General features: G+C 45.1%; 35 protein-coding genes and 8 pseudogenes. 37 read left to right on the top strand and 6 right to left on the bottom strand.

The window, feature by feature from the left end:
- The 16 genes and pseudogenes from BN4609_RS17335 to BN4609_RS17245 all read left to right on the top strand — a co-directional run.
- A pseudogene (locus BN4609_RS17335) lies at window positions 1-837 on the top strand (RHS repeat-associated core domain-containing protein); the annotation flags it as partial.
- Window positions 838-892: 55 nt separating this feature from the next.
- Window positions 893-2659 carry an RHS repeat domain-containing protein gene (locus BN4609_RS17330; RefSeq protein ID WP_438501686.1) on the top strand — a complete coding sequence of 589 codons (1767 nt, stop codon included), beginning with the start codon at window positions 893-895 and terminating at the stop codon, window positions 2657-2659.
- Between the two features lies 1 nt (window position 2660).
- Window positions 2661-2996, top strand: a complete 336-nt coding sequence (locus tag BN4609_RS09090; protein WP_068856417.1) for a hypothetical protein — start codon at window positions 2661-2663, stop codon at window positions 2994-2996.
- A gap of 819 nt (window positions 2997-3815) precedes the next feature.
- Window positions 3816-6329, top strand: coding sequence for an outer membrane beta-barrel protein (locus BN4609_RS09080; protein WP_068856415.1), 2514 nt, complete (start codon window positions 3816-3818; stop codon window positions 6327-6329).
- Window positions 6330-6545: 216 nt separating this feature from the next.
- Entirely contained in the window at window positions 6546-7967 is a 1422-nt protein-coding gene (locus BN4609_RS09075; RefSeq protein ID WP_068856414.1) for a hypothetical protein, read from the top strand.
- Window positions 7968-8001: 34 nt separating this feature from the next.
- Entirely contained in the window at window positions 8002-8472 is a 471-nt protein-coding gene (locus BN4609_RS09070) for a calycin-like domain-containing protein (protein WP_068856413.1), read from the top strand.
- A 68-nt stretch (window positions 8473-8540) separates the two neighbouring features.
- On the top strand, window positions 8541-9182 hold the full coding sequence (locus BN4609_RS09065; RefSeq protein WP_068856412.1) for a DUF4903 domain-containing protein: 642 nt from the start codon (window positions 8541-8543) through the stop codon (window positions 9180-9182).
- Window positions 9183-9333: 151 nt separating this feature from the next.
- Window positions 9334-11688 (top strand): TonB-dependent receptor, encoded by a 2355-nt coding sequence (locus BN4609_RS09060; protein ID WP_068856410.1) that lies wholly within the window; start codon window positions 9334-9336, stop codon window positions 11686-11688.
- Complete coding sequence (locus tag BN4609_RS09055) at window positions 11688-12635, top strand: HmuY family protein (protein ID WP_068856409.1); 948 nt, start codon at window positions 11688-11690, stop codon at window positions 12633-12635. Before BN4609_RS09060 ends, BN4609_RS09055 begins: the two co-directional genes overlap by 1 nt.
- Window positions 12636-12647: 12 nt before the next feature.
- Complete coding sequence (locus tag BN4609_RS09050; RefSeq protein ID WP_068856408.1) at window positions 12648-13511, top strand: hypothetical protein; 864 nt, start codon at window positions 12648-12650, stop codon at window positions 13509-13511.
- Complete coding sequence (locus tag BN4609_RS09045; RefSeq protein WP_068856407.1) at window positions 13504-14379, top strand: hypothetical protein; 876 nt, start codon at window positions 13504-13506, stop codon at window positions 14377-14379. Before BN4609_RS09050 ends, BN4609_RS09045 begins: the two co-directional genes overlap by 8 nt.
- 25 nt (window positions 14380-14404) lie before the next feature.
- Entirely contained in the window at window positions 14405-15868 is a 1464-nt protein-coding gene (locus BN4609_RS09040; RefSeq protein ID WP_068856421.1) for a PepSY domain-containing protein, read from the top strand.
- Between the two features lie 640 nt (window positions 15869-16508).
- A complete protein-coding gene (locus BN4609_RS17255; RefSeq protein WP_068856406.1) occupies window positions 16509-18512 on the top strand; it encodes an ATP-binding response regulator in 2004 nt (667 codons plus the stop codon).
- A 290-nt stretch (window positions 18513-18802) separates the two neighbouring features.
- Window positions 18803-19021, top strand: coding sequence for a response regulator (locus tag BN4609_RS17250; protein ID WP_084791486.1), 219 nt, complete (start codon window positions 18803-18805; stop codon window positions 19019-19021).
- An 18-nt stretch (window positions 19022-19039) separates the two neighbouring features.
- On the top strand, window positions 19040-20119 hold the full coding sequence (locus BN4609_RS16985) for a sigma-54 dependent transcriptional regulator (RefSeq protein WP_084791484.1): 1080 nt from the start codon (window positions 19040-19042) through the stop codon (window positions 20117-20119).
- 602 nt (window positions 20120-20721) lie between these two features.
- Window positions 20722-20865 (top strand): annotated as a pseudogene (locus BN4609_RS17245) (RteC domain-containing protein); the annotation flags it as partial.
- 191 nt (window positions 20866-21056) lie between these two features.
- On the opposite strand, the pseudogene BN4609_RS16190 reads toward BN4609_RS17245, so the two are convergent.
- Window positions 21057-21305: pseudogene (locus tag BN4609_RS16190) on the bottom strand (conjugal transfer protein TraG); the annotation flags it as partial.
- Between BN4609_RS16190 and BN4609_RS09010 the strand changes: the two are divergent.
- Together BN4609_RS09010 and BN4609_RS09005 are read left to right on the top strand one after the other, a co-directional pair.
- Window positions 21304-21561: pseudogene (locus BN4609_RS09010) on the top strand (RteC domain-containing protein); the annotation flags it as partial. The pseudogenes BN4609_RS16190 and BN4609_RS09010 overlap by 2 nt on opposite strands.
- A gap of 116 nt (window positions 21562-21677) precedes the next feature.
- A complete protein-coding gene (locus BN4609_RS09005) occupies window positions 21678-23111 on the top strand; it encodes an ATP-binding protein (RefSeq protein ID WP_068856401.1) in 1434 nt (477 codons plus the stop codon).
- Between the two features lie 43 nt (window positions 23112-23154).
- Here the strand turns inward: BN4609_RS09005 and mobC are convergent.
- The 3 genes and pseudogenes from mobC to mobA form a co-directional block, all read right to left on the bottom strand.
- A pseudogene (gene mobC / locus BN4609_RS16980) lies at window positions 23155-25158 on the bottom strand (conjugal transfer protein MobC).
- A gap of 37 nt (window positions 25159-25195) precedes the next feature.
- Window positions 25196-26272: pseudogene (gene mobB, locus BN4609_RS08995) on the bottom strand (conjugal transfer protein MobB); the annotation flags it as partial.
- Complete coding sequence (gene mobA / locus BN4609_RS08990) at window positions 26236-26685, bottom strand: conjugal transfer protein MobA (protein ID WP_068856398.1); 450 nt, start codon at window positions 26683-26685, stop codon at window positions 26236-26238. The gene mobA and the pseudogene mobB, both read right to left, overlap by 37 nt.
- A 748-nt stretch (window positions 26686-27433) precedes the next feature.
- On the opposite strand from mobA, the pseudogene BN4609_RS08985 reads away from it, so the two are divergent.
- The 17 genes and pseudogenes from BN4609_RS08985 (at window position 27434) to BN4609_RS08905 (ending at window position 40437) form a co-directional block, all read left to right on the top strand.
- Window positions 27434-28154, top strand: a pseudogene (locus BN4609_RS08985) (ParA family protein).
- Window positions 28155-28159: 5 nt separating this feature from the next.
- Window positions 28160-28606, top strand: coding sequence for a DUF3408 domain-containing protein (locus BN4609_RS08980; protein ID WP_068856420.1), 447 nt, complete (start codon window positions 28160-28162; stop codon window positions 28604-28606).
- Between the two features lie 19 nt (window positions 28607-28625).
- Window positions 28626-29276, top strand: a complete 651-nt coding sequence (locus tag BN4609_RS08975; RefSeq protein WP_068856397.1) for a hypothetical protein — start codon at window positions 28626-28628, stop codon at window positions 29274-29276.
- A gap of 19 nt (window positions 29277-29295) precedes the next feature.
- Window positions 29296-29628, top strand: a complete 333-nt coding sequence (locus tag BN4609_RS15790; protein WP_084791466.1) for a DUF3408 domain-containing protein — start codon at window positions 29296-29298, stop codon at window positions 29626-29628.
- Between the two features lie 158 nt (window positions 29629-29786).
- Window positions 29787-30092 carry a DUF4134 domain-containing protein gene (locus BN4609_RS08965; RefSeq protein WP_068856396.1) on the top strand — a complete coding sequence of 102 codons (306 nt, stop codon included), beginning with the start codon at window positions 29787-29789 and terminating at the stop codon, window positions 30090-30092.
- 20 nt (window positions 30093-30112) lie between these two features.
- Window positions 30113-30439 carry a DUF4133 domain-containing protein gene (locus tag BN4609_RS08960; protein WP_068856395.1) on the top strand — a complete coding sequence of 109 codons (327 nt, stop codon included), beginning with the start codon at window positions 30113-30115 and terminating at the stop codon, window positions 30437-30439.
- Window positions 30436-32937: a TraG family conjugative transposon ATPase gene (locus BN4609_RS08955; RefSeq protein WP_068856394.1), complete on the top strand. Its 2502-nt coding sequence runs from the start codon at window positions 30436-30438 to the stop codon at window positions 32935-32937. The genes BN4609_RS08960 and BN4609_RS08955 overlap by 4 nt, the downstream gene beginning before the upstream one ends.
- A 29-nt stretch (window positions 32938-32966) precedes the next feature.
- On the top strand, window positions 32967-33596 hold the full coding sequence (locus BN4609_RS08950; protein WP_068856392.1) for a DUF4141 domain-containing protein: 630 nt from the start codon (window positions 32967-32969) through the stop codon (window positions 33594-33596).
- 3 nt (window positions 33597-33599) lie between these two features.
- Window positions 33600-34613, top strand: coding sequence for a conjugative transposon protein TraJ (gene traJ, locus BN4609_RS08945; RefSeq protein ID WP_068856391.1), 1014 nt, complete (start codon window positions 33600-33602; stop codon window positions 34611-34613).
- 30 nt (window positions 34614-34643) lie between these two features.
- Complete coding sequence (gene traK, locus BN4609_RS08940) at window positions 34644-35267, top strand: conjugative transposon protein TraK (RefSeq protein ID WP_068856390.1); 624 nt, start codon at window positions 34644-34646, stop codon at window positions 35265-35267.
- 11 nt (window positions 35268-35278) lie between these two features.
- Window positions 35279-35569 carry a TraL conjugative transposon family protein gene (locus BN4609_RS08935; protein ID WP_068856389.1) on the top strand — a complete coding sequence of 97 codons (291 nt, stop codon included), beginning with the start codon at window positions 35279-35281 and terminating at the stop codon, window positions 35567-35569.
- On the top strand, window positions 35550-36893 hold the full coding sequence (gene traM / locus BN4609_RS08930) for a conjugative transposon protein TraM (RefSeq protein WP_068856388.1): 1344 nt from the start codon (window positions 35550-35552) through the stop codon (window positions 36891-36893). Before BN4609_RS08935 ends, traM begins: the two co-directional genes overlap by 20 nt.
- 59 nt (window positions 36894-36952) lie before the next feature.
- Window positions 36953-37981 carry a conjugative transposon protein TraN gene (gene traN, locus BN4609_RS08925; protein WP_068856387.1) on the top strand — a complete coding sequence of 343 codons (1029 nt, stop codon included), beginning with the start codon at window positions 36953-36955 and terminating at the stop codon, window positions 37979-37981.
- A 3-nt stretch (window positions 37982-37984) separates the two neighbouring features.
- Entirely contained in the window at window positions 37985-38566 is a 582-nt protein-coding gene (locus BN4609_RS08920) for a conjugal transfer protein TraO (RefSeq protein ID WP_068856386.1), read from the top strand.
- Between the two features lie 12 nt (window positions 38567-38578).
- Window positions 38579-39448 (top strand): DUF8464 domain-containing protein, encoded by an 870-nt coding sequence (locus BN4609_RS08915; protein WP_068856385.1) that lies wholly within the window; start codon window positions 38579-38581, stop codon window positions 39446-39448.
- 15 nt (window positions 39449-39463) lie between these two features.
- Complete coding sequence (locus BN4609_RS08910; RefSeq protein WP_417126174.1) at window positions 39464-39955, top strand: DUF3872 domain-containing protein; 492 nt, start codon at window positions 39464-39466, stop codon at window positions 39953-39955.
- Window positions 39952-40437 carry a glycoside hydrolase family protein gene (locus BN4609_RS08905; RefSeq protein ID WP_084791464.1) on the top strand — a complete coding sequence of 162 codons (486 nt, stop codon included), beginning with the start codon at window positions 39952-39954 and terminating at the stop codon, window positions 40435-40437. Before BN4609_RS08910 ends, BN4609_RS08905 begins: the two co-directional genes overlap by 4 nt.
- Window positions 40438-40606: 169 nt before the next feature.
- Here the strand turns inward: BN4609_RS08905 and BN4609_RS15785 are convergent, their stop codons facing one another.
- Window positions 40607-40840 (bottom strand): PcfJ domain-containing protein, encoded by a 234-nt coding sequence (locus BN4609_RS15785; RefSeq protein ID WP_084791491.1) that lies wholly within the window; start codon window positions 40838-40840, stop codon window positions 40607-40609.
- A gap of 140 nt (window positions 40841-40980) precedes the next feature.
- Between BN4609_RS15785 and BN4609_RS15780 the strand changes: the two genes are divergently transcribed.
- Together BN4609_RS15780 and BN4609_RS08895 are read left to right on the top strand one after the other, a co-directional pair.
- Window positions 40981-43695: an endonuclease toxin domain-containing protein gene (locus BN4609_RS15780; protein ID WP_438501685.1), complete on the top strand. Its 2715-nt coding sequence runs from the start codon at window positions 40981-40983 to the stop codon at window positions 43693-43695.
- A 75-nt stretch (window positions 43696-43770) separates the two neighbouring features.
- Window positions 43771-44181 carry a hypothetical protein gene (locus BN4609_RS08895; protein WP_206196547.1) on the top strand — a complete coding sequence of 137 codons (411 nt, stop codon included), beginning with the start codon at window positions 43771-43773 and terminating at the stop codon, window positions 44179-44181.
- 633 nt (window positions 44182-44814) lie between these two features.
- Here the strand turns inward: BN4609_RS08895 and BN4609_RS08890 are convergent.
- Window positions 44815-45543: pseudogene (locus tag BN4609_RS08890) on the bottom strand (TraM recognition domain-containing protein); the annotation flags it as partial.

The following is a 45543-nucleotide window of genomic DNA, read 5'->3' as shown; positions in this document are numbered from 1 at the left end:
GCCAACTACTACACGCAGGGCAATGTTACCGCCACATCCGTAGAGGATGCCAACGGCAACAAGTACACCGAGACAAAGAACCGTTACGACAGCTACTATCTGACTGCCGACGGTGACAAGTACACATTCGCAAAGCGTGACGTGAACCTTTGGAGTGACCGTGCATCTGCATTCGTACCTCTCCGCTATACTGCTAACTTGCAGTATGAGGGAGCGGCAAACGGTGTGGTTAAATCCGAGGCATGGAATGAGTACTACCTCAATGGCTATCATGGTGAGTTGAAGTCTTACAAGTACAGCGACAAGGGCAGTCTTGGCGAGGACGGAAACGGCAAGTTCGATTATGCGACTGCTATCAAATATACGGACAATGCAAGCAAGCACATCCTCGGACTTCCTGTTGATGTGACTGTTACAGGCGGTGACGGCTCACTCTATCACCATGTGACAGCGAAGTATAACACCAACTACGCCAACCACATCACGCAGATTACACAGCAGTTGAATGATGGCGAGGCTGTTACGGATTACAAGTACGACTCTTACGGCAACATCATCCAGAAGACTCTCCCTGCCAACGGCAAGGGACAGCGTATGTGGTACAAGTACCGCTATGAGCCTGAGATGAACATGTATGTTGAGCGCATTGACGATGCGTGGGGCTACCGCAGCGAGCAAGGCAATTTTGACTATCGCTATGGCATTGCCAAGGAGCATCGTGACCTCAACAACTTCTACTACGAGACTGATGTTGACGACCTCGGCCGCATCACTGGCGTGCGTGGTCCTAACGAGTTGGCTACACTATACATACGATGCCCTCTACCGTCTCGTTAGTGCAACTGGCACTTATACAGGTGCTGACAACAAGACCGCAAGCTACACTCTTGCGATGGGTTACGACAATATGCACCGTATCACTTCGAAGCGTCAGATTCTCACGCAGAACAACGTGCAGTTCAACGGCACATTGAATGCAGGTTATGATTTGTCATACACCTATGGAACAGAAACAGGCAAGAAGTTCCAACTTGCTAACGTGAAGGATGTGAACTACCGCACAGAGGAGACGCCTTCGGAGAGCGAGAATGTGAACAACAGCCATGCCTACGAGTATGATGCAAACGGAAACCTCGTTTATGTCAATACAAGCCGTACAAAGAAGGATGGCGTGGCTGATGAGAAGACCGCAGAACGAAAGCTCAAATGGGATGAGGAGAACCGCCTCCTTGCTTCTGATGACAACGGCTTTGTGACCAACTATTGGTATGATGCTGATGGTGAGCGCACGGTGAAGACTTCTGGCGAAAGTGACCAGGTGTATGTGAACTCCGAGTTTGCTGGAGGTCGCACGAACACCGCCAAGTTCTCATTGTATGTATCTCCTTACCTCGTTGCCAACCAAGGCGGACGTTACACCAAGCATATCTATATCGGTAGTCAGCGTGTCGTTTCCAAGATTGGTGACTTCGACTCTTACGGCTCAGACCCACGCCGCATCCAGTATGCAGGTAGTGAGACTGATGGCTTGTCTGTTGATTATAAGGTTAAATATGCCGGGCAGTTGCAGGTCATTAAGGATAATTATGCAACCTTTGCAGTGCCGTACAATGGCGAGGACAACAACGACTATGTGGATGGCAAGGGCTTCTGCTGCAATGACGGCAGCTTGGAAGCTGCGCAGACACGAGCTTTAGCGAGAGCTGCAAAGAATAACTTCCAAGAAGGCGACGCATACGAGAAGATGCAGTTCTACTACCACCCTGACCATTTGGGTAGCAGTAGTTACATCACCAACCTTGACGGCGAGGTGGTGCAACACATTGAGTATGTTCCTTTCGGTGAAGTGTTCATAGAGGAACGCAACAACATCTGGAATACACCTTATCTTTTCAATGCGAAGGAATTCGACGAGGAGACGGGATTGTATTACTATGGGGCGAGATACTATGAACCGAGGGTTTCCTTGTGGATAAGTACAGACCCAATGCAGGAAAAAACTTCAAATATTACAACTTATGCCTATTGCATCAATAATCCTGTAGCTTATATTGATCATGATGGAAAATTTAGTAAAAAATGGATGGCAAATATATCACGTACATGGTATAATCTTTGGCATAAACAAAAAGCGGGACCTATCATTGAAAATAAAGATGCAACTACCAGTAAATTCAAATACACATATAATACATATAGTGTAAATAATGGAGAATTTGCAATTACATCACATTATAAATTTGATACAACCGCATCTCAAAGAGTACAAGATATAGGAGATGGTATATCGTTAGCAGGATATGCTACAACATTAAGCGTTATTGGGGCTGAAGTTGGAGTTCCAATGGCTGCATTTGGTCAAACTGTTTCTTCTATAGGAACTGTAAGTGAATTCGTCTTAGACGTTGCCAATGGTGATTATGGAAATTCTGTTAAGAGTGCTATTTATAAAGGAATAGAATTTTTGGTTGAGAAAGGCATGAAAAAAATAGTTCCTGGATACGGTAAAAAAATTGGTGAAAAGGGATTTGAAATTGGAACAGAAATCCTAAAGCAAGGAACTAATCTAAAATTATCTGGAGCTGAAAGGATTACAGATATGATAATTGAAAAGAAACAAGAAGAAGCCAAGAACGATAGTACTATTAATAGAAAGTAATATGAGCTATATTTATATTTGGGGAATATTAGCATTTGTAACAGGAATTGCAATAATGTTTTCAGTTATTAAGCATAAGAAGTCGGTAAGTGCCATAAAAAATGGCACTTACTTGATTTTTTCAATTATGATGATATGCTTAGGAATAACAACAATCTTTTTAAAAAGATATGATAGTATTTGTGCAATATACTTTGGCATTACATTTCTAAATATCACATACAAGGATAGACGTGCTTTCCCACCGAGTTTTACAATAGACTATATAAATTATCTTAAAGGATATTTTGTTGGTTTTGGGTCTATAATGTATGGTTTGTTTAGAATTTTTGAATAAATAATCAAGTAATATGTCACGACTTATAAAAAACGTGAGTAGCAAAATTGCTATCAACGTTTTTTATAAGTCGCATATTTTTTACTTTTTTCAATACATAAAATTTTGCAGTCTCACCCTCTGGCTCATTACCAACAGAGTCTGTTAATATAATAAAGTTGGCATCCTTCACCTTGTAGAAGGTATGCTCACCGCTATAAGGACGCACAAGCATCAGGATGTTGTAGTCAAGCACTTGGAAAGTTCCTCTTAACCTTTCCTGTTTGTTCTACTTTTCATTGTATGACTGTATCAGCAAACAGGTACCATCAGCATTTAACGTGAGTGTTGTCTCAACATCAGACGGTAATACACCATAATATGTTCCAGTAATGGAATCTAAGCTGACTCTATTTTATAAAAATATCATTCGATTATAATTGAAATATATGCGTGTTGCCAAGTTTTCTATGATTATTGAAATATAGCGTAATACGTATAAAACCATTGATAGATCAGTATTTTGAGATAATGCTGCAATTCTATGCAATAAAATCAAATGTCAATCGTTCTTTAGATAAAACATAAAATAAAGACGTATGAAAGTATCAACAAAACGAGGATTCTTTTTCTTTCACAACTTTGCAATATACAAAGAACGCTTTGATTACAAGTGCAGAGATAAATTGAAATTTTGAAATACAATTATTTTTGCTCATTTTTTCACTTTCTTTAATGGATTCCCTTGGCAAGCCCTTTGGCACTTTACCTACTTCAAGGTATTGCAAATATACACCGATTTTCGTACCTTTGCAGCCGATTTTGAATATTCAAACCAAGATGAGGCTACGATATGCTTATGTGTCTGTGCTTTTGCTCATGTCCTTCTCAACAATAGCAAATGTATGGGCATCGTCTTCCCTTTCTCCTGACGGAAGGGCTTTCTCTTATGCTGTGTCGAGTGATACAGTAAGGGAGAGTCGTGCCTTATCAGAGGGCGATGGCGACTCTGTGGAAATGCAAAAAGAAGATTCCATCTTTAAGACGCTCAACCTCGGCGAAGTGGTGGTTACTGCTGCCATGAAGGAGGTGGAGATGAAGGGCGATACCACGGTTATCAATGCCAATGCTTTCCAGACTCCCGAAGGAGCATACCTCGAAGAACTCTTGAAGCGAGTGCCTGGATTGGAATACGAAAAGCAGAACAAGACGATGACCTACAACGGTCTTCCCATCAATGAAATCAATGTCAATGGCGAGAGTTTCTTTGGCGGCAACAGCACCCTCGCCCTCGAAAACCTGCCAGCCAAGTTGGTGAGCAAAATCAAGGTGTATGACAAGCGGAGCGAACTGGAGAAAATCACCAAGGTGCGCAAGGGCGGCGAAAACTATGTGCTCGACTTGCAGACCAAGCGAGAGTTCAACGGCACGCTGATTACTTCGGCAGGCATCGGCATAGGCAACAACGACAAGAAGGAGACAGAGTTAATATCCAACCTCTTCCGCCAGACTGGCGACAACATCTCCGTGATAGCTCGAAGTGGCAACCGATACATGACTTCTCGCTATCCCGACAACCGACAGGACAACGTGGCGATGAACTTTGCCAAGAAGTTCTCCAAGCGATTCACCCTCTATGGCAACATAATGTACAACCATTATGCCAGTGGCAACGAGAGCACCCTATATAGCGAGCAATATCTCACCACAGGCAACCGTTACCAGAACTCGGCATCCACCAGCACCAATCGCAACACGATGGGCAATGGTTCGTTGGGCATGAGGTGGAGCTTGGATGACAAGACCTATTTTAATATAGGTGGAAACTTCAGCAATTCGAAGAGCGACAACACCAGCGACAGCCAGCAATCCACCTCTTCAGAAGGCAATGAGCGTATCAACAGCATCACGAGAAACTCGAATTCGAAGAGCGACAGCCATTCGTTCTCCGTCAATGCCGACATCACCCGAGTGTTCAACGACAAGGGTACGAGCATCAGCCTCACGGGTAGTTACTCCGACAGCAAGAGTACCAACGAGTCACATTCCCTTTCCGAGACCACTTACTATCAGTTGGAGAGCAGTCTGGGTGGCGATTCCGTGCTTTATCGCAACCAATACCAGCACTCCCCCTCCACCAATCGTGCCTATTCCGTAGGCATCAACTTGACGCAACCCTTGGCTGAGAACTTGCGCCTGCAACTCGGTTATCGTTATTCTGCCACACGACAGATGAGCGACCGAAGTACTTACGAGAGCGAGGTGTATATGGATAGCCTAAGCAACCACACCCTGAGCAAGACCATTACCCACGACCTCAGCCTCTACCTCAATTATGATGGCAAGCAATGGGAGGCAAATGCAGGAGTGTTGATGCAGCCCGAGCGCAGGAGTCTTGACCAAAAGACCGGCTTGCTCCACGCCGACACGGTAAGGACGAGTGTGAACTGGAACCCACAGTTGAATGTGTCATGGCATCGGGGCAAGACTCGCTTCGAGCTGAATTATGACGGTAGTAGCCGACAGCCCGACCTCGGTAGCTTGATGTCGCTCACAGATAATAGCGACCCGCTGCACATCACCCATGGCAATCCTTCGCTCAAAGCATCCTATAATCAGAATTTCCGATTGACAGGTAGGAACACGCGCCTCGGGCTTTCGGGCGATGTACACTTTAGCAACATCTATAATAGTCAGACGCAAGCCGTCTTTTACAACCTTGCCACAGGTGGTACAGAGACTTATCCTGTGAATGTGAATGGCAACTGGAATATGCGTGCCAGTCTTCGCTATCAGAAGCGATGGAAGAAGCGGTTCAATCTCTCCGCTCGCACAGGTGCCAACTTTAGCCAAAGTGTAGCCTTGGTGAACGAGGGGAAGAGCGAGAAGCCAGACCGCAGCGTCACCCACAATACGTCGTATAATGCCAACCTTCGCTTGGGTTATCAGCCGAAATGGGGAGGCTTCGACTTGCAGGGCGATTGGCGTTATCGCCATGCCACCAACCAACTCCGGGGTACATCCAACTATACCCGAAGCTATAACTTTTCGCTGAATACTTACGCAGAACTTCCTCTTGGCTTCCAAGTCAAGAGCGATGTCGCCTACTCTTTCCGTAACGGCACCAACATCAAAAAAGGCGAAGACGACCAAGTGGTTTGGAACTTGGGGGCATCTTGGCGATTCCTCAAAAAGAAGCAAGCCGAGCTTTCGCTCTATTGGTCAGATATTCTCAGCGACAAGAAAAACTATTACCGCAATGTTACCGCCACAGGGCTCACCGAGAGTCGCACCTTCCAAATTGGTAGTTACTTTATCATTAGTTTTAAGTATCGAATAAACAAGCAATTATAGGAGCAATATAAACATTTACAAAAGCAAATATTACAAAAATTTTACAATTCTCCTATTCTGCAAATTATATAGAATGGTGATAAACCCTCACTAACAAGGAAAATATTTCATAATTTTTAGGTATTGTACATTATTTAATAAATATGTATCTTTGCAGCCACAAATTAAGGGTAATATTTCTAATTAATTATAAACATTTAAAAGAATAATAAAACAATGAAAATTTTAAAGAATTTCATCGGTCTCGCTGCAATGGCTCTTTGCCTCGGCTTCGCTTCTTGCAGCAGTGATGACGATGCACCTTCTTACAGCAATGTGGCAGTAAGCAACTCAGAGTTGATGACTATCCTCAAAGCTAAGGGATACCAGTTTGATGAAAATGGCAAAATGCTCCTTGACGACAAAGCCAACAGCACCACATCTCTCGACCTTTCAGGCACAAAGGTTGATACCGCTGCCTTGAAGGAACTTTCTGTTTTTCCTAATTTGAAGGCGTTGAACCTTAGCAACAATGGCTATGGTCCAGTTTTCCATATCGCTTCACTTCCTTCACAGATTACAGGTCTTGACTTGCAAGGCAATGACATCTATGACTTCGACGGTTTGGTAACAGCCAAGGTTGAGAATGATGAGGTGAAAGCTACTATCCTTCATGAGTTTACAAAACTTTATCTCCCTGCTTCTTGCAAGTATAATGTAGAGGACTTGATGCCTTTCTATACAGAGAATGAGGCGGAGAATAAGACAGTTGACATGCAAATGGTGAACGACAAGGGCTCTTTGGAGAAGTATAATACTTTGAGAGAGATTCCTGATGAGTACTTCCGTGCTTATTTGAAAAAGAAGTTTGCTTCATTGTTCACAGACGATACACACATAGATATTAGCAAACCAATGAAAAATTCAGAGCAGGGAGAAAGTATTCACTTATGGTATTCAAGTCAGTATGAAAATATAGATAAGATAAACTCAATTGAGGGAGTAGAATATTTTGTCAACAATCCTTATTATCAAGATTTTTATGTTTCAATTGGTTATACTAAACACTATACTATTGGATACATAATGCCAGGAGCTAACATTAAAGGACTTCAGTTCACTAATATTTCAACCCCTAATGGAGTTGATTTGACTAAAGCAAAAAAACTTGCAACTGTAACTTTTGGTAATGACGACTATTTGACATCTTTGGATTTGTCAAACACGGTTGTTGCCAATCAACAGCTTGATGACTTTGATGCGACTGTTTCCAATATGTTGGAAATTACCAATTGTAAGAATTTGTCAAGTTTAATGCTTCCAAAGAATCCTATTGGTGTAATCAATACAGTTCTTTTGTCTAATTTACCAAGTCTTAATAATGTAGATTTAAGTTCAATCAAAGCAATTTCAACTCTTTGCATATTTCAAATGCATAATGCAAGTATTAAGTACCCAGCATTGACCAATGTTTATTATGCTGCAAAAAATACATTGGAAGAATTAGCTTCAAAGCATAAGATTTCCTTCTGTTTATCAAAGAACGTTTTTGAAAAAAGTGAGACCCAGAATTTCATCACAAGTTACAAAGCAAGTCTTAGAGATAGATATTATTCATACGAAGAATATGATTCGTTCCCTTGGAGCGAAAACATCTAAATATAAATTATTATTCACAATTAATTAAAATTTTATGAAAAAGATTTATTTTATGCTTTTAGCCGTTGTAGCAATGGCTATGATGCCAAGTACAATGATGGCAGCATCTCTTAATGAAGCTGCTCCAATGAGTGTGGTTAAGGCTGGTAATATCAGCGGAACATTAGATGTTCAAATGGGAAGCCATACTAACACTTTCACTAATTTCAGTGATTTAACTGTTACCGAGAATAGTGATAACACTATCAACATCACCATCAACAATCTTCAGATAGGTTCTATGCCTGGCAAGATTTCTGTCAATGCCAAGAATGTTCCTTTGGATGGAACTACTGAAGAATATACTGAGGTTGTAACTTTCAAGTTCCTTGGAACTAGTTACTACAATGCTGATATTATGGCTAAGAAGAATGATGATGGTAAGTTGTATTTTGAAATTACAACTAAGGATGCCACATATTTAGGTGTACCATTCACAGCCATAGTTAAGTTTACTCAAAACTAATCAATAATTACTCACTTCCACTATGACATTTATTGCCATGGTAGAAGTGGGTATAGTAGTTTTACGTTATGAAGTTTTTCAAGACGTTCTTCACTGTATTTGTTTTCATATTTGGAGTTATAGGTATGTCTTCTTGTTCTTCCGATGAAGAAATAACAGATGCAGATGCAAATACTGAGTTGGTGAAAGAGGCAACGAACTATCTCAATGGTGAGATCGTTCTTAGTACAAACGCAACGATGAATGGAGTGAACAAGACCCTTTTACCAGAGGGATGTCCTACAAAGTTTAAGTTTGAATGGAGTAAGACTGACGCACAAATATTCACCATTTCTTTGCTTGACTTCACGGTCGGAAACATGGGAATGATTATCAATTTTAAGTGTGATGTCAAGACCATGGTTCTCAATTCTTGGGAGCAGAAAGAATATACAGGTGATGGTTGGATAAAGTTTAAGGGTGAAGACGGTTCTGTATGGGGAACAGACACAGACGGTTCTGCATCAAGTGCCAAAGGCAGTAGCGTGCAAGGCTATTACAATGCCAAAACACACGAAATTCAGTTCATCGTAAACTATAACATGATGAACGTTCGTTCCGAATGTTTTAAGCAGACTATTGACAAGTCACGTCTCGCAACATTTGATGCCGACAAGGCAAAGTACGAGGAAGACTTGAAAGCGTATAAAAAGGAGCACGGAATCAAATAAGAGACTGTAGCTTATATCTATAAAAGGAAAGAGGGGTATGCCCAGACATATCTCTCTTTCTTTTTGCAAGTAAAAAATGAAGGGAAGAGAAACAAGCCATAGCGAGGCTGAAATCGTGTAAGGATTTGGAAAAAATAGAATAGCAATATAAATGAAGACAATTAGAAATGTAATGCTCATCGGCTTGCTGCTGATACTCGCCCTCCCTGTCGCTGCACAGCGAAAGGTGAAGTTCGGTATCTTCGACAAAGCCACTGAGCAGCCAATCATCGGTGCAGTCATCACCTACGCCGACAACGAGAAATTGAAATCGCCACAGCGTGTTGTTACCAACATGGATGGTGAGGCTACTATCTCGGTGCCTCAGAGTGACAAGTGTTATTACCAGGTGGTATCCGTGGGTTACAACCCTCTGAAGGGAACCATCGGAAGCGACAACTCCCTCAAGCTCTTCATGACCGAGGACGTGATGAAGGTGAACGAGGTGGTGGTTACGGGTTCCCGTACCGCCCGACCTATCAAGCTCTCGCCAGTGAGCACGCAGGTGCTCGGCGGTAAGGAACTGGTAGATGCAGGCTATGCCGACTTGACCAAGGCGCTGCAACAGGAGACACCGGGTATGAATATCCAGAAAGTAGGTTTCGGCAACGAAATCTCCATGCAGGGCTTGGATGCCCGCCACGTGCTCTTCCTGCAGGATGGCGAGCGATTGACGGGCGACATGGCGGGTAACCTCGACTATGAGCGATTCAACCTCCATGCCATCGACCGCATCGAAATCGTGAAGGGTGCCAGCAGTACCCTCTATGGAAGCCGTGCATCGGGTGCCGTCATCAATCTTATCACCAAGAAGACCACCAAGCCTATCGACATTCAGGCTGGTGTGCGCTGGGGACAGATGAACGAGCGCAACTACAAGAACCCATCCAAAAAGGACTTCCTGTATATGTTTGAGAAGAATGCCGACCGCCCGAACCTGCAGAGCTGGGTATCGGCAGGATTCAATGCAGGCAAGGTAACTTCGCAGACGGATGTGTGGTATTCTTCGAGCGATGCCTTCTACATGTACCAGGCGGAGAACGACAAGAAGGTCTATACCCAAGAGGCGAACCCTTGGCTCGACCACGACGTGACCATTACCAGCGTGGCTTCCCGTCCGCCAATGGGCATCGAGGGTACAGAGCATATCTCGGTATCGCAGAAGGTATTCTACGACCCTTTCAAGAACCTGGAGATTCTTGCCTACGGTAGTGCGTTCTATATGAATACCTACGACCTCATTCAGGACATGACCTTCAGTCAGGCGCGTGACTGGACGGCTGGAACCAAGATTAAATATACATTCAAGGACTGGTTCAAGATTACCGCCTCCCTGCACGGCGACTTCTACGACCGCTTCAAGCGCCACGAGCGCATCGACGAGCGTACCAAGGTGTATAAGAGCCGTATCTTCCAGCCTCGCCTCTCCATCACCTCGCAGAAGTTCGAGGGCCACGACCTCATCCTCGGTATCGAGCACCTGAGCGATGACCTGACGAGCGACCGATTCAACGGCGATGCCTCCCACATCATGCGCACCCGTTCGCTGAAGGAAACGGAGGCTTTCCTGCAGGACGAGTGGACGATGAACGACCACTGGATGGTTTCGGCTGGCGTGAGGACCAACTTCAGCCGTGCCTTCGGACTGATGGCGATGCCTAAGATTGCCTTCAAGTGGAGTCCTTCGGATCACTGGGCATGGAGAGCCAACTATTCGATGGGCTACCGTTCGCCAAGCATCAAGGAGCTGTTCTTCCAATGGGACCACCTCGGCATGTTCATGATCAGGGGTAACGAGGACCTGAAGCCTGAGAAGAACAACTACGTGAGTCTGGGCACAGAGTACTCGAACGATAACTTCTTCATCTCGGGCAATGTGTATGGCAACTTCTTCCGCAAGAAGATAGAGGGTGTATGGCGCATCTACGACATGCAGTATAACTTTGAATACACCAACCTCGCCAAGCAGAACCTCATCGGACTGGAGACCATCATGCGCTGGCACTTCCTCAACCACTTCACGATGAATGCTACCTACAGCTACGTGAACGTGAGCAAGACGGATGGCATCCAGGTGAACACCACTTCGCCTCATGCTGCTACGGCGAGCCTCGACTATAAGTACAGCAAGAAGAACTACCGACTGGGCGCCACCTTCTCGGCAAGCTACATGGGTGAGAAGAAGTTTGATGTGCAGGACCGACTCTCTGTAAACGGTAAGAGCCACGATGCCTACTTCCGCTGCCAGTTGCCCCAGTATGTATTGTGCAATCTGTCGGTGATTCAGACCTTTTATAATAAGGTGAAGGTGACGGTGGGTGTGGATAACATCTTTAACTATGTGCCAAAGACCCTGGGTTCGGGCATCACCATGTTTAACGTGCCAGCCACGGCAGGAGCCAAGGCGCATGTGCAGGTGGAAGTGTTGGTAGATGAATTGGTAAAAGCATTTAGAAAGAAAAAATAATGAAGAAAGCATTACTATATATAATAGGTATGGCAGCCGCAATGACGAGCTGCGTATCTTACGAGGCTGAGGACTTCACAGGTCATACCTTGCCCCGAAAAACAGGTTATAGCACGGGTGTTACCGACGACTGGCTCTATTTTGACCTGAAGACGGGACATCGCTATAATGTGCTGAATCCTAACCAGAGTGTCATCGCCTTTATTGACGGCAAACCGATAGAGGAATATTTCCATTATAAAGGTACTACCAAGCTCGTAAAGTACTGGAGCGAGGGCGTACAGAAGAACATCTTCGAGGATGCAGAGCGTGATGAGAACGGCGATACCATCTTCACCAAGAACCAAGCTACAGGCAAGTTTACCTATAAGACGGTAAAAAGACAAGCCAGCAGCATTATGGTGATGGAGAATATGGAGGATGACCCAAACACCATGGCTTATCCTGCCACGGAATGGGACCTCGCCTTCGATGGTTACCAGCTTCGCACCAACAGTGGAACGAGCGGTATAGGCAAGGGCGGTGCTGCCGACCTGGGCTATGGCGAATATGACAAGTGGACGAGCAAGGCGCAGGTGGATGCTTATCTGGCTGAACACAACATGACCTTCGCCGTGGATGATTCAGCAAGCGTCTATGTCACCATGTCGCGGGAAGACTGGAACAAGTATTGCATCGCCAACAAACTGGATATGAACAAGAACCCTTGGTTCGACCCGAACAACGGACCAGCCAAGCAGTTGGTAAGCGGCAATCCGGTGCTCGAAAAGGCAATGACCTTCTCTGGTCCACCTCCAGTATATACTCCTTCTTTCCATACCTACGTAATCCGTTCATGGGATGGCGAGAGATATTACAAGCTCCAGATTATCTCCTGGTATGATGCCAATGTGCAGATAGGTGATGAGGGAGGAAGAATCAGTTATTACTTAGATGAATTAAAGTAAATATTAAACATTATGAAACAATTGAATTGGTGGAAATCTATCGCTTCGTTCCTCGTGGTACTATTTACCATGCCGTTGGGACATGCGCTGATGATGATAATGGATAAGACGATGACTCCTGAAGCTGTGCATTACTCAGCCTTCTTCATGGGGTTGGCAGGTCTTATCATGGTAGTAATCGGTGTCTTCGTAAAGGGAAACACCAAACAGACTCTTTGGGGACTTTTCGGAGGTCTGCTCTTCTGGACGGGTTGGATAGAGTTCCTGTTCCAGTACTATGCTACCCGCTGGGGTACACAGCCGGAGATGGAGAATGGCGAAGTTGTGACTCGCCCAGAATACCTCATCCTCCCTGCCACCTTCGGCATGTGGATGATGATTATGGTGCTCTACATCTTCTCAACCAAAAACGGATGTAACTTCATCAACTGGTGGCAGCGTGTTCTCTTCCGTTCCCGCAAGAACGAGATTGCCGCTCGTCCTATGACATATCATACAAGTATCGTTACTTTCATGGAACTGAACATGATTCTCTGGACTAGCTATCTCCTGTTGATGTTCTGCTACGACAAGAATTTCCTCGGCGACCATCATCCTGTAACTTCGGTTGTTGCCGCAGCTTGTCTGATAGGTAGTTTCTTCATCTTCCGAAAGCAGTTGCGTTTGAGCACATGGGGAGCCAATATCCGTATGGCTATCGCAACGGTTGTCGTGTTCTGGATACCTGTGGAAGTACTCGGTCGTTTGGACTTTTTCAAGGAGATTTGGATTGAGCCGGAGAAGTATACTACCCAGATGATTTGCATCCTCGTGGCATTCGTGGCATTGCTTTTGTATATCATGATAGCTGCAAGAAAGAAGAAGACACATGAGTAACAGAAAACTATATTGGTGGAAATCCATCGTGTCGATGGGCGTGATTTTAGGAAGCATGCCCATCGTTCATTTGGTGGCACGAGTATTGAAGGACAACTACGACGGCACGCAACTGTTGGGTGCTGGCATGGCTGTGGGATTCGTGGGCTTGGTGATGGTGGTGGTAGGTGTTTTCGTCAAGGGACAGACTCGCCAAACCTTGCTCGGACTCATTGGTGGTATGTTCTATTGGACAGGTTGGGTGGATTTCCTCTTCATGTATTATGCCCATCGTTGGGGCACACATGCTGAGATTGCCCCAGTGACAGGAGAAGTGTTGAGCCGCCCTGAATATCTTCTGCTCCCTGCCACCTTTGGCTTGTGGGCAATGGTGATGTTGCTCTACATCTTCTGTTCCCGAAATGCCTGCAACTTCCTCAACTGGTGGCAGACGCTCTTCTTGGGGAAGAACAAGCGACTCATCGCCGCTCGCCCGATGACACGCCACACCAGCATTGTTACCTTCATGGAAATCAACACAATGCTCTGGACTTGCTATCTCCTGCTGATGAACCTCTACGATCCTCAATTGTTTGGTCGTGAGAGTCCAGTCACCTTCGGTGTAGCCTTCGGTGCCTTGCTTTCCGCCCCATACGTATTTCGCAAGCAACTCCATCTGCCATCGTGGGGAGCGAACATCAGAATGGGAACAGCGACGGTCATCGTGTTCTGGATTGCGGTGGAGGCTTTCAATCGCACAGGTATCATCGGCAAGCTCATTGACCATCCGAGCGAATATCCTTGGCATTGGGTAGTGATGGGGATAGAACTTTGTTTCTTGGCAGGAAAGATTGTCAAGGATGCAAGGGCGAAGAAAGAAAAGAAATAAGATAGATAATCAGATAAGGAAATCAATGAAGAAAGGAACTTGGAGAAAACAACATAAATGGCTTGGTATCGGCTTGAGCTTCTTCATGTTGATGTTCTGCGTGTCAGGCATCCTGCTCAATCATCGTTCACTCATCAAGGAGGTGAACGTGAGCAGGAAGTACCTGCCAAGTCGTTATGAGTTTCGGAATTGGAATGGTGGATTGCTACGAGGCACGCTTGACATTGGCAAAGATTTTATGGTAGATTCCATGAGGAATGTGGATTCTTGTCGCCAACTGTTGCTTTATGGCAATGGTGGCATCTGGCTTACCGACTCCAAGGCTTCCTACTTCAAGGATTTCAATGAGGGGTTGCCAGAAGGTGCAGACTATCGTCAAATCAAAAATGTCATAAGGCTTGATAATGGAAGGATATTTGCAGTCTCACCTTTCGGGCTTTATCGCTATGGAGTGCATAGCAAATGGTATAAGGTGAATATGTCACTGGAGGATGAGGAGAAATTTACGGACATCGCTTCGCATGGCGACACCCTTGTAGTGCTCAGTCGTTCCTTTGTCTATACCTCGCTTCCTCCTTATAAGACTTTTAAGCGCATTCAACTTCATGCGCCAAAGGATTATGACGGCAAAGTAACAGCCTTTCGTATCGTTTGGCTACTCCATAGTGGAGAACTTTTCGGAATAACAGGAAAGATTGTGGTTGATGCCATAGCCATTATTCTTGTGGTTCTCTGTATTACGGGTATCGTCTTTTGGCTGAGACCGAAGCGAAAGGCATTACTGCAAACATCGCTTCATCTGCATGACAGAATCGGGCGATATACTATCATACTTGCGCTCTTGATTGCACTGACGGGTTGGTGTCTCCGCCCTCCTGTGATGATAGCATTAGTGTTAAGCAAGATTCCGTCTATCCCAGGCACAACACTCAGAAGCAAGAATCCTTGGAACGACAAGCTCCGCATGATTCGTTATGATGAGAGCTGCCATGATTGGCTATTATCCTCATCGGAAGGATTCTATTCATTGAACATCAAAAATGCTACAGTGAAAGTTATTACTTCTGTTCCACCTGTCAGCGTGATGGGATTGAATGTATTACAGAAAGATGCAAATGGTAGATGGCTTTGCGGTTCATTTAGCGGCTTGTTTGTTTGGGACAGACGACAAGGAACTACTACCGATTACTTTACGAACAAACCTGCACCGAATGAAGCAGGAGCACCATTCGGAAAGAAAGCTGTCGCAGGTATGAGCCAAGACTTTTCCACCTTTGTCGTAGCGGAATATTACGAGGGAACAAACTTTGCCCCTCAACCTTCGAGCATGAACCAACTTCCGATGTCGCTTTGGAATGTGGCATTAGAGGTGCATAGTGGCAGAATTTTCATTGGAACGATAGCCACATACATATTCATCTTTGTTATGGGCATTCTTGCGTTTTGGTGCTTGTGGTCGGGCTATAAAATTAGGTTAAAAAAGAAATAATATTGCACAAAATCCAATTCTCATTAAATGCGAAAACAAAACTGATGGTGGCGAGGTAAAAAAACAAAAATTCTTGATTGTGACATTTTAACTTTTTTCTGAATATAAATTTAGAAAAAGAGACTCTTCCCTCTTGTTGAAGACAAAAGGTGGTAAGCAATTTATTGAGATGGATCACTGGATTGACGAAGCAACATCATCTCTCCTCCAAGATATTGCGATATTACAGCCATTGGCTACGACTTGTATTTATGAAAAACTGATGATGTTAGAAGTGAAGTTCTGAATGGTAAAGGTGTAAGAGTTAGGTAAACGACTCTCTCATTTACTCATTGATAAAGCTGACAACGCAAAAGACTTTTCAATAAGATTCAAAAGGATGGTAGGATTGAAACTCTTGCCATCCTTTTTCGATTAAGTCTCACAATCTACACTTTATCAGCTTTTGGCTTTGTTGTCAACAATTATTATTCAACAACGGTTCTTTTCTGACAATATGCTATTTCTACCAAGAAATTACATAAAAGTTGTTATAATATATGTAAATATTCGTCTTTGATGCTTTCTGTCATTATCTTTGCCGATTAAAATGTTAGTGCAAAGCAATAATGAAGTAATAGAAACGTAAAAAGCAAACAACATGGAACGCAAAGAACAGACCGGGCATATCTGTAGATGGATGGCTTTAGGCATCATGACTGCCATCGTCATCGTAGGATGTACTGTAATCGGCCTATTTGAATGGCGCGACAGAAAGGAGATTGAGTGTAGAAATGCAGAACTGCATCAGTGGCGAAAGAATGTGCATGACTTAAACTTGCACATAACGGAATTGTCACTGCTTGGTGAAATGYTTGCYGATTGGGACTCAACAGATGTAAATGAGTATCATTCGCTTCGATTGGAAGTGGACAGTATGCTTCAAGGCATCGCAGGTATTTGTCCGAAAGAAGATTCTGATACYATCTGCCYTCTTCTTGCAGAAAAGGAACAGCTCCTTCTGGATATAAAGGATGCRATGCAGGAWCTGAATGCCACTCAAGAAAAGCTGACCGCAGAAGTTCCAAGAATTGTAGAGCAGAATAAYACTGAAAGCAAAAGACTTTCAGCTATGCCACAGCAGGCAAAGCCAAAGAAGCGKGGTTTCTTCAGCAGATTGTTCGGCAAGAAAGAAAATGSAGTAACAACAGGCAACCGTTTAACCCAAACTGAAAAGATGCTCACCAACCTAAACCAAACGGTTGTTGCTAAACATCACCAGCAAAGCCGTAAGYTAGTGGAGATWTTGGATAGTCTMGGAAACAGAAATGAAYGTATCAATAAGCAGTTGCAAAGAGTAATCAGCATAGCTGATGWGAATGTGGATAAAGGCATKAAAGTTCGTGAGCGACAAATCGCAGACTTGGAAGGCAATTATACCTATTATTATATAGGYATGATAGGATTGTTGATATTGGTATTTTTCGTATTATTCCTATTGGTGTGGCGATTRGCATTCAAGACACGTAAGAGCAAGGAAGAAACAAGAAAGGTGATGCTGACWGTAACYCATGAGATGCGCAGTCCTTTGTCTGCCATCAAGGATTATGCTCGCAAGATTAGCGGACTTGAWGATGCTACGGATGAAAGCAAACGATATGCCGACTTGATTGTTGACACATCGAAAGGCTTGACRTCTATGATWGACAGTTTCCTGGTTTACTCCAAATTAGCGAATGGAAAGGCGACCGTCAAGGAACGCCCTTTCCGTATGATGGACATTGCCGAGCAATTAAAGATGGAGTATGAGCCCTTTGCTGCGAAGAAACAACTTGAATTGAGCGTCAYCAATAAGGCAGATGGTGTTGTCAATGGAGACAAGGAAAAGGTGCTTACAATAGGACGCAATCTGCTTTCCAATGCCATCAAATATACMGGAAAGGGTGAGATAGTATTGTCCACAACCTATAAGAATGGTGTATTCATGCTAAWGGTTAAGGATACAGGAACAGGATTGGATGACAAYCAACAAAAACAAATCTTCAAGGAATTTGCAAGATTGGGAAATGCGGTCACCCAACCGGGATTTGGCTTGGGYCTTTCCATTGTCAAGAACCTCGTTTCACTGATGAAAGGAAAAATCGATGTGTCCAGTCACCAAGGGCTMGGAAGTATTTTTACCATTAGTCTTCCTATGGCTGCAGCCGAAAAGCAGAATGTGGAACCAATCCAGTATAGAACMAAACGACAAGATTCGTTTACTGTCATTGCCATTGATGATAGRCATGTGCAACTGAGTACCATCCGTGAGGCGTTTGCATCYAACGGCATCGRATGTGACACTTGTAATAATGCCACGGATTTATTGGATATGATGCGCAAAAAATCWTATGATCTGCTGATAACGGATTTGAAGATGGCTGAAGTGAATGGTATRGAGATTCTGGAAATGATGCGTATYGTGAACGTMCGTAACTCCAAGACCATTCCTGTTGTRGTTATGACAGCAGCACCAAATGTGAGTGAGCAAGAACTGCTTGATGCAGGATTTGTCGCTTGRCTGTTCAAGCCGATGTCTGACAAGGATTTYATAAACACTGCAAGAAAGTGTGTGAARGGRAAYATAGCAGAAAAACAAATAGACTTCTCTATGTTGCTGACCTARGGCAATGAAAAAGAGACTRTGGAGAATTTCGTAAAGGAAATGACTGARACATTGGGCAGTATCCGTAATGCAGCCCAAGAGGAGAACCGCAAGAAAATGTCCGATGCCATTCARCACGCAAGAAGCTCGTGGATGATGGTACAATCTGACGAGTCTTTGAACCATCTCTTTGACCTGATTGAAGATTCTACATCATCAGARGACGTTATCAACCAAGCGGTTGAGGATGTTTTCGCACATGGTGAGGCAATCATCAAAGCCGCACAAAAGAAAATTGAGGAGGTAACAGCATGAAGAAAGTAATAATCATTGAAGACAGCCCGACATTTTGTAATATGTTGGGCAAGAAGTTGGAYGCGAAGGGATGGAAAACAATCTTATGCTACAATTACAGAGATGGTCTGAAAGCTGTGAYGGAATCCTCTGAATGGGATGTTGTCATTTCGGATATGCGCTTGGGGAATGATAACGGRATCGACCTGTTGGAATGGATGCGTAGTAACGGCTARCAMAATCCATTTATRATCATGACATCTTACGATGAAAGCATGAGTGCCGTGAGGACTATGAAYTTGGGAGCYGAAGACTATATACCGAAGAAATTYTTGCTTGATGTAGTTTATGAACGTTTGGAAGAAATCATAGACAAGCAGAAACGACTCGTKGAGTTGAATAACAAGATTGTTTACCGCAAAAGTGAGAAGTTTCGCCGTATATACAAAATGGCAGAATTGTTTGCCAAAAGCGACATGGCTGTTATGATATTGGGKGACAACGGWACWGGCAAAGAACATATAGCGGAAAAGATACATCTGCAAAGCAAAAGAGCCGACAAGCCTTTTGAGGTAGTAGATTGCGGTACGCTTTCTGCGGAACTTGCCGTTTCCGCTCTCTTCGGYCATGAGAAAGGYGCATTCACAAGTGCYGACGCAGCAAGAAAAGGTTACTTTGAATTGGCTGCTGGAGGTACGCTGTTCTTGGACGAGATAGGCAACCTGCCGAAAGACGTACAGGCGATGCTGRTGCGTGTGTTGCAATCCAAGAGCTACCGACCATTGGGAGCTACAAAAGATAAAGTGGCTGATGTGCGCATTATTGCCGCCACCAARGAAAACCTGCAAGAGGCAGTTCGGGAAGGACGATTCAGAAGCGACCTGTATTATCGACTTCACGAAGCYGTTATTGAGATTCCACGGTTGCGGGATTGCAAGGAAGATATTATGCCATTAGCTAACTTCTTCCTGAAACTATATGATAGGCATACGGACAAAGAAATAAAATGTATCAGTAAGGAAGCYCAAAGGGCACTTGTAAGCCATACATGGCCAGGTAATGTGCGTGAGTTGAAATCATGTATCATGCGAGCTATGCTGTTATGRGAGAATGAGATAATAGATGTCGAGGACTTGCAGTTGTCACAATCYYCATTGACAGAAGAGGCTTTGYACTTTGATGAACAAGAACGRAAGATCAATCGAGAGCGTATCTTGTGGGCTTTGAAGCAATGCAATGGCATCAAGCGTGATGCGGCAAAAATGTTGGAAATGAGCCATACTACATTCTATGCCCGTATGAAAGAGTATGGTATTCCTACTAARAAGTRGTAARGGTATAAGAACCGTGTAAGGAAGATTGGACGAGTGTCCGGTTTTCCTTACACTATTTCTGCTTGCAATTCCCTTGTGAAAATCTTATTCTCTTGATAAAGTTYCTGATTATCAGGAAATATCATCATCCAATTGTTTAGARTGTCTTGGAATGGCATAGGTATTGGACTAATAAATGYTGTGCGCACYYAWACATCAAATTAGTACAAACCCATAAAAGAMACAGKAACATGGAATACAACATATTGATAGAGACTGATTTTTTCAACTTGCTGAATGCAGGTCATAAGAACAAAGGTGGTAACGCTTTGGAGAACTCATATCGTGAGTTTATCAAGGTTGTGGTTGATTTATGCAGCACRAACGTGAAGCAAGCGGTCTTTGCACTGTCATACGCAGAYACCGAGCTTGACTTTCATCTGTCAATGCCCCATATAAAGGATTGTTTGGGAACCGTAGGCTTGTATGTGCGCAAYGCWATTGCATTTGTCCGKAGYATGCAAGAGCATGTGGCAGCAACATATCATCTTCATGTGACRACATCCACTTCAGAAGCCTCTCCGCCAGTATCATCAGAATRAAAYCCATTAGTYAAATGGACRGGCAATGCCGTTGACCTTGTAGAAATGGTATATGGCATCTGCGTAATGGGAAGCGTGAARGATGGCGATGTGAAYTTCAAGGACTTGGCGCAAGCCATGTACCAGTTCTTCGGRATCAAAGCCAAGGACTGCTATCGTTTCTARACCGACATCAGAAGACGCAAGAACCATAGCCGTACTTATTTCCTTGACAGAATGCAGGAGAAGTTGAACGACAAGATGCGAAAGGATGATGAATTGGAAAGAATGAGACGATAAAAAACGATAAATCCCATATATGTATGCAGGGGCGAGTAACAGAAAGGACAATTCCTAAAAGTTACTCGCCTTATTGTTTATTTCTGTATGAGATGCTTTAAGCTCTCGTCACCAGCGATGCGCTCCAGCTCGTCCTTGACAATCAGCTTGACATCCTCCTTGATTTGGTTGTAATTGTCCAGAATAGCTTGCTTCATGCAGTCGTTGCCATCGGCATCCTTGAAATCGTTGATGATAGGGATAGGCTGATAATGGCTTTCCTCTCGCTTTACTTTGTCGGTGTCAACGACAATCTCGGCATGGAAGATCTTCTGCTCTATGCGNGGCAATGCCGTTGACCTTGTAGAAATGGTATATGGCATCTGCGTAATGGGAAGCGTGAACGATGGCGATGTGAAATTCAAGGACTTGGCGCAAGCCATGTACCAGTTCTTCGGTATCAAAGCCAAGGACTGCTATCGTTTCTATACCGACATCAGAAGACGCAAGAACTATAGTCGCACCTATTTTCTGGACAAGATGCAGGAGAAGTTGAATGAGAAAATGCGGAGGGATGATGAATTGGAAAGAATGAGACGATGAAATTGCGCCATTATTTGGGATAATTGTATAATAATCATTAAGATTTTTACAGAAACACCCAATTTTGGATATTTATCTGTATTTTTGCAATTTTAATAGTAACAAAACTTGCAAACATGACATATCAAGATATAGAAGCCCTAACAATAAAGAAAGAGGGGAATAGCTTGGAGTTTAAGGAATCGACAGGTCAATTAGATCGTTCGATGGAGACTCTATGCGCATTTCTCAATGGTGAGGGCGGCACAATCCTTTATGGAGTAAAGGACGATGGAAAAATCATAGGACAAACGGTATCTGACAGTACAAAACGTTCTATTGCAGAAGCAGTCAATCGTATAGAGCCTTTTGTGGATTTAGAAATCACCTATGTTGCTATTCCCGGCACTGAAAAATATGTCATTGTCATTTTTGTTGAGGAGCAACGTTTTATGCGTCCTTTCACATACAAAGGAAGAGCTTATCAGCGAATTGAAAGCACCACAACCGTCATGCCACAGGAACGGTACAATCACTTATTGATGGAACGAGGTGGCAAGTATGGTTGGGAAGCGATGATTAATCCTGACTTGAAAATAGCGGATCTGGACGAAAATGCTATTCTCGGTGCTGTTCGAGAGGGAATAAGAAACGGAAGACTTCCTGAAACGACAATACGTGAGGAGATACCTGTCATTCTGAAAAAGTTCCGTTTACTCAATGACGGGAAACTGAATAATGCCGCTGCCGTATTGTTCGGCAAAGAGTTGTATGATTATCCACAGTGTTTGCTTCGTATGGCACGTTTCAAGGGAACTACAAAGGAAGAGTTTATTGACAACCAACGTGCGGAAGGCAACATATATGAACTGCTTGATGCAGCAATGGCATTCTTCTTTAAACACCTCTCATTGTCTGGAAAGATAAATGGTCTGTATCGTGAAGAGGAACTGAGCATCCCTTACAAGGCTTTGAGAGAAAGTTGTATCAACTCTTTCTGTCATAGGTCCTATCATCACCCTGGGAGTTCAGTCAGCATTGCCATTTATGATGACCGGGTAGAAATAAGAAATACGGGAACATTTCCTGCAGATCTGCCAATAGAGCGTCTAATGGAGGAGCATGATTCCAAACCACAGAATCCAATAATTGCCAATGTACTCTACAAGAGTAAAATTTTGGAAAGTTGGGGACGTGGTATAAGCACGATGGTAGGTGAATGTAAGCGTGTCGGATTGCCTGCTCCGGAAATCAATACGGATGGTAATTTTGTATGGGTCGTTTTTAAATATAATAGAAGCAGTGTGGTAGTCACCCCACAGTCACCCCACAGTTACCCCACAGCTACCCCACAGCTCAAAAAGGTTATATCTGTAATAGGTACTGCGACTTTGTCTGCAAAAGAGATAATGGAGATAATGTCCTTGAAAGATAAGACCCATTTTCTTGATAAATATCTATATCCAGCAATTGAGCAAGGATATGTTGGACAGTTACACCCAGAGAATCCTAAACACCCTGGGCAAAAATATATGCTTACCTCAAAAGGTAAAGCCTTATTGAATGAATAGGAACGACAAAGGCAGTGGCAAATATCCACTGCCTTTGTCGTTCCTATTTCTGTATCAAGTGCTTCAAGTTCTCATCGTTGGCGATACGCTCTAACTCGTCCTTGACAATTTGCTTGACATCCTCCTTGATTTGATTGTAGTTGTCCTGTATGGCTTGCTTCATGCAGTCGTTGCCATTGGTATCCTTGAAATCGTTAATGATAGGGATAGGCTGATAATGGCTTTCCTCTCGCTTTACTTTGTCGGTGTCAACGACAATCTCGGCATGGAAGATCTTCTGCTCTATGCGRTCGGTGAAGTTGTCGGAAACAGAGCCGACAAACATACCTTGGGTYAGWCCGCTAATCTTGCTTGGCGGYATGAGACTGTCCATCTGGGTATTGATGGATGTAGAGACATCCTGACGGTTGATGGAAATYGACTGYCGCTTTTGGAGCACCTTGCCGAAACGCTCGGATAAAGTCTTGGCGGTRTCGCCAACGACRTGTCCGCTYAAGATATTACCAACSGTATTGATAACCACCTTWGCCTCCTTGTCTCCATAATCGCGAACCAACTGCGAGAAGTCTTGGAAGCCTAAACACACCGCCACCTTGTTGCTTCGTGCCGTGGCTATCAAGTTATCCAAACCCTTGAAATAGATGGTCGGCAACTCGTCAATGATAACGGATGATTTGAGTTGTCCTTTCTTGTTGATGAGTTTCACGATGCGGCTATTGTACAAGCCGAGTGCAGCACCATAAATGTTCTGACGGTCGGGATTGTTGCCGACACATAGAATCTTCGGTTCTTCGGGATTGTTGATGTCGAGTGTAAACTCGCTTGCGGACATCACCCAATAGAGTTGTGGTGAAATCATTCGTGACAACGGAATCTTTGCGCTTGCAATCTGACCCGCCAACTGCTCCATCGCTCCACCTTGCCATGCATCCATGAATGGAGAAAGATAGTTCTCCAGTTCGGGATAGCTCGTCAGTATCGGAAAGACATCCTCGTATCTGCGGTTGAGCAATTCGATGGCATGGGGAAAGGTACAATACTTCCCGTTCTTGTAGATTCTTAGGTACCAAATGATGGCTGCAAAGAGGATAATCGGACTCTCCACGAAAAAGTCGCCCTGCTTCTGAACCCACGTCTTYTTGAGGTTGAGCATMATMGTYTATGCACTRTCYTAAGCATCGGAAATYTCACTCATYAAATCCGGGTGAATCGGATTGCAGCGATGACTTCTGCGAGGATCYTCAAAGTTGATGACATAGAACTGGGGCTTGACCTTATATCCATTCTGATGGTTCATCATGTGYTTGTAGGCAATCGTKGAAAGGTCGGGAAACTTGAAATCATAGATATACATTGAATACCCCTTCTCTATCTGCTGTTTGATGTAGTTGTTCACTACAGCAAAGGARTTACCACTACCCGGTGTACCTAACACGATGGTCGCTCGGAACGGATTGACCACGTTGATCCATCCTCTCTGCCATTTRTTCTTGTAATAGAATCGTGTTGGCAGATTGACGGAATACTCGTTCTCCATGAGTTTYGTCTCCTGCATGAAACTCTCGTTCTCATTATTGAACACATCCTCCATGAGGTTGTGRTTCAAGAGTCMGCTCATCCAKAGTCCWCCCATCAARAGGCAGATATAACCRGCTGTCATTGTAAAMATGTACAGCGTGGCATTGCCCAAATTAGATATAGGCAACAATAATATCCACCAGTTGAGGAAGAACAAGAAGAAGCCAACAGCAAGAACCGTCCAAATCCTGTTCCAACTCATCTTTTCCGCTTTCACGCCCTTGGTTCCCAGACATGAGAGTGCCAGGAGCAGAAGCGAAAACAGCTTGGTATAGAGAATGGAATGAAACAAACCACCTGTACGGTTGAAGTTGATAAGGATCCTGTCAACAACTCCGATTGTCACTCCCCATATGTGCATTGCCTCGTAGCAATACCAATATACATTCATTATTGCAAGTATAATACTCACAGCACGGAGAAAATCCATAATTTTCCCCAGTGCTCTCAAATCGTCTTCTTGTGCCATTGTTTTTCAGTTTTGAAGTTATACCTTGATAATACGATTAAAGGCTTCGCCCTTTTCGTTTCTTTTTCTTTCTGCGTAGTTCTCTGTCAAACGCAGCCTCCTGTGCTTCATTTGATGAACCTCCTCCAGACATGAGTCCAAGACCGCTGCCGTATTCATCGAACAAGCCAGAATCGTGACGCTCTTGTTCCGGCATTGTGCCATTTTCCTTTGGAATGGTAAGTGGTATCGGCTGCTCATTCTCGTAAGGCAAGGTGAAGTGCTCCTGCAGGGCATTGGCAGAAAGATTCGTTCCAAGCCTTGAACCATTGAAAACGCTTTGAGTGCGGTGGTCAATGAATGTTGCTCCGTAGATACGGCCGTCAGCTGTATGTCGGAAAACAACATCAATGCCCTTTGCTTTCAGCAGTTCTATGAACTTATCCTTATGGTACGTCTGCTTCAAGACAGCTTCCACGCTATGACGGGTCATCTCGGAGAGTTTCTTTTCCTCCTTGAACTTCTTGGTAGAATAAGCGAACCGTTTTTCTATCGCCTCCACGCCGACAGATTTATCAATCTTGGAAGCCTTGAAAGGATTTCCCACCTTATTGCCCTGTCCGTCCGTGGCAGAATAGACAAAACCATGATACTCACGACCGCCAACTTCGCCTCTGACTTCCTCCAAGGATATATTATATAAGGAAAGAAGTGCACGATATTCGCCCAAGGACTGGAACCTATAGGTGGCGCAGAGAGATTTTACTGTGTTGGCAACTTGCTTCTTCACATTGCCTTGGCTCACATCCACCTTACGGAGTGGATTGTCTGTCTGGCGTTGCTTGCGGTCTGCCTTGTGGAGATTGTACTTCTCCTCCAAGTCACGGGTGATAGCCTTACTCCTGTGGTAGTTATATCGGCTGTTCAAGCATTTGCCGTTCTCATCCACTCGGATGGTCACGATGTGCATGTGATGACGGTCGATATCCTCATGCTTGTAAACCATGTATGGCTGGTTACCATATCCCATGCGCTCCAAGTATTCACGGGCGATGTTCTCCATGTCCATATCCGTCAGCACATCATCGGGATGCGGATTCAAGGATATATGCACGACAGGCTTCTCTGTTCTGATGGCGACCATCTTTCCTCAAACTTACGGGTTAGTTCAACAATCTCACGGGTAAGAGAGACCAGTTCCCTGGTGCAGTTCTCCAGTTTATAGAGTAAAGCCATCGCCTTTTTCTCTGAGAAATGACAACGGAGTTCCTTGACAACCTGGTTGTAGTTGTTGCCAATCATTCGGTACTGCGAGTGAAAAGAAGAAAGCTTGGTGTAGTATTCCACCAGTGTCTTGTCCTCGCGCAGCACCTTGAACGGCTCGCCGAAGATGCGTGCCTTGGCAAAAACAGCCTTTGCCTTCACATCAGTCTGCTCATACATGACGAGGAATTTCATCCACTCGTCATCGTCGAACCGAAGCATCACATGGTGCGACTTCGGGTTCAGCTTGGGGATTCGTCCCCCTCGTTTTCTTTCTGTGTTCATATAAAATGGATTAAGTGGTACATACGGCAATGATGGAACAGTGCTAACTATCGTCAGATTGGAACATGGGGAGCCCGACTTCGGAGAGGCTACCAACCCGGCAGGGCAAGGTCTTTGGAGAGTAACTCCAAAGGTTTTGAGTAACTCAAAACATACCTTGCTATGTCTTTGAGGACATAAAAATCCGCTTAGGGTGGATTGAAGTTAGCCTTCGTAAGAAGCTGTCCCCATCCCGAATGGAAGCTGTTCGGGAAATCCAGTCCTTTGCGGAYCATCAAGCCTTGTTCRTCTCGGAACGATATGGATGCGCCATCCATCGCTTTGCCTTTCGGGTGCAAAATTACGGCTAAAATAGCACCCTTGGAACAGATGCACCCCAGACAACCACTGCAACTATCGGCAACATGCTGCCACAGGATTTGAAAACCATTGTTTTTCGGATTTTTCGTTGTTACTTTGCAGCCGTAAACATTGAACTAATGATTTGAAAATATGGTGAAACAAGCATTTGTAGCAATGAATAAATCTGTCATTATTGCAGTATCGCCTTGCATCAATGATGCGCTATTGACGTACAGACTTAATGATTCACTGTCGTACTGTCGTATGGAAATGATGAAGCACTGCAATGGTTCAAGGTCTCCATAATGGAGCAATGACTTATAGACATGGACACTTATGTGTTCATATCATTAAATTGGCAGAAAATCATGGAAGTGAGTTATCAACAAATTAAAAAGTTAAAGATATGAGTAAAACAAGATTTGTTGCATTCGCGACACAGAAAGGTGGAATCGGAAAATCCACCATCACGGCTCTTGTAGCCAACTACTTTCACAATGTCAAGGGCTTCAATGTGGCGGTCATAGATTGTGACGAGCCACAATACAACCTTGCAGACCTGCGAGACGAGGAACTGGAACTCATCAAAAGCAGCGACTATTTCAAGGCGCAAGCCTGTGAGCATTTCAAAAAGCTGGGCAAGAAGTCCTTCAGCGTAACGAGAAGCAATGCTGTCAATGCGCTTGACGACGCAGAGACAGTGTTGAATGAAACAGAGGTTAAACTTGACTTCATCTTNGAAGACCTTGTCTCAGATGGATTACATCTTTGTACCCATCAGCGCAGACCGCTTTGTTGTAGAAAGCGCAATGAGCTTCATGCAGTTGTTCCACGACAACTTTTTGACACAGGGTTGGTCGGTCACCAAGGAACTTGCATTCTTCTGGACGATGGTTGATAAACGAGAACGCACGAATTTATATGAAGTGTATGAAGGAATGTTTGCTTCTCTCGGCTATTCACTTCTCAATACACGACTTCCAGACAGCAAGCGTTTCAGAAGAGAACTGTCGGAGAATCGAAAGGCTGTGTTCCGTTCCACCATCTTCCCCGCAGACCCGAATCTGTTGCGAGGAAGTGGCATCAAGGAATTGTCTGACGAAATTTGTGAAATTATAAAAACATAATGCCTATGGTAAGCAGAAAAATTAACACCGATGCAATAGATGAAAGTCTGCTCATTGCCTCTGTTGGCAAGAGCAAGATAGGCACGACAACGGCATCCGTCCTTAATGGAGCCTCTCAAAACCAAGTGAAGGATACCGAAGAGAAAGAAGAGGGTGAAAAGAAAAATCCACGTTCACTGATGGATAAGCCTGCAGCCCCACGCAAGCCATCCAAGGTTTCTTCTGAAAGTTATGATGCTGCATTTCTCAAACGAAACGAGATAAAGACTCGTCAATGCGTTTATATCAGTCGTGAGATACACAAGAGAATTTCGAGGATTGTCAGTGTGCTCGCAAAGCATGAGTTGACAGTTGGTGGTTATATCGACCTTATTCTTGAGAGACATCTTGAAGAGAACCAGGAAGAAATCAACGGCTTGCTGAGAAAAGAGATAGATGACTGGAATGTATGACAAATAAAAAGGAATAAGCATGACAATGGAAAGTATATTCATGATAGTTTTGGTTGCATTCAATGTCTGGACTATCTATTTTTACAACAAGTTGCTCCTTGAAGTTGCGAACAATAAGGAAGAAGAGGAAAAGCCACCCATCGACCCGATGGCACTTGTAGGCAAAAGCCTTTTCAAAGTGTCCCAACTGCGAAAGAAAGAAGAAACGGTACAGAAGCAAACTGAGTCAGATCCTGTGTCTGAGAATGACGTGACATTCGAGGATCCACCAAAGAACACGGCAAGGATTCCTGATGAACTACTGGATGATGTGTTTACAAATGTCCGCATAGAAGATGTCGGTGTGAAGTATTCAGACGATGAGGACGATGCCGATGTACCGCAAGCAAAAGGAACAAGTTTTGAGGACATAGATACAGCCGTGAAGACGGTCAAGGCTTCAAAAGCTACGGACAAGGAGAAACGACATGCAGGAAAGGTCTTCCACGAGATGGATGGTAACCAATTCTATGAGAAATTCATGGAGAACAGCAAGGAGTGCAAGAAAAACATTCATGAATTTGTCACCTTCTACCTGCAAACTCACAAGATAGAAGAAATATCCAAGTCAAAGAAGGTGTTTAAAGTGCCAGACAGCATAGAGGACTTCAATATCCTCGATTTTGTATAACAATAAAATTTAGAGAACAATGGAAAGAAACAGAAAAAGAAAGAATGGTGTGACAAAGGAATACATCAGTATTCAGTCCACTGTAAATGTAACAGTGTCATCCCAAGCAGAAAAGAAAGTTGGGTATATAGACAAGTTTATGTCCAAAGCTGATTTTACCGCAAGAAATGGTAAACAGGTATGCATCAAAGAAGAGACACATGAGCGCATTATGAAGTTTGTGAATGTGGTTGGTAAAGGACAGGCTACTGTAGCAAGTTTCATAGACAACATCATCAACGAGCATTTTGCTATCCATGCTGCCGAAATCAAGGCTGCATTTGATGAGGGACTCAAGGCATATCGCCTCTAACAATAATTTTAAAGTACACCAATGAAAAAGAAAGACTACGGCTAAAATCTCAGCTCGCCACTGAATCCACAAGTCGGCATCATGCCGCATGAGTAAACAAAAGTATCAACCGCCAGACGGGACAATCCAATCCCCAAGGCACAGACAAAAAACGATTTATGAACAAGAAAAACAGAATCATTCTTCTCGCTGCGATGATTGTCGCAGCCGTATCACAGACATTTGCGCAAGGCAACGGACTTGCAGGTATCAACGAGGCAACAAGCATGGTGACCTCCTACTTCGACCCGGGCACGAAGCTCATCTACGCCATCGGTGCTGTGGTGGGTCTCATCGGAGGCATCAAGGTGTATGGCAAGTTCTCATCTGGCGACCCCGACACGAGCAAGACTGCCGCAAGCTGGTTCGGAGCCTGCATCTTCCTCATCGTGAGCGCAACCATTCTCCGCTCGTTCTTCTTATAATATAATAAGGTATAAGACTTATGGCTGACTACCCAATCAACAAGGGCATCGGTCATTCGGTTGAGTTCAAGGGACTGAAGGCACAGTACCTCTTCATCTTTGCAGGTGGACTGCTTGCCGTCTTCTTCCTTGTGGTCGTCCTCTATATGGCAGGTGCGGACCAACTGGTCTGCATCGGCTTGGGTCTCACGCTCGGATCATTGCTTGTATGGGGAACATTCCACCTGAACAACAAGTACGGAGAGCATGGACTGATGAAGCTTCTTGCCGCCAAGAGCCATCCACGCTATATCCTCAACCGAAGGAAAACAAACCGAATGTTCAAACATAAAAAGAAAGAAGAATGAGAAATATCAGAAAATCAAGCACCCTTGAAAGCAAATTCCCGTTGCTTGCCGTGGAGCAAGGCTGCATTATCTCCAAGGATGGCGACATCACGGTCGCCTACGAGGTGACGCTCCCCGAAATCTTCACGGTAACATCGCAGGAGTATGAGTCGGTACATGCCGCATGGTGCAAGGCTATCAAGGTGCTGCCCGACTACAGCATTGTCCACAAGCAGGACTGGTTCGTGAAAGAGAATTATTCGCCGGACTTGCAGAATAGCGATATGAGCTTTCTGTCAAGAAGCTACGAGAGACACTTCAATGAGCGTCCTTACCTGCATCACCAGTGTTACCTGTTCCTCACCAAGACCACCAAGGAGCGCATGGCACACCAAAGTAATTTTTCCACTTTGTGCCGTGGGCATATCATCCCCAAGGAAATCAAGGACAAGGAAACGGTCGCAAGATTCCTCGATGCCGTGGAGCAGTTCGCAAGAATCATCAACGACTCCGGCTATATCTCCTTACGCAGACTGACGGATGAGGAAATCACAGGCACGGAACGGACAACGGGACTTGTAGGCAAGTACTTCTCGCTCTCCACGGAGAACGTGCAATGTTTGGAGGATATGGAATTGTCTGCAAGTGGTATGCGTATAGGAAACAAACATCTTTGTCTGCATACCTTGTCACAAACGGAAGACCTGCCAACGGAAGTATCTACGGACAACCGCTTTGAGCGATTGTCAACTGACCGAAGTGACTGCCGTCTGTCCTTTGCCGCTCCAGTTGGCTTGCTGTTGTCCTGCAACCATATCTATAACCAGTATGTATTCATAGACAACAGTGACGAGACCTTGCAGAAGTTTGAGAAGACCGCCCGTAACATGCACTCGCTGTCAAGGTACAGCCGACAGAACGCCATCAACAAGGAATGGATTGACGAGTATCTGAACGAGGCTCACTCACAGGGGTTGCAGTCTGTCCGTGCCCATTTCAATGTCCTGGCATGGGGCGAGGATATGGAAGAGTTGAAGCATCTTCGCAATGATGTGGGCAGTCAGTTGGCAAGCATGGAATGTGTGCCACGCCACAATACGGTGGATTGTCCGACACTTTTCTGGGCAGCGATACCCGGCAACGAGGGGGATTTCCCGTCAGAGGAGAGTTTCCATACCTTCATTGAGCAGTCAGTGTGCCTCTTCACGGAGGAAACCAACTATATGGATTCTCCATCACCGTTCGGCATCAAGATGGCAGACCGCATCAGTGGCAAGCCGCTGCACATTGACATCTCCGACCTGCCGATGAGAAAAGGCGTGACAACCAACCGCAACAAGTTCGTGCTCGGACCCTCGGGAAGCGGGAAGTCCTTCTTCATGAACCATCTCGTCAGACAGTATTACGAGCAAGGCACGCATGTGGTCTTGGTCGATACGGGAAACTCCTACCAGGGACTCTGCGAGATGATCAACAGAAAGACAGGCGGAAAGGACGGTATCTACTATACCTATACGGATGAGAGTCCCATCTCATTCAATCCCTTTTTCACCGAGGATAAGGTCTTTGACATCGAGAAGCGAGAGAGCATCAAGACATTGCTCCTGACGCTTTGGAAGAAGGACAACGAGCCTGCCACACGAGCGGAAGAGGTTGCCTTGTCAAATGCCGTGTCGCTCTACATCGGTAAACTGAAAGAGGAAAGCGACATCGTGCCGTGCTTCAATACCTTCTATGAGTTTGTGGGAACGGAATACCGCAAGGTGCTGGAAGAAAAGAAAGTCCGTGAGAAAGATTTTGATATAGACGGATTCCTCAACGTGCTGGAACCTTACTACAAGGGTGGCGAATACGACTATCTGCTGAACTCAGACAAGGAGCTTGACCTGCTGCACAAGCGGTTCATCGTTTTCGAGATTGATGCTATCAAGGATCATCCAATTTTGTTCCCAGTCACGACCATCATCATCATGGAGCTGTTCATCAACAAGATGCGCCGCCTGAAAGGCATCCGTAAGATGATAGTGATAGAAGAAGCATGGAAAGCAATAGCTTCGGCAAACATGGCGTCCTATATCAAGTATCTCTATAAGACGGTCAGAAAATTCTTCGGTGAGGCGGTTGTGGTGACGCAGGAAGTCGAGGACATCATATCCTCCGCTATCGTGAAGGACAGTATCATCAACAACTCAGACTGCAAGATACTCCTTGACCAGAGGAAGTTCATGAACAAGTTCGAGCAGATACAGTCATTGCTCGGATTGACGGAAAAGGAGAAGTCGCAGATTCTCTCCATCAACCAGTCAAACGACCCGTCACGTCTCTACAAGGAAGTATGGATAGGACTTGGCGGAACGCAGTCGGCAGTATATGCCACAGAGGTGTCCACGCAGGAATATCTTGCCTATACGACTGAGGAAAGTGAGAAACTGGAGGTGAGGGCATTGGCGGAGAAACTCGGTGGTGACATGGAAGCCGCCATCCGACAGCTTGCAGAGGACAAACAAGAGAACAAGTAAATTCATTATCCACTTAATCCAAAAGTAAAATGAGAACAAAAGTAATCATGACAATCTGCCTGTTCCTGCTGATGGTAGGAAAGGCAAGCGCACAGTGGTCTGTCATAGATCCTACCAACATTGCGCAGAGTATCATCAACTCGTCCAACAACATCGTCCACACGTCTTCGACGGCTCAGAACATGATCAACAACTTCAAGGAGACCGTGAAAATTTACGAGCAGGGCAAGAAGTACTACGATGCGCTGAAGTCGGTGAACAACCTCGTCAAGGACGCACGCAAGGTGCAGCAGACCATCCTCATGGTGGGTGACATCACGGACATCTACATCAACAACTATCAGAAGATGATGCACGATGACAATTTTTCCGTGGAGGAACTCTCTGCCATCGGCTTCGGTTACACAAAACTGCTGGAGGAAAGCAACGATGTGCTGACAGAACTGAAGAACGTGGTGAACATCACGACCCTTTCCATGACGGACAAGGAGCGAATGGACGTGGTGGAACGCTGCTACTCGAAGATGAAGCGTTATCGCAATCTCGTGAGCTATTATACCAACAAGAACATTTCCGTGAGTTATCTGCGTGCCAAGAAGAAAAACGACCTTGACCGCATCATGGGACTCTACGGCAAGTCTAACGAGAAATACTGGTAGCCTATGGATTTCGAGAATCTTCACCAGATACTGCGTTCCCTGTATGACGAGATGATGCCGCTGTGTTCCGACATGACGGACATCGCCAAGGGACTTGCAGGACTTGGGGCGCTGTTCTATGTCGCCCTGAGGGTTTGGCAGTCACTATCAAGGGCAGAGCCGATAGATGTATTTCCGCTGCTCCGTCCGTTTGCCATCGGACTTGCCATCATGTTCTTCCCGACCATCGTGCTCGGTACGCTCAACAGCGTGATGAGTCCCATCGTGCAAGGTACACATTCCATGTTGGAGACACAGACCTTCGACATGAATGAATACCGGGCGCAGAAAGACAAGTTGGAGTATGAGGCGATGAAACGCAATCCGGAAACCGCATACCTTGTGAGCAACGAGGAGTTTGACAAGCAGCTTGACGAACTCGGCTGGTCACCCGGCGACGTGGTGACAATGGCGGGAATGTATGTGGAGCGTGGCATGTACAGCATGAAGAAGAGCATCCGTGATTTCTTCCGTGAACTGCTGGAGCTGCTGTTCCAAGCCGCTGCACTGGTCATAGACGTGCTGAGGACATTCTTCCTCATCGTCCTGTCCATCCTCGGACCGCTTTGTTTCGCCATATCGGTATGGGACGGATTCCAGTCCACGCTGACACAATGGTTCTGCAGGTACATACAGATTTATCTCTGGCTACCCGTTTCGGACTTGTTCAGTACCATCCTTGCCAAGATACAGGTGCTGATGCTGCAAAACGACATCGAGGCATTGCAGAACGACCCGAATTTTTCCATTGAGGCAAGCAACGGTGTTTACATCGTTTTCCTAATCATCGGAATCATCGGTTACTTCACCATACCGACCGTGGCGGGATGGATCATACAGGCAGGTGGCGGCATCGGCAACTACAACCGGAACGTGAACACGGCAGGCTCACTGGGCGGAAGCATCGCAGGAGCAACGGCTGGAAATGTGGCAGGACGTGCCGGAAGGCTCATCAAGAGCGGATTTAAGAAAATATAGTCATTCATGAACAATACAACGAAAAGAAAAATGGAATTCAAGTCATTGAAGAATATCGAGACCTCGTTCAGGCAGATACGCCTGTTCTGCATCGTCCTCGTCATCGGTTGCGCTGTTGTCGCAATATGTTCGGTGGTGTTCGCATTCCGATTTGCGGAAAAGCAGCGCGAGAAGATATACGTCCTTGATGGAGGCAAGTCGCTGATGCTCGCCCTCTCGCAAGACCTCTCACAGAACAGACCTGCCGAGGCAAGGGAACACGTGAGACGCTTTCATGAGCTGTTCTTTACGCTATCTCCCGAAAAGAGCGCCATCGAGCACAACGTGAAACGAGCCTTGCTGTTGGCAGACAAGAGCGCATACAACTATTACCAGGACTTTGCGGAGAAAGGTTTTTATAACCGACTCATTGCAGGAAACATCAACCAGTCGCTGCAAGTTGACAGCGTGGTCTGTAACTTTGATAACTACCCTTATCAAGCCAAGACCTACGCACGGCAGGTGATACTCCGAGAGAGCAATGTGACGGAGAGAAGTCTTGTCACCGTATGCAGGTTGGTGAACGCCACACGCTCCGATGATAACCCGAATGGTTTTACCATTGAAGGTTTCACCATTGTGGAGAACAGGGACATCAGTACAGTAGAACGATAAAAATAGCAAGAATGGAAAATCCAATTAAGACAATCCAAGAAAAGGTGAATGGTATGAAGGGAAGACTGCGTGACAGGCTGGATTCCCTTCCGCCAAGGGTGAGACTGAAAGTCGTGCTCGTCATGTTCGGTTTGTTTGCCCTCTGTAGCCTTTACATGATAGGTTCAGCCATCATCAACTTCGGAAACGGCAAGACCTCAAATATAGAGGTTGAGCATATTGAGAGTGTAAAGTTGCCTACCGACAAGGGGCAGCAAGTGACCAACCAAAATGAATTGATACATGGAGAAGGAGAAGAATGACAAGGTGGAGCCGGATAAGGCTCCAAAGGAAAAGAAGCCTTTGACAGAGGAACAGCGTATCAAGCGTAACAAGATGATTGCCATACCGTGCATGTGTCTCGTCTGCGGTCTGGTGCTATGGCTTATCTTCAAGCCGTCGGCATCAGAGGGTGAGAAAGGCAGCAAGGGATTCAACATGGAAATGCCCGATGCGGAGAAGACAGATGTGGAGGCAGACAAGCGCAAGGCATACTCCAAGGAGGATCTTGCCAATAAGCAAAAGGAAAAAAGCAGAGTAATGAACACTCTTGGTGAGTACATGCCAGGCATTGATTCGACTGCTACACGGCAAGAAAAGGACTTTGACCTGATGCAGTCTGGGCAGCAGCCAACAAAAGCGGAAAGACTGGAGGCGGATGCCATCCGCTCGTCTGCCGAGGCATACCAAACCTTGAACACGACCTTGGGCGGTTTCTATGAACAGCCACAGCAAGGGGGAAGCAGCGAAGATGCTGAGTTGAGGAAACGTCTTGACGAGCTGGAGGCAAGCATGATGCAGCAGGAAAACAAGCGTTCCAATATGGACGAGCAAGTCGCCCTTATGGAGAAGTCCTACCAACTTGCGGCAAAGTACATGCCTGGTGGAAATGCCAATGCGGCAAGTCCTTCATCGGCAGAAACTGCAACAGAGGAAAACAGGGAAGCTGTCACCAAGGGCAAGAAAGCCAAGGTTTCCCCTGTAAGGCAAGTGCAAAGGCGTGTAGTCTCGTCCTTGAATCGCCCCATGAGTAACGAGGATTTTGTCGCCTCTTACTCGGAAAAAGCTTCGGCAAGGTTCAATACCGCCATCGGAAGAGGTGGTATTTCCGACAAAAACACGATTTCTGCCTGCATCCACGGCAACCAGACCATAACGGACGGACAGGCAGTAAGGTTGAGACTGCTGGAAGCCATGCGTGTCGGCAATAGGGAGATACCACGAAATTCTGTCATTGTCGGAGTGGCACGATTGCAAGGCGAAAGGCTTTCCATAGCCTTGAAGTCCATTGAGCACAACGGCATGATTATCCCGATTGAGCTTGCAGTCTATGACAATGACGGTCAGGAGGGCATCTTCATCCCGAAGTCGATGGAGGTTGACGCAGCCAAGGAAGTCGGTGCCAACATGGGAAGCTCGCTGAACAGCAGCATCAACATTTCCTCCAATGCCGGTGCCCAACTTGCCTCCGACTTGGGAAAAGGTGTCATACAAGGCGTGTCGCAGTATATCTCCAAGAAGATGCGTACCGTCAAGATACACCTGAAGGCTGGCTACAGGGTCATGCTCTACCAAGAGGAAGATTAGCCGAAAGGCAACAACATTTATACCACTTAATCCAAAAGTTTAATTAAAAGCAAACTATAATGAAGAAGACAACAATCATGTTCGCCCTTATGCTGGGCGTAGCCTGCACTGCATCAGCGCAGAAGACAGGCAAGAAAAAAGCGCAGAAGTCTGTAAAGACTGAGCAAGTAAGCAATGTTTCTTCCGACCAGGAAGAGAGACTGACCTTGACCAAGGAGGTGTATCCGCAGAAGGAAGAGAACAGCAACCTCTATCACGGCTTGACCAAGAAGCTGACCTTCGACCGCATGATTCCACCTCATGGTTTGGAAGTGACTTATGACAAGACGGTTCATATTCTCTTTCCTGCCTCTGTCAAGTACGTTGACTTGGGTTCAGAGGATTTGATAGCTGGCAAGGCGGACGGTGCGGAGAATGTTATCCGTGTAAAAGCAGCCGTGAAGAACTTCAAAAAGGAGACCAATATGAGCGTCATCACGGAGGATGGCTCATTCTACACATTCAATGTGAAGTATGCCAAGGAACCGCTCATGCTCAATATCGAGATGGCTGACTTCATCCATGACGGTGAGGCGGTGAACCGCCCGAACAATGCGCAGGAGATTTATCTCAAGGAGTTGGGCAAGGAAAGTCCCATGCTGGTACACCTCATCATGAAGTCCATCCACAAGGAGAACAAGCGCAAGGTGAAGCACATCGGCAGCAAGCGTTTCGGAATCCAGTACCTTTTGAAGGGCATCTATGTACACAGTGACTTGCTGTATTTCCACACAGAAATCAAGAACCAGAGCAACGTGCCGTTTGACGTGGACTATATCACATTCAAGGTTGTTGACAAGAAGGTGGCGAAAAGAACCGCCATTCAGGAGCAGGTGCTTCTTCCTGTCCGTGCCTACAACTATGTGGTGCGTGTGGCTGGCAAGAAAACGGAGCAGACGGTGTTCTGCTTGCCGAAATTTACCATTCCCGACGACAAGGAGCTTGTCGTGGAGATGAACGAGAAGGAAGGCGGTCGCCATCAGTCGTTTGTCGTGGAGAACAGCGACTTGGTGCGAGCTTTGACAATCAACGAACTTAGCGTGAAATAACGGATGAAAAGAAGAAACATTGCAATCATGGCAATGCTTGCCCTCACCGCAGGGCAGGCATTCGCCCAAAGATGTCTTCCTCAGATGAAAGGCATTGAGGTGAATGTCGGCATGGCTGACGGAGTATATAACGGCAAGAAGTCCTGCAAGGCTGGCTATTATGCAGGTCTCGGACTTTCGAGCTATACCAAGGGTGGTGACAAGTGGACGTATGGGGCGGAATATCTGCAAGTACATCAGCCTTACCGTGAAACTTCCGTTCCAATGGCACAAATGACGGGCGAGTTCGGTTATTCCTACAACTTCCTTTCCGACAACAGCAAGACGGTGCTGTTCTATATCGGAGGTACGGCACTGGCTGGCTATGAGTCCGTAAACTGGGGCAAGAGAACCATGTCGGACGGAGCGACCTTGCAGAACAAGGGAGCGTTCATCTATGGTGGTGCCGTGGCATTGGAAACGGAAATATACCTGTCGGATGCTATAGCCTTGACCGCTTCCGTTAAGGAAAGGCTTGTTTGGGGCAACAGCACGGGACATTTCCACACGCAGTTTGGCATCGGCATGAAGTTCATCATCAACTAAAACAGTGAGCCTATGGACATCAATGAAATCAAACAAGTGCCTATTGTGGACTTTCTCTATGTTCTCGGCATTGAGCCTGTCAAGCACAAGGCTTCGGGACTTTGGTATCATGCGCCATACCGCAACGACCGCAATCCTTCGTTTCGGGTATCAACGGACAAGAATGTCTGGTATGACTATGGCATCGCCAGAGGTGGTGACATCTTCAACCTCGCAGGGGAGTTCATAAACAGCAATGAGTTTGTGGCGCAAGCCAAGTTCATATCAGAAACACTTGGTGGCAGCTTCTCGACATCGTTTCCGCACCATCAAAGAATAGCGGAAAAGGCTGTGAAGGCGAAAGGCAATCCCTTTAGTGATATTGTGGAAAAGCCTTTGAGTCATCCTGCACTTCGGCAGTACTTGCGTGAGCGTGGCATATCAGCTGACGTGGCGAGCCGTTTCTGCAGTCAGGTGGAATACCGATACAATGGCAAACAGTTCTTTGCTGTCGGTTTCAAGAACAACAGCGATGGCTACGAGATACGCAACCGCTTCTTCAAAGGTTGCGTGTCGCCAAAGGACATCTCTCTCATTGGCAGGAACAGTAACGTCTGCCATCTGTACGAGGGTTTTATGGATTTCCTCTCTGCCGTCATGCTCGGTATTGGTCGTGGTGAGGATCATATTGTCCTCAACTCTGTGGCTAATATGCAAAAGGTGCATCATCTTTTAGATGGCTATGCACAAGTATATTGTCACTTGGACAATGACGAAGCAGGCGAGAATGCCTGTGCCGAACAGCAAAAGCGATATGGAGATAAGGTCATAGACCATTCGCATCTATACACAGGTTACAAGGACTTGAACGAGTACCTGATGAGCCATAAGACAAGAAAGTAACAATCATTCAAAAACATCAAGACAATGAAGAAGAACAATAAAATCAAGAAATCAGTGAGCATGTTGGCATTCCTTTTCGTGTGTGCCGTGTCGGTAATCCTTTCATCGTGCAGCGATGAGCTGGACATTCAGCAGTCGTATCCATTCAAGGTGGAGACGATGCCTGTGCCAAAGGACATTGTGCGTGGACAGACTGTTGAAATCCGCTGCGAGTTGAAGGCGGAGGGAAAGTTTGACGGCACCATCTATACCATCCGCTATTTTCAGCATGACGGAAAAGGCTCGTTGAGAATGGAGAACGGAACGGTGTTCCAGCCTAACGACCGCTATCTGTTGGAGAACGAGAAGTTCCGTCTTTACTATACTTCGGCAAGTACGGAGACACAGACGCTGACAGTGGTGGTGGAGGACAACTTCGGCAAGTCATACGAAATGGAGTTCAGTTTCAACGATACTGACGATGAGGAAGAGTTTGCGAGAAGTGCCAACAAACTCGGTAGCGTATGAGGTTGATGATATTGTTAGCCTTGCTTCTTGTGTCGGGCAGCTTGTCTGCCCAGACGCAAGGGGCGATAAAGCGAGTTCGTCATGTGTCACGTTTTGAGTTGGCTGTCGCCTGCATCAAGAAGTACGAGGGTCTGCACGGACCGAAGCACCATCCTTATGTCGGATATGGACACAAGCTGTCGCCTGGCGAGAAGTTTTCTCCAAGAATGACGGAACGGCAAGCCGATGCCTTGCTGCGCTCTGACCTCAGAAAGCTCTGCGCCATGTTTCGTGGTTTCGGTCGTGACTCGCTGCTCTTGGCTGCACTTGCCTACAATGTGGGGTGTGGAAAGGTGATGAAAAGCCGGATGTATGCCAAGATGCGAAGTGGCAACAGAAACATCTATCGTGACTATGTGGACTTCAAAAGGTGGAACGGAAAGATAGTGCCTTCCATCGAGCGAAGAAGAAAAATGGAGTATCTGCTCTTGTTTACTCCATAGTATAAGGTTTTATAAAAATAGGACAGTCCTTTTGATTGGGGGCTGTCCTTTGTTCTTTGCAAGCATCGCAGATAAGGAAAAGACGGTTTCTTTGCCACTTTCTTTTCCGCTCCTCGGCTCATGAAAGAAAGTGGCGGAACGAATTTTCATCGCTCCGCCGATATGGATTTCATGTCGTTGCAACCATACGCTGCTCTATAAGTCTTGCATTGCTGTTCACCAAGTTGATGATGTCGGCATGGTGCTCGGTATTCTTGTTTTGTAGTCCGTGGCATTGTACGACTTTCATCTGTTCGAGTGAAAACTCCACTGTCTCAACCCTTTGTTCGGCTATTCTTGCTGAGAAGATGATGCAGTCGGGATTGAGTGAGTAGTTTGTACCGCTGCCTACGCAATGGTGCATCGCCTTACCCTCAAGAACTGAAGACCATCCAGAAGAGCGGTCCTGACGGTGAGATTACCACCTCGTTTGAGTATGACGGCATACAGCGCCTTGTTCGTGTCACCGACACGGAGGGCAATGTAACGGCCTCTACTTACGACATGGGTGACCGCCGTACAGAGGTGAACCATCCTGCAAGCGGCATTACAAGTTTCACTTATGATGCTCTCGGCAATGTGCTTACTAAGCAGACTGCCAACCTTGCGAAGGAAGGCAAGTTCATCACCTATGATTACGACTATCAGCGTCTGACAGGCATCAACTATCCTGACCACCCGGAGAACAATGTGAAGTATTACTATGGTGGTCGCAACGCTTCTCAGAACCGCATCGGTCGCTTGATGCTCCGTGAGGACGGAACGGGTGCCATTGAGTTTTTCTATGGCAAGATGGGTGAAGTAACAAAGACCCGCCGCACGATGATTGTGCCTAACCAGGCGATAGCAACCTACGTGACGCAATGGACTTATGACAGCCACAACCGTCTGTTGGAGATGATCTATCCTGATGAGGAGAAGATTACTTACTCTTACAATCTCGGCGGTCAGCTTGAAAAGGTTCATGGCTACAAGTCATACGGCTACGACTATGTAAGCAAGATTGGCTATGACAAGTTCGAGCAGCGCACATACTTGAAGTACTGCAACGGTGCTGAGACCTTCTACACCTACGACCCACAGCGTCGCAGATTGCAGAACCTCACTGTGAATAGTGGTGGCAACACCATCATGGACAATGCCTACACTTACGATGCGGTGAGCAATGTGCTCAGCGTGGTGAATGGTGCGTCAGTGCCACAGAGTGGCAAGGCTGGTGGACAGATGGCGCATAACTATACTTACGATGCCCTCTATCGTCTTGTCAGTGCAACTGGTACATATACAGGTGCAGACAACAAGACCGCAAGCTACACTCTTGCGATGGGTTACGACAACATGCACCGTATCACATCGAAGCGTCAGATTCTCACGCAGAACAATGTGCAGTTCAACGGTACGTTGAATGCAGGTTATGATTTGTCATACACCTATGGAACAGAGACAGGCAAGAAGTTCCAACTCGCCAATGTGAAGGATGTGAACTACCGAACGGAGGAGACACCTTCAGAAAGCGAGAATGTGAACAACAATCATGCCTATGAGTATGATGCCAACGGTAATCTTGTTTATGTCAACACAAGCCGTACCAAGAAGGATGGCGTGGCTGACGAGAAGACCACGGAACGCAAACTCAAATGGGATGAGGAGAACCGTCTCCTTGCTTCTGATGACAATGGCTTTGTGACCAACTATTGGTATGATGCTGATGGTGAGCGCACGGTGAAGACATCGGGTGAGAGCGACCAAGTCTATGTGAACTCCGAGTTTGCTGGAGGTCGCACGAATACTGCCAAGTTCTCACTCTATGTATCCCCTTACCTCGTTGCCAACCAAGGCGGACGTTACACCAAGCATATCTATATCGGTAGCCAGCGTGTCGTTTCCAAGATTGGTGACTTCGACTCTTACGGCTCAGATCCACGCCGCATCCAGTATGCAGGTAGTGAGACTGATGGCTTGTCTGTTGATTATAAGGTTAAATATACTCAGCAGTTGCAGGTTATCAAGGATAATTATGCAACCTTTGCAGTGCCGTACAATGGCGAGGACAACAACGACTATGTCGATGGCAAGGGTTTCTGCTGCAATGACGGCAGCTTGGAGGCTGCGCAGGCACGTGCTATGGCACGAGCAGCGAAGAACAACTTCCAAGAAGGAGATGCATACGAGAAGATGCAGTTCTACTACCACCCAGACCATTTGGGTAGCAGTAGTTACATCACCAACCTTGACGGCGAGGTGGTGCAGCATATCGAATATGTGCCATTCGGTGAAGTATTCATAGAAGAACGTAACAACATCTGGAATACGCCTTATCTTTTCAATGCGAAGGAATTCGATGAGGAAACGGGGTTGTATTATTATGGGGCGAGATATTATGATTCGAAACTGAGTCTTTGGATTTCAACAGACCCTTTGCGTGAAAAGCATCCAAATATAAATAGCTATTGTTATACAAATAACAATCCTATCAAATATATTGATCCAGATGGTAATGATTGGTTTGTTAACGACCAAAATTTCTATGTTTGGTCTATGTCTAATTATGTACCAGGGTTTAGCTATGCTGGTAATGTTCTTCCTTCAAATGTGTCAAGATATCAAATCTTGGAAAAGATAAGAGGGCAATATTATCATAAGTATACAAGTAATATTTTTGCATCTATAGGAAATACTATTTTGGGTAATGATAAGTTTGTAGAAAAGAAACCATATAGCCATGCTGAAGAATCATTTAACAATGAATTTGTTTCTCAAGGGGCAATGATAGTTGGTCTTTCTACGGTCGGCAAATTAGGAAAAGTGATTCTTAATGCTTTTAAAGCTGGTCGAAATAGTGTCTGGTCTCTTCCATGGTTAGAACGTGGTTTAATAATTGAAGAGCAACTTGGAAAAAATCTAAAGGGAAATTTTCCTACAATTGATAAATTTCTTAATGGCGTTGCAACTAGTATAAAAAGCATAGACCTTAAGGCAAAAAGTTATCAAAATGCAAATGCTTTATATTCCAGATTAAAAGGATATATTAATCAGGTTGCTAAATTCAAAGGACAACGTTGGAATGGAGTTACTATTCAAGAAGAAGACATAACTAAAAGAGCTTTGGATGTTGCAATTCCGCAAGGTGCATCAAAATCACAAGTAGAAGCTATACAAAAAGCTATTGAATACGGCAAAAATAATGGAGTACAAGTAAACATACATGTTATTCAATAAATAAATCAAAATTGTTATTTGCCATAAGTCTTTAGACTGACGGCAAATAACAATTTCAATTATAAAATGAGAAATATGAGAATAGACAAACAGATAACAATTTGTAAATTGGGAACAGAGCTGAAAATCTATCCCGAATCTAAAAATGAAATAGGTTTGTGGATAGCACATCCTCCATGTTTCGTTATTTCATCAAATGACCTTTACGGTGTGGAGAATATTGTCAACAATGCTATAAAATATAGCAATTCTGGAGAATTGGCAAATGAAGATTCCGCTAAATTAGTTCTAAAGGAGTTTCATCTTAAAAGTTGGAACGTATTGTATAAAACTTATAAAATAATTAGTTTTTCTCTTGCGTCAGAACAAATTATCATTACACCATATATTTATACAAGAAGGGGAGGATTTCCTGACAACAAGGGTAAATTAATTTTCGATAAAAGCGATTATAGTTGTGCAATAAGAGAGCTTCTAAAATATTGATTATTTGTAAATAAGGCTGTGTTTAGTTATAAGGGTTATAGCTAAACACAGCTTATTTTGGTACTTTTATACTCCCCATTTTATCCTTTCTTATTCAGAGTATAGTTCTTTCTATCCTCTTTTTTAGGTTCGTTGCCAAACGAGTCTATCAGAATAATACTATTGGCATCTCTCACCTTAATAGAATATATTGTCTCCACTCGAAGGATGCACAAGCATCAAGATATTGCCATCAAGCACTTGGAAGGTACCTCTTAACTTTTCCCGCTCGTTCTGCTTTTCTTTGAATGTCTGTATCAACAAGTAGGAAACTCTTGCCATCCTTTTTCGATTAAGTCTCACAATCTACACTTTGTCAGCTTTTGGCTTTATTGTCCATTGTTATTATTCAATAATAGTTATTTCTCTAACAATATGCTGTTTTTACCAAGAAATTACATAAAAGTTGTTATAATATATATAAATATTCGTCTTTGATACTTCCTGCCATTATCTTTGCCGATTAAAATGTTAGTGCAAAGCAATAATGAAGTAATAGAAATGTAAAAAGTAAACAACATGGAACGCAAAGAACAGACCGGGCATATCTGTAGATGGATGGCTTTAGGCATCATGACTGCCATCGTCATCGTNATTGATAACCACCTTAGCCTCCTTGTCTCCATAATCGCGAACCAACTGCGAGAAGTCTTGGAAGCCTAAACACACCGCCACCTTGTTGCTTCGTGCCGTAGCAATCAGGTTATCCAATCCCTTGAAATAGATGGTCGGCAACTCGTCAATGATAACGGATGATTTGAGTTGTCCCTTCTTGTTGATGAGTTTCACGATGCGGCTGTTGTACAAACCAAGTGCCGCACCATAAATGTTCTGACGGTCGGGATTGTTGCCGACACATAGAATCTTCGGTCCTTCGGGATTGTTGATGTCGAGTGTAAACTCGCTTGCGGACATCACCCAATAGAGTTGTGGTGAGATCATTCGTGACAGCGGAATCTTTGCGCTTGCAATCTGCCCCGCCAACTGCTCCATCGCTCCACCTTGCCATGCATCCATGAATGGAGAAAGATAGTTCTCCAGTTCGGGATAGCTCGTCAGAATCGGAAAGACATCCTCGTATCTGCGGTTAAGCAATTCGATGGCATGGGGAAAGGTACAATACTTTCCGTTTTTATAGATGCGCAAATACCAGATGATAGCTGCAAAGAGGATAATCGGACTTTCCACAAAGAAGTCGCCCTGCTTCTGAACCCACGTCTTATTGAGGTTGAGCATTATTGTATATGCACTTTCGTAAGCATCGGAAATATCACTCATGAAATCCGGGTGAATCGGATTGCAGCGATGACTTCTGCGAGGATC

The sequence above is a fragment of the Leyella lascolaii genome (genome assembly GCF_900079775.1).
GTDB classification, from domain to species: domain Bacteria; phylum Bacteroidota; class Bacteroidia; order Bacteroidales; family Bacteroidaceae; genus Prevotella; species Prevotella lascolaii.
Note: the sequence above shows the minus strand (reverse complement) of the source record. Positions and strands in the feature narration are given on the sequence as shown.

Excerpts from the sequence above, each read along its gene's own strand:
- BN4609_RS17330 (WP_438501686.1), top strand. The coding sequence starts at position 893 with ATGGGTTACGACAATATGCACCGTATCACTTCGAAGCGTCAGATTCTC.
- BN4609_RS09090 (WP_068856417.1), top strand. The coding sequence starts at position 2,661 with ATGAGCTATATTTATATTTGGGGAATATTAGCATTTGTAACAGGAATT.
- BN4609_RS09080 (WP_068856415.1), top strand. The coding sequence starts at position 3,816 with ATGAGGCTACGATATGCTTATGTGTCTGTGCTTTTGCTCATGTCCTTC.
- BN4609_RS09075 (WP_068856414.1), top strand. The coding sequence starts at position 6,546 with ATGAAAATTTTAAAGAATTTCATCGGTCTCGCTGCAATGGCTCTTTGC.
- BN4609_RS09070 (WP_068856413.1), top strand. The coding sequence starts at position 8,002 with ATGAAAAAGATTTATTTTATGCTTTTAGCCGTTGTAGCAATGGCTATG.
- BN4609_RS09065 (WP_068856412.1), top strand. The coding sequence starts at position 8,541 with ATGAAGTTTTTCAAGACGTTCTTCACTGTATTTGTTTTCATATTTGGA.
- BN4609_RS09060 (WP_068856410.1), top strand. The coding sequence starts at position 9,334 with ATGAAGACAATTAGAAATGTAATGCTCATCGGCTTGCTGCTGATACTC.
- BN4609_RS09055 (WP_068856409.1), top strand. The coding sequence starts at position 11,688 with ATGAAGAAAGCATTACTATATATAATAGGTATGGCAGCCGCAATGACG.
- BN4609_RS09050 (WP_068856408.1), top strand. The coding sequence starts at position 12,648 with ATGAAACAATTGAATTGGTGGAAATCTATCGCTTCGTTCCTCGTGGTA.
- BN4609_RS09045 (WP_068856407.1), top strand. The coding sequence starts at position 13,504 with ATGAGTAACAGAAAACTATATTGGTGGAAATCCATCGTGTCGATGGGC.
- BN4609_RS09040 (WP_068856421.1), top strand. The coding sequence starts at position 14,405 with ATGAAGAAAGGAACTTGGAGAAAACAACATAAATGGCTTGGTATCGGC.
- BN4609_RS09005 (WP_068856401.1), top strand. The coding sequence starts at position 21,678 with ATGACATATCAAGATATAGAAGCCCTAACAATAAAGAAAGAGGGGAAT.
- mobA (WP_068856398.1), bottom strand. The coding sequence starts at position 26,685 with ATGAACACAGAAAGAAAACGAGGGGGACGAATCCCCAAGCTGAACCCG.
- BN4609_RS08980 (WP_068856420.1), top strand. The coding sequence starts at position 28,160 with ATGGTAAGCAGAAAAATTAACACCGATGCAATAGATGAAAGTCTGCTC.
- BN4609_RS08975 (WP_068856397.1), top strand. The coding sequence starts at position 28,626 with ATGACAATGGAAAGTATATTCATGATAGTTTTGGTTGCATTCAATGTC.
- BN4609_RS15790 (WP_084791466.1), top strand. The coding sequence starts at position 29,296 with ATGGAAAGAAACAGAAAAAGAAAGAATGGTGTGACAAAGGAATACATC.
- BN4609_RS08965 (WP_068856396.1), top strand. The coding sequence starts at position 29,787 with ATGAACAAGAAAAACAGAATCATTCTTCTCGCTGCGATGATTGTCGCA.
- BN4609_RS08960 (WP_068856395.1), top strand. The coding sequence starts at position 30,113 with ATGGCTGACTACCCAATCAACAAGGGCATCGGTCATTCGGTTGAGTTC.
- BN4609_RS08955 (WP_068856394.1), top strand. The coding sequence starts at position 30,436 with ATGAGAAATATCAGAAAATCAAGCACCCTTGAAAGCAAATTCCCGTTG.
- BN4609_RS08950 (WP_068856392.1), top strand. The coding sequence starts at position 32,967 with ATGAGAACAAAAGTAATCATGACAATCTGCCTGTTCCTGCTGATGGTA.
- traJ (WP_068856391.1), top strand. The coding sequence starts at position 33,600 with ATGGATTTCGAGAATCTTCACCAGATACTGCGTTCCCTGTATGACGAG.
- traK (WP_068856390.1), top strand. The coding sequence starts at position 34,644 with ATGGAATTCAAGTCATTGAAGAATATCGAGACCTCGTTCAGGCAGATA.
- BN4609_RS08935 (WP_068856389.1), top strand. The coding sequence starts at position 35,279 with ATGGAAAATCCAATTAAGACAATCCAAGAAAAGGTGAATGGTATGAAG.
- traM (WP_068856388.1), top strand. The coding sequence starts at position 35,550 with ATGGAGAAGGAGAAGAATGACAAGGTGGAGCCGGATAAGGCTCCAAAG.
- traN (WP_068856387.1), top strand. The coding sequence starts at position 36,953 with ATGAAGAAGACAACAATCATGTTCGCCCTTATGCTGGGCGTAGCCTGC.
- BN4609_RS08920 (WP_068856386.1), top strand. The coding sequence starts at position 37,985 with ATGAAAAGAAGAAACATTGCAATCATGGCAATGCTTGCCCTCACCGCA.
- BN4609_RS08915 (WP_068856385.1), top strand. The coding sequence starts at position 38,579 with ATGGACATCAATGAAATCAAACAAGTGCCTATTGTGGACTTTCTCTAT.
- BN4609_RS08905 (WP_084791464.1), top strand. The coding sequence starts at position 39,952 with ATGAGGTTGATGATATTGTTAGCCTTGCTTCTTGTGTCGGGCAGCTTG.
- BN4609_RS15785 (WP_084791491.1), bottom strand. The coding sequence starts at position 40,840 with ATGCACCATTGCGTAGGCAGCGGTACAAACTACTCACTCAATCCCGAC.
- BN4609_RS15780 (WP_438501685.1), top strand. The coding sequence starts at position 40,981 with ATGGGTGACCGCCGTACAGAGGTGAACCATCCTGCAAGCGGCATTACA.
- BN4609_RS08895 (WP_206196547.1), top strand. The coding sequence starts at position 43,771 with ATGAGAATAGACAAACAGATAACAATTTGTAAATTGGGAACAGAGCTG.